General features: G+C 41.5%; 41 protein-coding genes, 2 pseudogenes and 1 riboswitch. Of the genes and pseudogenes, 10 read left to right on the top strand and 33 right to left on the bottom strand.

Going from position 1 to position 49,383, the window contains the following annotated elements; all coding sequences use genetic code 11:
• The 4 genes from NCCP2331_RS08590 to NCCP2331_RS08575 are packed head-to-tail and all read right to left on the bottom strand — an operon-like array spanning position 1 to position 3,872.
• Complete coding sequence (locus NCCP2331_RS08590; protein ID WP_285835516.1) at positions 1–981, bottom strand: ABC transporter ATP-binding protein; 981 nt, start codon at positions 979–981, stop codon at positions 1–3.
• Positions 959–1,987: an ABC transporter ATP-binding protein gene (locus tag NCCP2331_RS08585; RefSeq protein ID WP_251670030.1), complete on the bottom strand. Its 1,029-nt coding sequence runs from the start codon at positions 1,985–1,987 to the stop codon at positions 959–961. Before NCCP2331_RS08585 ends, NCCP2331_RS08590 begins: the two co-directional genes overlap by 23 nt.
• Positions 1,988–1,998: 11 nt before the next feature.
• Entirely contained in the window at positions 1,999–2,943 is a 945-nt protein-coding gene (locus NCCP2331_RS08580; RefSeq protein ID WP_251670016.1) for an ABC transporter permease, read from the bottom strand.
• Positions 2,940–3,872 carry an ABC transporter permease gene (locus tag NCCP2331_RS08575; protein ID WP_264879241.1) on the bottom strand — a complete coding sequence of 311 codons (933 nt, stop codon included), beginning with the start codon at positions 3,870–3,872 and terminating at the stop codon, positions 2,940–2,942. Before NCCP2331_RS08575 ends, NCCP2331_RS08580 begins: the two co-directional genes overlap by 4 nt.
• 237 nt (positions 3,873–4,109) lie before the next feature.
• Here NCCP2331_RS08575 and NCCP2331_RS08570 point away from each other — a divergent pair, with 237 nt between their 5' ends.
• Complete coding sequence (locus tag NCCP2331_RS08570; RefSeq protein ID WP_251670015.1) at positions 4,110–4,658, top strand: GbsR/MarR family transcriptional regulator; 549 nt, start codon at positions 4,110–4,112, stop codon at positions 4,656–4,658.
• 551 nt (positions 4,659–5,209) lie between these two features.
• Here NCCP2331_RS08570 and NCCP2331_RS08565 read toward each other — a convergent pair.
• Both NCCP2331_RS08565 and NCCP2331_RS08560 read right to left on the bottom strand, forming a co-directional pair.
• Positions 5,210–5,491 (bottom strand): hypothetical protein, encoded by a 282-nt coding sequence (locus NCCP2331_RS08565; RefSeq protein ID WP_251670013.1) that lies wholly within the window; start codon positions 5,489–5,491, stop codon positions 5,210–5,212.
• A 454-nt stretch (positions 5,492–5,945) separates the two neighbouring features.
• Positions 5,946–7,589 carry a catalase gene (locus NCCP2331_RS08560; RefSeq protein WP_251670026.1) on the bottom strand — a complete coding sequence of 548 codons (1,644 nt, stop codon included), beginning with the start codon at positions 7,587–7,589 and terminating at the stop codon, positions 5,946–5,948.
• Positions 7,590–7,914: 325 nt separating this feature from the next.
• Between NCCP2331_RS08560 and NCCP2331_RS08555 the strand changes: the two genes are divergently transcribed.
• Positions 7,915–8,688 carry an SDR family NAD(P)-dependent oxidoreductase gene (locus NCCP2331_RS08555; protein ID WP_251670010.1) on the top strand — a complete coding sequence of 258 codons (774 nt, stop codon included), beginning with the start codon at positions 7,915–7,917 and terminating at the stop codon, positions 8,686–8,688.
• 267 nt (positions 8,689–8,955) lie between these two features.
• Positions 8,956–9,807, top strand: coding sequence for a DegV family protein (locus NCCP2331_RS08550; protein WP_251670008.1), 852 nt, complete (start codon positions 8,956–8,958; stop codon positions 9,805–9,807).
• 56 nt (positions 9,808–9,863) lie between these two features.
• On the opposite strand, the gene NCCP2331_RS08545 is transcribed toward NCCP2331_RS08550, so the two are convergent.
• The 10 genes from NCCP2331_RS08545 to NCCP2331_RS08500 all read right to left on the bottom strand — a co-directional run bounded on the left by NCCP2331_RS08545 (position 9,864) and on the right by NCCP2331_RS08500 (position 19,152).
• Complete coding sequence (locus NCCP2331_RS08545) at positions 9,864–10,529, bottom strand: hypothetical protein (protein ID WP_251670007.1); 666 nt, start codon at positions 10,527–10,529, stop codon at positions 9,864–9,866.
• Positions 10,530–10,774: 245 nt separating this feature from the next.
• Complete coding sequence (locus tag NCCP2331_RS08540; protein WP_251670005.1) at positions 10,775–11,323, bottom strand: hypothetical protein; 549 nt, start codon at positions 11,321–11,323, stop codon at positions 10,775–10,777.
• A gap of 251 nt (positions 11,324–11,574) precedes the next feature.
• Complete coding sequence (locus NCCP2331_RS08535; RefSeq protein WP_251670003.1) at positions 11,575–11,811, bottom strand: DUF6429 family protein; 237 nt, start codon at positions 11,809–11,811, stop codon at positions 11,575–11,577.
• A gap of 190 nt (positions 11,812–12,001) precedes the next feature.
• Positions 12,002–13,957, bottom strand: a complete 1,956-nt coding sequence (gene ltaS, locus NCCP2331_RS08530; RefSeq protein WP_285835515.1) for a lipoteichoic acid synthase — start codon at positions 13,955–13,957, stop codon at positions 12,002–12,004.
• 259 nt (positions 13,958–14,216) lie between these two features.
• The gene (locus NCCP2331_RS08525) at positions 14,217–14,369 is read right to left on the bottom strand and encodes a hypothetical protein (RefSeq protein ID WP_194841060.1); all 153 of its coding nucleotides are present in this window, start codon (positions 14,367–14,369) and stop codon (positions 14,217–14,219) included.
• Between the two features lie 128 nt (positions 14,370–14,497).
• Positions 14,498–15,421 (bottom strand): S66 peptidase family protein, encoded by a 924-nt coding sequence (locus NCCP2331_RS08520; protein ID WP_251670001.1) that lies wholly within the window; start codon positions 15,419–15,421, stop codon positions 14,498–14,500.
• A gap of 522 nt (positions 15,422–15,943) precedes the next feature.
• Positions 15,944–17,173 (bottom strand): YHYH domain-containing protein, encoded by a 1,230-nt coding sequence (locus NCCP2331_RS08515; protein ID WP_251669999.1) that lies wholly within the window; start codon positions 17,171–17,173, stop codon positions 15,944–15,946.
• 693 nt (positions 17,174–17,866) lie between these two features.
• A complete protein-coding gene (locus NCCP2331_RS08510) occupies positions 17,867–18,175 on the bottom strand; it encodes a hypothetical protein (protein WP_194841059.1) in 309 nt (102 codons plus the stop codon).
• A gap of 89 nt (positions 18,176–18,264) precedes the next feature.
• On the bottom strand, positions 18,265–18,663 hold the full coding sequence (locus NCCP2331_RS08505) for a hypothetical protein (RefSeq protein WP_251669997.1): 399 nt from the start codon (positions 18,661–18,663) through the stop codon (positions 18,265–18,267).
• A gap of 54 nt (positions 18,664–18,717) precedes the next feature.
• A complete protein-coding gene (locus tag NCCP2331_RS08500) occupies positions 18,718–19,152 on the bottom strand; it encodes a hypothetical protein (RefSeq protein ID WP_251669995.1) in 435 nt (144 codons plus the stop codon).
• Between the two features lie 116 nt (positions 19,153–19,268).
• Positions 19,269–19,367: riboswitch (SAM riboswitch) on the bottom strand.
• Positions 19,368–19,671: 304 nt separating this feature from the next.
• Here NCCP2331_RS08500 and NCCP2331_RS08495 point away from each other — a divergent pair.
• Positions 19,672–21,405 (top strand): GIY-YIG nuclease family protein, encoded by a 1,734-nt coding sequence (locus NCCP2331_RS08495; RefSeq protein ID WP_251669993.1) that lies wholly within the window; start codon positions 19,672–19,674, stop codon positions 21,403–21,405.
• A 130-nt stretch (positions 21,406–21,535) separates the two neighbouring features.
• Complete coding sequence (locus NCCP2331_RS08490; protein WP_153721098.1) at positions 21,536–21,952, top strand: (deoxy)nucleoside triphosphate pyrophosphohydrolase; 417 nt, start codon at positions 21,536–21,538, stop codon at positions 21,950–21,952.
• A 5-nt stretch (positions 21,953–21,957) separates the two neighbouring features.
• On the opposite strand, the gene NCCP2331_RS08485 is transcribed toward NCCP2331_RS08490, so the two are convergent.
• The 5 genes and pseudogenes from NCCP2331_RS08485 to NCCP2331_RS08465 form a co-directional block, all read right to left on the bottom strand.
• Positions 21,958–24,768, bottom strand: a complete 2,811-nt coding sequence (locus NCCP2331_RS08485) for a DEAD/DEAH box helicase (protein WP_251669991.1) — start codon at positions 24,766–24,768, stop codon at positions 21,958–21,960.
• Between the two features lie 336 nt (positions 24,769–25,104).
• A complete protein-coding gene (locus NCCP2331_RS08480; RefSeq protein WP_251669989.1) occupies positions 25,105–26,283 on the bottom strand; it encodes an NAD(P)/FAD-dependent oxidoreductase in 1,179 nt (392 codons plus the stop codon).
• A 107-nt stretch (positions 26,284–26,390) separates the two neighbouring features.
• The gene (locus NCCP2331_RS08475; RefSeq protein WP_251669987.1) at positions 26,391–27,581 is read right to left on the bottom strand and encodes an NAD(P)/FAD-dependent oxidoreductase; all 1,191 of its coding nucleotides are present in this window, start codon (positions 27,579–27,581) and stop codon (positions 26,391–26,393) included.
• Positions 27,582–27,678: 97 nt separating this feature from the next.
• Positions 27,679–27,972: pseudogene (locus NCCP2331_RS08470) on the bottom strand ((2Fe-2S)-binding protein); the annotation flags it as partial.
• Entirely contained in the window at positions 27,972–28,238 is a 267-nt protein-coding gene (locus NCCP2331_RS08465) for a (2Fe-2S)-binding protein (protein WP_251669985.1), read from the bottom strand. The gene NCCP2331_RS08465 and the pseudogene NCCP2331_RS08470, both read right to left, overlap by 1 nt.
• An 818-nt stretch (positions 28,239–29,056) precedes the next feature.
• Between NCCP2331_RS08465 and NCCP2331_RS08460 the strand changes: the two genes are divergently transcribed.
• From NCCP2331_RS08460 to NCCP2331_RS08450, 3 genes are read left to right on the top strand one after another with little or no spacing between them, the layout of a single operon-like run.
• Entirely contained in the window at positions 29,057–30,193 is a 1,137-nt protein-coding gene (locus NCCP2331_RS08460) for a betaine/proline/choline family ABC transporter ATP-binding protein (RefSeq protein ID WP_251669983.1), read from the top strand.
• Positions 30,186–30,839: an ABC transporter permease gene (locus NCCP2331_RS08455; protein WP_153721090.1), complete on the top strand. Its 654-nt coding sequence runs from the start codon at positions 30,186–30,188 to the stop codon at positions 30,837–30,839. The genes NCCP2331_RS08460 and NCCP2331_RS08455 overlap by 8 nt, the downstream gene beginning before the upstream one ends.
• Positions 30,836–31,732 carry a glycine betaine ABC transporter substrate-binding protein gene (locus NCCP2331_RS08450; RefSeq protein ID WP_251669981.1) on the top strand — a complete coding sequence of 299 codons (897 nt, stop codon included), beginning with the start codon at positions 30,836–30,838 and terminating at the stop codon, positions 31,730–31,732. Before NCCP2331_RS08455 ends, NCCP2331_RS08450 begins: the two co-directional genes overlap by 4 nt.
• Before the next feature lie 177 nt (positions 31,733–31,909).
• Here the strand turns inward: NCCP2331_RS08450 and NCCP2331_RS08445 are convergent, their stop codons facing one another.
• The 6 genes and pseudogenes from NCCP2331_RS08445 to NCCP2331_RS08420 all read right to left on the bottom strand — a co-directional run bounded on the left by NCCP2331_RS08445 (position 31,910) and on the right by NCCP2331_RS08420 (position 39,409).
• Positions 31,910–34,015, bottom strand: a complete 2,106-nt coding sequence (locus tag NCCP2331_RS08445; RefSeq protein WP_251669979.1) for a transglycosylase domain-containing protein — start codon at positions 34,013–34,015, stop codon at positions 31,910–31,912.
• Positions 34,016–34,215: 200 nt separating this feature from the next.
• Positions 34,216–35,736, bottom strand: coding sequence for an S-layer homology domain-containing protein (locus tag NCCP2331_RS08440; RefSeq protein ID WP_251669976.1), 1,521 nt, complete (start codon positions 35,734–35,736; stop codon positions 34,216–34,218).
• Positions 35,737–35,900: 164 nt separating this feature from the next.
• Positions 35,901–36,014: pseudogene (locus tag NCCP2331_RS08435) on the bottom strand (universal stress protein); the annotation flags it as partial.
• Between the two features lie 123 nt (positions 36,015–36,137).
• Positions 36,138–36,692: a hypothetical protein gene (locus NCCP2331_RS08430; protein WP_251669974.1), complete on the bottom strand. Its 555-nt coding sequence runs from the start codon at positions 36,690–36,692 to the stop codon at positions 36,138–36,140.
• A 204-nt stretch (positions 36,693–36,896) separates the two neighbouring features.
• Positions 36,897–38,399, bottom strand: coding sequence for an S-layer homology domain-containing protein (locus NCCP2331_RS08425; protein WP_251669972.1), 1,503 nt, complete (start codon positions 38,397–38,399; stop codon positions 36,897–36,899).
• Positions 38,400–38,740: 341 nt separating this feature from the next.
• On the bottom strand, positions 38,741–39,409 hold the full coding sequence (locus tag NCCP2331_RS08420; RefSeq protein WP_251669969.1) for a TetR/AcrR family transcriptional regulator: 669 nt from the start codon (positions 39,407–39,409) through the stop codon (positions 38,741–38,743).
• An 87-nt stretch (positions 39,410–39,496) separates the two neighbouring features.
• Here NCCP2331_RS08420 and NCCP2331_RS08415 point away from each other — a divergent pair, with 87 nt between their 5' ends.
• Positions 39,497–40,423: an NADP-dependent oxidoreductase gene (locus NCCP2331_RS08415; protein WP_251669967.1), complete on the top strand. Its 927-nt coding sequence runs from the start codon at positions 39,497–39,499 to the stop codon at positions 40,421–40,423.
• 324 nt (positions 40,424–40,747) lie between these two features.
• Here NCCP2331_RS08415 and NCCP2331_RS08410 read toward each other — a convergent pair whose 3' ends face one another.
• On the bottom strand, positions 40,748–42,415 hold the full coding sequence (locus tag NCCP2331_RS08410; protein ID WP_251669965.1) for an S-layer homology domain-containing protein: 1,668 nt from the start codon (positions 42,413–42,415) through the stop codon (positions 40,748–40,750).
• A 272-nt stretch (positions 42,416–42,687) separates the two neighbouring features.
• Between NCCP2331_RS08410 and NCCP2331_RS08405 the strand changes: the two genes are divergently transcribed.
• Positions 42,688–43,488, top strand: a complete 801-nt coding sequence (locus tag NCCP2331_RS08405; RefSeq protein ID WP_251669964.1) for an arylamine N-acetyltransferase family protein — start codon at positions 42,688–42,690, stop codon at positions 43,486–43,488.
• Between the two features lie 90 nt (positions 43,489–43,578).
• On the opposite strand, the gene NCCP2331_RS08400 is transcribed toward NCCP2331_RS08405, so the two are convergent.
• The 5 genes from NCCP2331_RS08400 to ltrA all read right to left on the bottom strand — a co-directional run bounded on the left by NCCP2331_RS08400 (position 43,579) and on the right by ltrA (position 49,204).
• On the bottom strand, positions 43,579–44,259 hold the full coding sequence (locus tag NCCP2331_RS08400) for a nuclease-related domain-containing protein (protein WP_251669962.1): 681 nt from the start codon (positions 44,257–44,259) through the stop codon (positions 43,579–43,581).
• A 189-nt stretch (positions 44,260–44,448) separates the two neighbouring features.
• A complete protein-coding gene (locus NCCP2331_RS08395) occupies positions 44,449–44,844 on the bottom strand; it encodes a universal stress protein (protein WP_251669960.1) in 396 nt (131 codons plus the stop codon).
• 295 nt (positions 44,845–45,139) lie between these two features.
• Entirely contained in the window at positions 45,140–45,622 is a 483-nt protein-coding gene (locus NCCP2331_RS08390; RefSeq protein ID WP_251669958.1) for a DnaD domain protein, read from the bottom strand.
• A gap of 946 nt (positions 45,623–46,568) precedes the next feature.
• A complete protein-coding gene (locus NCCP2331_RS08385) occupies positions 46,569–47,597 on the bottom strand; it encodes an S-layer homology domain-containing protein (protein ID WP_251669957.1) in 1,029 nt (342 codons plus the stop codon).
• 278 nt (positions 47,598–47,875) lie between these two features.
• A complete protein-coding gene (gene ltrA / locus NCCP2331_RS08380) occupies positions 47,876–49,204 on the bottom strand; it encodes a group II intron reverse transcriptase/maturase (RefSeq protein WP_251669955.1) in 1,329 nt (442 codons plus the stop codon).
• Between the last annotated feature and the right edge of the window lie 179 nt (positions 49,205–49,383).

The raw sequence follows: 49,383 nt of genomic DNA, 5'->3' as shown, positions 1-49,383 counted from the left end.
TTATTTATTATATAAATGACATGCGACCCAATGATCTTTTTCCATTTCTTGCATTTCCGGAACTTGCGCTTTACAAATATCCATGGCGTGTGGGCATCTTGTTCTAAACCGGCAACCACTAGGCGGATGAAGCGGATTGGGTGGGTCTCCTTTCAACAAAATCCTTTCTTTACTTTCTTGGATTTTATTGGCACTTTTAATACTCGGGATGGCAGATATAAGAGCTTGCGTATAAGGATGAAGCGTGTTTTCAAACAAATCTTCACTTTTAGCAATTTCTATCATTTTCCCCAAATACATGACACCAACCCGGTCGCTAATGTATTTCACCATGCTTAAATCATGAGCAATGAATAAGTAAGTAAGCTCTTTTTCTATTCTCAAGTCTTCAAACAAGTTAATAACTTGTGCTTGAATTGAAACGTCTAATGCCGAAATCGGCTCATCAGCTACAATAAATTTAGGATCTACCGCTATTGCCCTTGCAATTCCAATTCGTTGACGCTGCCCGCCACTAAATTCACGTGGGTAACGCTTAATGAAATCAGGATTCAAGCCTACCTGCTGCATTAAAGCATAAACCAGTTCTTTTCTTTTCTTCCCTGAAGCTATCTTATGAGCATCAATTCCTTCAGCAATAATATCTAAAATACGCATACGCGGATTTAACGAAGTTTGTGGATCTTGGAAAATCATTTGAATTTCCTTATTCACTTCTTTCTTTTCATTACCTTGATAAGAATTGATCGCCTGCCCTTTGTAAATAACCTCGCCTTCAGTTGCGGGTAGAATTCCTGAAATCACTTTTCCCAAAGTAGATTTTCCACTGCCACTTTCACCCACTAATCCGAACGTTTCGCCTTCGAACACATGAAAACTGACATCATCCACCGCTTTAACACTTTCATTTTTATTCTGAGGAAAGTATTTCTTCAAATTTTTCACTTCTACTATTCTTTTATTTCCCGTCAGTTTCTTCACCTACTTTACTTGCTCTCAAATGGTTAACACCCGCTCGCTCGTCATGTAACCAACAACGAGAATAGTGATTGGATCTTACTTTAAACTCTGGCGGGATATGTTGTTCACATACTTCCATCGCATATTCACATCGGTCAACAAAAGGACATCCTTTAGGAGGAAAGAACAAATCAGGTGGTGATCCATCTATTGGAATAAGCCGTTCATTTTTATCCGTCGATATATCCGGCATAGATTTAATAAGCCCTTCCGTATATGGATGACTTGGATGTTTAAATATCTGATCGACCGGTGCTTTTTCAACCATCATCCCGGCATACATAACGATCACCTTCTCTGCTGTCTCAGCTACAACACCTAAATCATGCGTAATTAAAATAATCGACGTATCAAAATTAGCTTGCAAGTCTTTTAACAACTCTAATATTTGTGCTTGAATTGTTACATCCAAAGCAGTCGTCGGTTCATCAGCAATAACCAGTTCAGGATTACATGCTAAGGCAATTGCAATCATTACCCTTTGTCGCATTCCTCCGCTGAATTCATGGGGGTATTGCTCCGCACGCAATTCCGGATTAGGAATTCCGACTTTCTTTAAAATAGTAATCACTTGTTCTTTTCGCTTATTTTTAGGAAGGTTCGTATGTTCTTTAATACTTTCTTCAATTTGCTTTCCAATTTTCATAGTTGGATTTAAAGAAGTCATCGAATCTTGAAAGACCATACTCATTTTAGAACCTTTAACTTTCCTTAACTCTTTATCAGACATCTGTAGAAGATCTTCGCCATCAAATAAAACATTTCCATCTCTAATTTCAGCATTTGAAGCTGACATCAGCCCTGCGATCGTTTTCACAGTCACGCTTTTTCCGCTTCCACTTTCCCCTACAATCGCAACGATATCTCCGCGATCAACCTGAAAAGAAACATCTCTAACAGCTTTGACTTCACCGCCATGTGTTTTGAATACGACATTTAAATGGTTTACTTCCAGCAAGTTACCAATCACAATCCCTCCTACTCATTTATATTCGGATCAAGTGCATCTTGAACTCCATCTCCAAAAACATTAAAAGCAAACATTGTTATGGCAATCAGGAGACCCGGGAAAAACAATTGCCACCATTCTCCACTAAAAATCACATTCAGCGAATCATTCGCCATAGTTCCCCAACTTGCAAAAGGTGCTTGTACACCTAAGCCTATAAAACTGAGGAATGCTTCAGAAAAAATGGCTGTTGGAATGGTAAATGATAAATTTACAATAATTATATTTAACGTGTTTGGCCATAAGTGTTTCACTATAATCTTCCAATGAGGGGTTCCTAATTTCCGTGCCGCAAGTACATAGTCTTGTGTACTTAACTGTAAAACCTGTCCCCTAATGATTCTGGCCATTCCAACCCATCCAGTGGCAGCAAGCGCAATAATAATGGTAAATAGGCCTGGTTCCATCACAACGAGTAATAGAATCACAACTAATAAGTACGGAATCCCATAAAGTATCTCTATTAAACGCATTAAGAAACCGTCTATTCGATCGCCTATTTTCCCTCTTCCTGCCGCGTAGCCTGCGATTCCTCCAATAACGACACCAAAAACAATATCAATTAGCGTTGCAGCAAGTCCTACCGTAAGTGAAACTCTCGCTCCTAACCACGTTCTAACCCACATATCTCTGCCCAAGTCGTCTGTACCAAACCAATGTTCCGCAGACGGTGGTAAATTAGCATCTTCCAATACTTGCTCCGTATGACCATATGAAACCAAATGGGGACCGAAGATTGCTAAAAGAAAGATGAGTACTATAAATACAAAACCTATGACAGCCATTTTGTTTTTTAATACATTAATCACCGACTCTTTAAATACGCTAATGCTTGGACGCATGGAATCTTCAGCAAATTTGCCGTCTTTTTGTAACGGCTGAAATAAAGAATCATCAATTTCTTCTTTGCTCATTTTCCATCCCCCTCACTCGTTAGCTTGATTCTTGGATCAATTACTCGATAAGACAAATCAATGATAAATAAGATAAATACTAATACTGCACTAAAAAATACTGTCGTTCCCATAATAACTGGATAATCCCGATTAAAAACGCTTTCAACAAAATATCTTCCAATACCCGGAATGGCAAAAATTTGTTCTATAACAAACGTTCCCGTAATTAAAGAGGCAAATAACGGACCAATGAAGGATACGACCGGTAAAATTGCATTTCGGATACCGTGAGACCATAAAATTTTAAATGTAGGAAGACCTTTGGAATTTGCGGTCATTATGTAATCTTGATTGAGAACGTCTAACATACTTGATCTCATAAACCGTGCAATTATGGCTAATGGTGCGACCGCTAATGCAATTGATGGTAAAACAGAATGCATCCACGTTCCCCATCTGGCAACCGGAAACAAAGGTATATCTACAGCAAAATATTTGATTAAAAAGGGGGCTAAAATAAAATTAGGAATCGATATTCCGATAATCGCAATAATGGTTGCCAGGTAATCAATGAATCTTCTGTGATTCAAAGCTGAAACAGTCCCTAAAATGATTCCAAATATCGAAGCCACGACCATCGCCTGTAATCCAATGAATGCTGAAATTGGTGCTCCTTGTTTTATAATGTCATTCACTGTTCTTGTTTCTGAATTCAAAGACACTCCTAGATCTAACACCAACATATCTTTCATGTATAAAGCATACTGAATGGGTATCGGTTTATCTAAGTTATATTTTGCTCTGACGTTTTGCAAAACTTCTTCTGGTAACGCTCTGGAGTCAGATGCAAATGGATCACCCGGGATAAATTTCATAATGACAAATGTCAATGTCGCAATTGCCCATATCGTCAACAGCATAGTGATGACTCGCTTTGCTATATAAATATTCACCACTCCTTTATTCTTTTATCAAAGCTATGATTTTTCTAAATGAATAAAAAAATACAATAAAGCTATTATAATCATAAACTTCGTGCAATTTCAAGTTTATATTGTACACAAAGTTGTTTCTTTTCTAACTTTTTTATACTATAATAAAATGCAAGTAAACTATTAGACACATATACGCTAGATTTCAATCGACATTTTCCGAAAAATTACTATAAATGGAATGTGATACTTATGGATAAAAATGATAAAATTAATTTAATAAAAAACAGAATTATTGAGCAAGTAGCCGAAAATGTGAAATCATATGGTCATGCCGGAACAATCGGAAAAGTAATGGCGATTATTCATTATGAAGGAAAACCAATGAACCTTGATGAATTGTCCGAAAAAACGGGAATGAGCAAGACAAGAATGAGTCAAGTGTTACGACAAATGAGTGATTTAAATATTGCGGAGAAAATATTTGTTAAAGGTTCACGGAAAGACACTTATATAGTCGAGGAAGATTATTACCAAACTTTTATATCATTATTGTTAAATAATTGGTTCACTCTTGTCGAACGAAACGTGCATATTGAAAATCGGCTATTAAGGGATCTAGCCCAAATCCTTGATGATGAATCATCATCAGAGGATGAAAAACAAACTGCACAAAAGTTATATGATGATTCTAAGGAATCCTTACAATACTTTGACTGGATTCGTAGATTAGCATTACTGTTTGAATCAAAAGAGATATTTAAATACGTGCCGATAATAGAGGATGAAAATAAAGAGTAACCAGCTCGGAAAACGCCAACCGAAATTCATCTCCCGCTTACATTAGTTTACATTTTTCAGGCACCTTGAAAAGGGACTTCTTTAAGAGAAATGTTAAATCTCCCGGGCCTACACGGGGGGACATACGCATGTATTAAAGAGTAATTATGTATTGTCTATGGGCAACCTGACCGAAATTACACTTCACCTTTCCATTTGTTCAGTTTTTCCTTCCAGAACATATGACTTTTTGTAAAGCCTCAGGAAGATCACCTTCAAGTTTTTCCCCCTTACTGAATCCATTCTTCTATCGCATTCTTCAGTACCTTGAAAGTGCCTCATTAAATCAATGACCACTCCCTTATAATGTGAATCACTTCCCTGCCCTCACAGCAAAGAGTTCAGTCGTCACTTTTCCGGCGGCATTAGTGCTGTTGATAATGCCAATTCCTTTAGCAAGGTATAAGCGGAGACGTCCAGGTATTTCAGAATTACTATATTTTTGAAAGTAACGGCTTTTAACTTTACGGTCTTTGCCGTATTTTCAACGAGAACTTTATAGTCATCAAAGCTCAACTTTCTATGAAAGTTGAGCTTTGCTTTAGCGGATAGGCTGCACTTAAAAAACAAGATCTGTGTGACCGACACCTGCCGACAGTATTGTATAAATACGTAAATGTCTCTTCTTTCTGCATGTAAAAAGTTTCTTTTGCAGGTTCGGTGAATGAAGGTGAATACGGCAGGATTAAGCCGCGCTTGGAGACAGGCCCCCATTGACAGCCGCCGCTGTACTGGTAGGCGCGGCATAAGAAAAGCCGAGAAATAAGACGATCATTGCGAATAAGTTTTTTCATTGGAATCTCCCCTCCTTGATAGTTGTCTACTTTCGAGTTTATGAGACAAGTAAATGGCGTTAGAGCCAGAGGGAACACTTTGCGGAAAGTAAGCCCGTAATATAAAAAAGCGCACCTTTTCGACACGCAGCACAAATAGCCCGATTGCTTCACCTTTTGAAGCAACGGGCTATCTATTTCTACAATCCAACTGAATTTGCGAGGACCACGGCAGATAATCATCCATACGTGAAGGATCCTAACGTCATAATACAAAGATAGACACAATATCAAAAGATCAGGAAATATAGTTAATTCAAATTGTATAAAAACACAAAATGTCATACAGCTCAAGATTCTGAATAGCATCTAAATATGAGGTGACCTGATATCAGGATTCACTAATACTGATATCACCTAAAAAAACTCCTACATCCGGTGATCCGGTGAATGTAGGAGTTTCAATATTACAGCTTTAATAAGGATCTGCCTCATGTCCTTGATCGACTGCGTCTTCTGCAGCCTCTTTCGCCTTCAGCGTTCCTTGTCCAAATTTCGTCTTTCCTGACTCACGACCCGGAACAATCTTTTCTTTCTTCGTGTCAAACGATTCTTCCATTACTCTCTCAATACCTTCTTTGACAAGGCGGCCATAATCTTTATCAGCCTGAGTAAAATGTTCCACCATCTTTTCTTGAATAAGAGAGTCACATCCAGCTAAAGCTTCCGAAAGATTTTTGATCAGCTCTTCCCGTTCCCACTCCTCGAACTGTCTAAATGTTTCACCTGCTTGCCCATAATTATTAGGACGTTCGATCGGCGCACTCATGGCAGCCGCGTTAAATGTCGGGCGGTGTAATGGTCTGTTGTCAGCATGCGCTTCCTCGAGCCCGCCAAGTAAGGATGGCTCATAATTGATATGCGGATTTTCATCCGGATCATTCGGGCCTCGATAATCCATCTGCCCGCGCTGTTGGTTCGTATGGACCTCTGTATTAGGAGCGTTGACAGGTAATTGCAAGTAATTGGTGCCTACCCGGTGACGCTGCGTGTCAGAATAGGAGAATGTGCGGCCTTGCAGCATTTTATCATCCGAGAAGTCCATTCCGTCGACCAGCACCCCGGTTCCGAAAGCAGCCTGCTCAATATCCGTATGATAATCTTTCGGGTTCCGATCTAATACCATGCGCCCGACCGGTAACCAAGGAAACTGATCTTCCGGCCAAATCTTCGTATTATCGAGAGGATCAAAATCGAGTTCCGAATGATAATCGTCGTCCATAATCTGGACAAACAATTCCCATTCCGGATAGTCCCCCCGCTCGATCGCTTCATATAAATCTTGTGTAGCGTGTCCAACGTTCTTCGCTTGGATCGCGTCTGCTTCCTCTTGCAGCAGATTGCGAATACCTTGTTTAGGTTCCCAATGATATTTCACCAATACAGCTTCCCCTTTTTCATTCACCCACTTATACGTGTTTACGCCAGACCCTTGCATGTGGCGGTAAGTCGCCGGGATGCCCCAAGGTGAAAATAACAGGGTAATGGTGTGCATCGCTTCTGGCGAGCGTGAAACAAAATCGAACATCCGCTGTGGATTCGGTATATTCGATACAGGATCAGCTTTGAACGCATGGATCATATCGGGAAACTTCATCGCATCCCGGATAAAGAAAATTTTCAAGTTATTCCCGACTAAGTCCCAGTTCCCGTCTTCTGTGTACATTTTCACTGCAAATCCCCGTGGATCTCGTGCAGTTTCAGGAGAGTCTTTCGCTCCTGCTACAGTCGAAAATCTAACCAATAGCGGTGTTCTTTTCCCCTCGCCTGAAAACACTTTGGCCCGAGTATATTTTTCCACTGGTTCGTCCCCGGCCTTGCCATACGTTTCAAAGTACCCGAATGCACCGGCACCTCTCGCATGGACGACACGTTCAGGAATTTCTTCTCGGTCAAAATGGGAGATCTTCTCGATAAAATGATAATTCTCAAGTGTAGCGGGACCTCGGTCACCAATAGTACGGATATTCTGATTATCTCTCACAGGATGGCCTTGGCGCGTTGTTAGTGTTTTACGTTGCATCTCCTGCTGATCCTTATTCTTTCCATTAGTGTTCATATCCAACAGAACCCCTCCTTCATTAATTCAATATAAGATTTCGTATCCTTCTCGAAAAGAAAATATTCACATACTAAAAGCCTTCCCCAAAAATGCGGAAAGAAACCATTTTTATTAGGAGAAAGTCTATTTGATTCAGTTTTTATGCTATGTACTCATCCTGATCGGAAAGCTCACACTTACTTACAGCAGAGAAATAGTTAGCCATTAAACTAAATGTTTGATTTAACTAGTTTTGGGGCGTATATTGTCTTAATGAAGGAAGCTAATAATGTACATGATTTAGTAATAAAAACAAATAATACTTTATGAAGGAGTGTTTTTCATGACAGGAATGATGGAAGGAAAAGCAGGATTAGTCACAGCATCAGGCTCAGGAATCGGCAGAGCTGCTGCAATCGCATTGGCAAAAGCAGGCGCAAAAGTCATGGTGTCCGACGTCAGTGAAGAAGCCGGGCAGGAAACCGTACAAATGATCAAAGATAACGGCGGTGAAGCGGCCTTTTTAAAATGTGATGTCAGTGACGAAGAGCAGGTAATCGCACTCGTGAATAAAACAGTTGAAACATTTGGCAAGCTGGACTTTGCACACAATAATGCTGGCATTAACAAGGGTCTTGTACCGATCGGTGAAATGGAAACAAAAGATTGGGATATTACACTGCAAGTAAATCTGTACGGCACTTTTTACTGCATCAAGCATGAAATAAACGCCATGCTGAAATCTGGCGGTGGTGCAATTGTCAATACAGCGTCAGGCGCTGGTATTGAAGGTTCACCGAACATGGCTCCCTACACTGCATCTAAACATGCAATTGCCGGTTTAACCAAATCAGTTGCATTGGAATACGGACAAAAAGGCATTACTATTAATTCCATTGCACCTGGTGCCACTATAACACCAGCAATTGAGCATTGGTCTAAATCTAATACCGAACAATACGAGGGAGTTCTGAAATCACTTCCAGCCGGAAGAATGTCTACGGCAGAAGAACAAGCCAATGCTGTCGTATTCCTATGCTCAGACCTTGCAAAATCAATCAGCGGCGTCACACTTGCAGTAGATGGCGGTTATACAGCGGGTAAAATGCAGCAATAAAGGGTGCCTGTGCACAAAACAAACGTGAAAGTTCAACCATTCACGTTTGTTCGAACTTTCATGAATGTTTAAACAAACATGATTGTTTCGTACACAGGCACCAAAAAAGATTTGGATCAAGCATACCGCTTGATCCATTTTTTTTATGATCCCGCTATCCCCTTCAATCATTTCAAATCTTTCGACATATCCCCGCCACTTTTACTGTATAGTTAAAGTAAATTTACTAAGCTGGATTAATAGAATGAAAGTTGGGGGCGATATCCATTGGGAAGAATCATTTTATCGACTGAGAGCGGAGCCGATCTGCCGGAATCTTTGGCAATAAAATATAATATTCAAGTAATACCCATGCACGTCATCATGGAGGGCCAAGACTATTTAGACGGCCATCTGCCCGTACAAGAAATTTACGATTATTATGACCGTACGAAAAAGATCCCTTCCACGTCGGCGACGAATGTCCATGAATATCAGGAGTTTTTCAAGAAGATTAGAACGGAATATCCTGACAGCGTCATCATTCATGTCGGGTATACGTCTAAAGCATCTGTTTCCTTTCAAAATGCGTTGCTGGCGGCGGAAGATGAAGAAAATATATATTTACTTGATGCGTTAAATGTTACAGGCGGATTAGCTGCAGTGGTCATGTATGCGGCTGCTTTGCTGGAGAAAGAACCCGATATTGCTCCGGCTCATCTGCTGGAAAGAATTGAATCAAAAATCCCTAAAAGCAGACTGGCTTTTCTTCCCGGCAGCTTGGATTTTTTAAGAGCAGGCGGACGAGTCAGCAATATGGCCTATCTTGGAGGGGCTTTGCTGAAAATAAAACCATGTATTGAATTAGTTGAAGGTAAGCTGGTTTCCACTAAAAAATATCATGGTAAAATGAGCAAAGTTGCTGAAAAGTTACTGCTCGATTATTTGCAGCAGTACGATATCGACCGCCAGCAAATTTACTTTATCTACTCCATCGGACTCAGCGAAACGGTCAAACAACGAATCAATGAAGTGGCATATGAAATGGGATTCGAACAGAGTATGTGGATTGAAGCGGGTGCTATGATTTCTACACATTCCGGGCCCGGAGGATTTGGGATAGCGGGAATAGAAATGTAACGTCAAAAAGGTACCTGTTTTGCACAGGTACCTTTACATATGGCTCAGCTCACAAATCACCGATTCAGTATGCTGTGCACAAAGCTCCAGGATTCAGCATCAGTCAGCTCATCCATTGACACTTCAAGATCTCCGCCTAAAAAGACTGTCTCCTCCTGAATCGCGACGACCATCGCCTGAATGACTGGTTCACTATAGTTACATTGATACACATCGCCTATTTTAGGTGTATACGATCCAGGCATACTGATTTCCGGCTTTTCCTCTTCCTGTTCCGTTAAATAATTTGCATCGGGATATTCCCTATCAATAATAGTCGCGCCTTCCTCTAGCCCCGGTATCATAACCCAATACTCGTTATGTTTTATTCCGTTTGATTTATTGCTGATGACACCATTCGCTTCAATAGAAGACACCATTTCTATCGCATGAAGATGGTGATGATCCAAGGAATCCGGCTGGGGATTGATGATTAAAATGTAATCGCCAACTTTGGCCTTCACGTCTTTGTGCAATGTGTAGCGTTTATGGTTCACCATAAAACTGTCCATATGCTTTGGTTTATACAAAGTAATTTCTTTAGCCGTTGCGAGCTGCTGTTCAAAATCTTCAAGCCGAATCAAGTGAATGGACTGCTTAAAAAAAGCTTTCACCGAATAAACTTGATGCAGCTTATGGTTATAATAAACGAATTGGCCTTTTCTGACGTGTATTAGATTCAATGTAAGTCCCACCTTGTAAATTTTTGATTAGTAATCATACTTTTTCAGCTGCTGTTTTCACGCTCTAACTTACGAAATTTACTGCATGCAGCAAGTTCCATAAAATTATATGTAGTCTGTGCTTCTTTCCAGAAATTCATTCAGATGAGTGAATGTCCAGATGCTAGTTCTCTTACACTATAGAAAATCCCGTCAGTTCTAAAATGACGGGATTTTCAATAAGGATTCACAGCTATGATGGAAAATTATTTCCCTGCTTTAACAGCTGCAAGTTCAGTCGTCACTTTTCCGGCCGCATCCGTGATTTTAATCATGCCGATTCCTTTAACGAGATACACCCGGGAACCGTCCGGATATTTCAGAATGACTGTATTTTTAAAAGTACCGGCTTTTACTTTTACAGTCTTTGCCGTATTTTCAATGAGAACTTTATAGTCATCAAAGTGATCACTTTGCATGAAAGTGGATCCTTGCTTTAGCGGGTAAGGCGTACTTACAAATACAAAATCCGAATAACCTAAACTGGCCGACAGTCCGAAATTGTCTTCAATATATACTAAATTGGCCAAATCGGGATAGTGCTGACTCTTTTTATTGTGTAAATACGTAAATGTCCCTTCCTTCTTCACATGGAATGTTTCCTTTGCAGGAGCGGTGAATGAAGGTGAATAGGTCAGGATTAACCCATCGTCTGGAGACAGTCCGCTGTTCACTGCCGCGGAAACCGTACCAGCGGGCGCAGTATAGGAAAAGCCGAGAATTAAGATCATAATTGCGAATAAAGTTTTTTTCATTGGAATCACCCTTTTCTTGTTGGTTGTCTACTTGGAAGTTTATGAGACAGGCACTGCTGTTAGAACTGGCCGAGGAACAAACGTATTTATACATAAGCTAATAATTGCTTGTAATTTAAAGATACCCGCTACATCTTTCTATTAAACTGCCATTATAAAAAAAATAAAGCAGCCCGGAATCATTCATCGGACTGCTTCTGTTTAATTATGGTGGCTGTTCTCAAAAAGGAACCATTTATCTGTGACATCTTTCATCTGTCTACTTGATACTTTTTCCGCAAATACTCTGCTTTTTCAATGCCTGCCTTTGTCAGATAAACTGATTTAGAATGATTGCTTCCCCTAATCAGATCATCCGCCTGCAAATCATCCAAGGAACTGAACGGATAACCTTTCCAACTTCTTTTTATTCCATCAGGCAGCTCATCCTCTTCCCATGATGTCAAATATAGCAATAGTAAAACCAATTCATCAACTTGCTTATACATCCTATCCGCCCTCTCTTTATAATGCTTTTATCGACGGCTATACCTGCGTATCGATCTTACGCTAATTATTTCTGGTTTGTTTGTGAACGTGATACCTTACCCTGCTGAATTAACAAAACAAAAGGTACAGAACAAGGTCTCACCCTAGTTCCATACCTCTTAGTGTATGATGCAATAAAACTTTTTTCAATCATTCTTCAGACTCAACAGCCGCATCTTTCCCATAATTGTACTGAGCAGGATCAACCGGAGTAAATCCTTTAGGCGTATAGAATCTCAATAAATCACCATTCACCACTTTATCAGATAGCCCCAATTTATAATCCACTTCTTTTTTGACAGCTTTAGCAGACTCCACTTGATCGTCATCCAACAGTAGTCCTGTTTTACTGTCATAAAATTTGTCATTGATTGAATAAATCGTCGGGCTGACAAATCCGCCATTTCTAAACGGCACTACTTCATTATGTTCGTCGGAAATTAAATCGGAACCAAATTGAACATAGTTTTTCGTATCAATTCCCAATAGATGCAATAACGTCGGCAGAAGGTCTGTCTGTCCGCCATACGTATGGTCAATTCCACCCTGCATTCCAGGTACATGTATGAACAACGGGACGCGTTGTAAATCAGCACTTTCAACTGGGGTAATGTCTTTCCCCATAATTTGTCCCATCGCTTTTTTATGATTATCTGAAATACCATAATGATCGCCATAGAGAACAATCATCGAATGATCATATAAACCCAGCTCTTTTAATTGATCGAAGACTTCTTTGATGGCTTCGTCAGTATAACGCGCGGTTTGGAAATAATCATCAACGCTGACATCTCCCGTATTGGCTTTATCGATGGTAACTAAGTCCTGATCCATTTTATAGGGATAATGATTTCCTACCGTAATAAACTTCGTATAAAAAGGCTCCGGCAGCGAACGCAAGTAATCCTCCGATTGCTCATAGAAAGGTTTATCCAGCAAACCATATTCAGCCATATCTTTTGCAGAACTAGTATCGTAATAACTGGCATCAAAAAAGTGATCGAAGCCAAATGATTTATACATGGCATTCCGGTTCCAAAAACTTCCGTTATTGCCGTGGAATACAGCCGATGTGTACCCAAAATCCTTTAGAATAGCAGGAGCCGACTGATACGTATTTTGTGCCTTCGTAATGAAAGCAGACCCTTGAGGCAGCCCGAATAACGAGTTTTCCAGCATAAATTCCGCATCAGAAGTTTTCCCCTGGCCTGTTTGATGGAAGAAGTTATCGAAATACATGGTATTCTGATCTTTTGTCAAGGAATTTAAAAATGGCGTCACTTCTTCGCCGTTTAATTTGTAGTCAATCAGAAAGTTCTGGAACGATTCCAAATGTAAGTAGATGACGTTCATTCCCTTTGCTGCACCAAAATATTTTTCATTCGGTTCAGCGTAGTTGGCATGCGTATAGTTGATCACTTCTGTACTATCACTGCTGTCCGCCAAAGCCCGCTGTGATGAGGCAGCCATCGTTTCTACAGAGTCATAAATCGAATAGTTATACATTCCTAAATACTTCACAATATAGTTTCTGTCAAAACCCCGTGTTAATAACTGTGGGCGGCTCATTTCCGCCAGTCCCAAGTTTATGATGGAAACGACTAATGCAACAGCAACAATGGCTATTGCTCTTTTATGTCCAAAACGATTGGTTTCTTTATGAATTTTTTTTGAGAACCTCAGATAGAACATCACAAATACATCCACAAAAAACAGAACATCATAAGGCTCCAATAAAGTCGCAATACTTCCGCCTAAATCCCCGAAGTTCTGTGTCTGGAAAAGTGTAGGCAATGTAATGAAATCAGTAAAGAACCGGTAATACACTACATTCGCATATAAAAGAACAGACATCAGCAGATAGACGACAACGAGAGCTGTATATTTTTTCTTTCCTCTAAATAAAAATGAAATTCCCAAGAACAGCAATGCAGAACCAAGTGGATTTAATAGTAAAAGGAAGTGCTGGAAAGGTCCTTCCACACCCAGTTCAAACTGAGACAGTTGTGTGATATATGTTTTCATCCATAACATTAGAACAGCTGCTGCATAGATCCCTAAAAAGTTGTTGACAAAATCATCTTTTTTATTTCTGAGATATATCATTCTGCACCAACCTTTTATTTATTTTGTAGACAGTAAATTCAAAAAACATTACTTTACTATATCTTTACACTCTAGCTTTTGTAGATTACTCCCATTTTACATTTTCGTCAAGTAATTAAGACCTACTGTGAACTCATAAAAAAACGTCAAATCCTTGAGGTATCAAGGATCTAACGTCTTCTAAAGACATTACTTTTCTATTAAATGGAAACTAAGGGAGCCGTATCACGCCAAAAGACGTCGCTGCCTCAGAGTCATCTTATTTTTCCTCTGCTTGTTTTTGCTTTTTCTTCAAATATTCCGCTCGTATTTTTTCCAGATGCTGCTTTTTATCAAATTGGGCAGGCTTATTTTTTTCGTGATACTTTGCCACAGACGCCTGACCTTTGCTGTCTAATTGATATTTACCCATTTCATTCACCTACTATTCTTGTCGTCTTTGAAGACAATCTATTCATCAAATACCTGATCTTACGGAAGCAGAGATTCTACATTTATTAGTATACCCCCAAACCGTGCATATATCAGTAAATTTTTCGACTATACTTTTACCACCGGCTCCATCACTGTTAACTTTCGATTCACCGTATCCATATTCACGCTGGCTCCAATAGGTATCGCGGCTTTATAGTAGTCATGCGCAGTGGCCAGGTTGGTCAATAAAGGTTTTCCCAGCGGAACTAGAAATTCATTGATCAAATCCACATAGCTTTTTCCGTAGGCCGTTTCACAGTTCGTACATTGTCCCATAATGATTCCTGCACAATCTTCAAATTTCCCTGCCATCGCCAAGTGGGTTAAATATCGATACACTGTATTGACCGGTTCATGTGTTTCTTCCAAAAGAAGAATTCTGCCTTCCGTATTGATTTCATAGGATGTGCCTAAGGTGCCCACGAATGACGTGAGATTTCCACCTACAACCGGCCCTGTGACATTTCCGGGAACCGCCCCGATAAGCGGCACTTCAGGCGGGTTGATAATTTGCCACGGCGCAGTGACTGACGATGTCGCAGCAAAGAATTGATTGAAATTATATGCAGGAGTTCTCGAATTAAAGTCCAGCAATAACAAACTTTGAAAACTGATGAGGTCCGCATATTCAAACAGCACATTTAATAAAATTGTAATGTCACTGTAACCCGAAACAATTTTAGGATTTTGTTTAATGACGGTAAAATCTAGGAATGGTAAAATACTTGCCACCCCGACTCCGCCCCGCGCAGGTAAAATCAACTTCACTTCCGGATTTGTAAACATCTTCATTAAATCCGAAGCTCTTTGCCGTGGAGTTGCCGCAAGAAAGCCATTCGCAGAATACACATGTTCCCCCACGACCACTTTATATCCCATACTTTGCAGCATCCGGATCCCTTCCGTAATGCGATTAGCCGCCAACGGACTGCCTAGTGTTACAATCCCTATCGTGTCGCCCCTTTGCAGTTGCTGCGGTTTTACAGCCATGAACCTGATAGCCCCTCTCCTTGTGTAAGTGGCACAAACATATTCTTATTTATCAGCATATGTTTGGGTATCCCTTTTGGAGACTGACTGACGCACAAGTTACCAGGTTTGCAAACATATTTAGAAGGATGCTATTTGCGATTCTAATATGAAGTTTGCGCAGATCATTGACCTCGGCAATATGCTGAAGATGATGAAAAAGTTGAACTGACCCGTCTATCAACTGATAGATAAAAATCACTAGACAGAAGAAAGACACCTTTTCTCCGCTAAGATAGCAGGAGTGAGGTGTCTTGCTTACACGTTTTCTACATCCAAACAATTTAAGGAATAACGTAAAAGAGTGCCAGGTTGTCTGTCTTTTATCTAACTAATTCCTGGCACTCTAATATTTTCTTCTTCAACCTAGCATTCTTGTCAATCGTAATATCCCCTGAACGCTTAACTGCCATACTTATGATGATTGTTCGACTTAAGTGTTTAGATTACTGCCTTAACCAAAGCAGCATACTGAAAATCAAGTTAACCCTTTTTCACTCTTCGCTGTCGTAGGAAAAAACCTCCTGCAGCTAATCCTCCTACTGGTAAGGCAACACCTGCGACAGTTTTTATTTTCTGCTGCTTCTCCTGATTCTTCAATTCCTGTCCCTCATAAAATAGTGAATCATATAATGCGACAGCTTCCTCATTAACTGTAAATTCATCCGGAATCATATATGTTGAATTTTCGTAGCCATGATCAAAGGCTGTATCTTTAATTTCACTAGCAACTAGATTGGAGTCAAAACCTTCCTTATGCCATTCCCTAAGTTGGTCATTGTCGTTTTTATACGATTCCTGATATTTCAGCTGAATGAAAGCAAGATTGTACCCCTCCAACATGACTTCTTCTTTTCTTTTTGATTTCCCCTCTTCGTACCCTTTTTTATACGAGTCAGTAAATCTACTATCGATAGAATTAATAGACAGTGAATTTAGGGCATAGCCGTCCTTGATACCTAATTTCCCATGTTTTAGGTTTTCTTCTGCTATCCGCTTGTCATAAGCTGTCTTATAATGTTTCTCGAAATTCTTTCTGACTGCTTCTTCTTTTGTAAATTCAGACGGAATGTCTAAATCCGCAAGAGAATATCCTAATTTAAAGCCGGCTTGCTCAGAGTGAAGTAGAATTTTTTCCTGTTTATATGATTTATCAAAAGCTATCTTATAGGCAGAATTCCAGTCGGCAGACTTGGCTGTATTATTGGAAACTTCTTGATTCTCTCCTTTGAGAAACGCGTTTTTTCCGTCGATTAGACCGCTGCTTGTTCCAGCTTCAGAATCCTCTTGTTTAATTTTTTCTATCCCTTCTTTATAGCTCGCTTCATAGCCTGCTGCATATCCCTTTTTATATCCTTCATTCCCTGTATCTGTTGCGGAATTTTTAGTATTCCTACTATAACCGTCATCATAACCCCGTGCCTTACCTTTTGATTTCCCTTCATCGACATCCGCTTGTGTATAGGTTGGTTTAGGTTTAGGTTGAGGTTGAGAGGTGTTTACATTTCTTGTGGTTTTATTTGCTGAATTGGTACTGGATCCTCCACCATTATGGTAATGATATTCACCTGTCTTCAATCCCCACTTTGCACAGTTTGTTCTGCACGTATGCCCCCCGTTGCTGTCCGTTCTACCTGGATGAGCTGAAGTTTTCTCAGTGAAAATAAGCGAGGAAATCAAAATAATACTTAATGTAATTACTAATTTTTTCATAACTTTACTCCTTAATAAAATATATTAATAATGAAATACTTCGAATACTTTTAACACCAACAGTAAAAATATCTATAAATAAATTATTTTTCTGTTTAATAGTCATGTTATTCAATTCGCATACTATTTAACTAACAACTAAAACTCAGCAAGATTACGAAAAATAATCACTCTATATTTACTAAATAATCAAATTTTCAACTCCATTTCAAAATATAATCATAGTACCGTCATTATACCAATATATTCTATTTTTATATACCTAAATACACAAATAAACCTTTTATATTTAAAATTCTTATTGTAAAAGTCAAATATTTCTCACTTGGCCTAGGAAGAGATTAGTAAAGGACTTAATAATTAGATCAACATTGGACGCAAAGTAAATAATGCTATCAGATACCGATAATTGATTTGCAATACTACATCCAACAGAGAGCTGCTATTTAGCCAAAATTTTACCCAATAAAAAAACTCCCCAACCTTTGGAGAGTCATGTCATTATAAATAGTAAGAGAACAGTAATTGTCCGTAGATTTAAAGTCGCCTACCATAAATTGTTAACGCGTACGTACCGACATTTTAACGACTACTTAAGAATTGATTACACTAAAAGAATAATTTAATCATTATTGCGCTCTTTAACATGAAAACACCTGCAATACAGATAATATAAAAGCCGGCACTCAATCCTTACAAAAAACCATCTTCAGGTTCGCCCACTTCAAACCCTACTGCTTTTGTAGCTTCCAATTTGAATTTCTCCATCCAATCACTCCACTCGTCATCGCCCATCCGCGCATAAAATGATAATCCGCTCGGTTCCACAGAAGCCCATATAAATATATTGTCCTCTTCTCGCCCGAACCAATAGGGAATTCCATCTTTAAAACCTAGCCAGCCGGGCATGCTTTTGTATACACCAGTCACATTACCCCACAATTCCTCAGGCAATGAGTACCAAATATTTAAATTGCAATTTTGCGGCTGCACTTCACTCATCTATTTTCCTCCCTCTTTATTAAAACCATGATTTAACGGATCTAATCATTCTTCATACACTTTTGTCCATCAGTATTTCTGACGAGCTGCTAATAGTATTCAGATCGCAGCCAAAAGGTTGCCTGCTCCTCGTGTATCGTGCAGGAAAACCATTCAACATTGTTTTTGAAGAAAATCAGGTCCTCAGGCAGTTGCGGAGCTACCCAGTCATAGAGTGAATTCGCCGACTTGATCAGAAGTTTCAATGTATCCGGAGTTGACTCGATTACATATACCGTGGCTGCCGGACCTTTCGTGATGGTCTGTGCAAACGTCTTTGTTTTATAACTGCTCTTTATGTATGGTGCAAAATAATCGAGAAGCGACCAGTCGTATGTCAGCTCATTTCGGGTAATGAAATAAAATTCATCTGAATGCACGCAAAGTACCTTCATCAAATTTTCATATACCACGCCGGTCGGATTCCCGTCAATTTCCCAGTAATCCATACTGCACTCTCCTTTATTATAGAATAAGCACTCATTCAGGCAGTATCTTAATTTTCAGTCCAAATACATTTCCAATTCAACTTGTACTACAGGCGAAGTAAACCCTTCCGGCACTAAGTCTGCCTCTTCCGTAAAACTGATGTCAACACCCGCAAGCTTGTAGGACGGCATTGTTTCAATCTGCTCCGGCCCATCAATGATCCTGCCCGCAAAATGATAAAAGACTATATAATGATGCGTACCGTCTCCGCTCCTGCCAAACGCTGAAACTTCCCCTTCTTTGTGCGGATCAATTCCGAGAAAACGAAAGAAATCGCGGATTTCTGCAGGGAATTGCTCACATGCCTGAACATAATGCAGACAATCTTCACAGCTGCAGTCCTGTGTAAGAAGAGGGTGGCCTGCATAGAATTCCCTAGTTCGTTCTCTATCCGTTTCTATAGTCCAAGCACCGAATTCCAATCGTTTCATGTAATCGCCCTGTTTCATAACATCCCTCCCGGTCATTTCGTCGCTGTCAGCATCTCAATATATCACGTAAACATGTCCGCGATGTTATGTGAGTTACTGCCCTCTCCATCATCTGGTTCTGCATGCATAATTTCTTCTCATCGTTCAGGTACACCTGTTGAATGTGGTACCTTATCTATCCGGCAGGTGCTGAGACTTCATCGGGCCACCCCCTCTGTCTCTCTCAATAAGAAAAGAACGTCTGCTCAATTGCGAATAAATATAAGGCAAGATAGTTTTCATGTCAACCAACGGGATTATCTGTTTTAGCCTTACTGATCTAACCCAAAGTAATGCAAATGTCCTTTAAAAAGTGATCACTACTAAATGAATCTATCAATTATTCAGCTAATAATAACAAAAATACAAAATAATCGACATGATTTGTCATTTTATTATCAGGAATTAGTTTTAGTAACAATTAAGGGGCAAAAAATACTATAATAGAATTAGTTAAATTGGTTACATATACTCACATTAATGAAAGGAGTTTTAATATTGTCCAAAAATAAAATGAAACAACCGCCTCTAGAACTAACTGCAAAAAAGAACAAGGAAGAATATAATCAGTTATCTTGGTTCATGAAAACTTGGAGTTGGCTCTTGATTTTATTCTCGCTTCTAGCCTTTTTCATTCCTCATGCAATCCTTTTAACAGGTCCAATAATCGGCTGGAAATTGCGAAAGGCCATTAAGCAGAATAACAAGCTCTTTATCAAGTATGAGGAAATCGCCAAAATAGTTGACGATAGAATTCTCAAGCTTGACGCCTTAGATGCTGACATAGAGATTACCGAACAAAAAATTACAAGTCATAAAGAAGAATTAGCTGCTATTCAGGAAGATATTATTAATAACAAAGAGATATTCGGAAAACTAAAGACAGAATTCAAAAATGATGTCCGAGAAGAAATGAAAGAACAGATTAGCGAGGCAACAAACGAAGCAGCGAAAATAAGAGAAACTGCTACCAACGATGCTGCGAATGTCCTGATAGATGTTCAAAAGTACATTGAAGAACGAGATCAACTGCTAATCGACAATGAAAAAGCAGAAAAGCAGTTAAAAACTAATACGAATAAAATTCTAAAAGCTAAAGCTGAAATATTAGGAATCAAAACACTTACTGAAAATTTTCCTAATGCCTTAAATTACTCTAAGTTAGAAAAAGAAGTACGGAATGTTAGTCAATTTTTCGATGAGGAGAGCATGCTTCGAAACCTTATTGAACTCGATTGTCATTACAAAAACTCTAAAGAGTTACGTAAAGAAATGAATAGGAATAAGCGTGAGTTGAAAAAGGTTTTAGATACATATGTGGATCGCTACACTACGAAAGCGAATAAAACTATATATCAACTAATGGTTATTGGTTTGCAAGCAGAACTACAGAACATCTTATATACTCTTACGTATTCGAAACTTGAAGAGGCTCAAGAAAATGTGCGTGATCTAGTTAGGAGATATCTGGCAATTTGTGCGGATGGAAATAATTCCATTCTCCCCACAATTACTCGTTTCTTATCGGAAATCGAGCCTATATTCTTAGAGGCCATTGAAATCGAACATCATTACTATGCCAAACGTGAGCTTGAAAAAGAAGAGCAGCAAGCAATACGAGAACAGATGAGACAAGATGCTGCAGAGAAGAAGGCTTTGAAAGAACAGCAGAAGAAGCTTGAACAAGAAGAAGAAAAATTCATGGTAGAAATGCAACGAAACATGGAGCTTCTTTTATCCGAAACAGATACAGACAAGATATCCGTATTGGAAGCGCGAGTTCGTGAATTGGAAGAGCAGCAGAATGAGCTTGAATTGAAGAAAGAGGAAATCACCCGACTTGCGAACGGTAAAGCAGGTTATGTCTATGTTATTTCCAATCTTGGCTCCTTCGGTGATCAAATGTTTAAAGTTGGGATGACAAGACGACTAAATCCTCAAGAACGAGTAGATGAACTAGGAAGCGCTTCTGTCCCATTCAAATTTGATGTCCATGCTATGGTGTTCAGTAACGATGCAGTAGGACTGGAAAATCAGCTGCATCAAACACTTCATCAGCAGAGGGTTAATAAAGTAAACTTGCGCAAAGAGTTCTTCAACACTACGATTGAAAAATTACAAGAAATTGTAGAAGAGATTGATCCAACAGTTGAATTCAAGACGACATTACTTGCCCAAGAATATTTTAAAAGTAAAGAATTGAAAGAAGAAAAGTTGTCGAATGTCGGATAATCAAAAAACATGTGTATTCGTTACGAAGGATGGACTTCAGAAAAAATATTTTGCACCACATATTCTTCTCGCGTAAACGAACTCTACAGTATGGTATCATTATCTTAAAAGTAATTTTCAGGAGGCCTGTATGAAAAAAGTAATTAAAGTGGTCGCTGCCATCATTGAAAACGACGAGAAGGAAATCCTCTGTGCGCTGCGTTCACCCGCCATGTCGATCCCGAATCGCTGGGAATTTCCGGGTGGTAAAGTGGAAAAGGATGAAGATCTCTATACTGCTTTGAAGAGAGAAATTACCGAGGAAATGAATTGTACGATTGAAATCACAGAGGGTATCTTCAACGACAATACACATGAATACGATACATTCATGATTAATTTGATCTCCATCAAATGCCGTATTGCCGAAGGAACGCCAACAGTCAGTGAACATTCAAAAGTAATCTGGCTGAAGCGCGAGAATTTGGAATCGCTCCAATGGGCCCCTGCCGATATCCCTGCGGTTCAGCAGCTGATCGAAGAAAAAGGTGTAGTCTTCTCACATTGAGAAAACTACACCTTTTTTGTAAATTCCGTATAAAGATTCGCCGGCAATTTATTCTGCAATTTCAATTGAACAGTAATCGGTTTCTCTCCCGAAGCCTCGATAGTATCTCCCTTGCCGATATAAATAAAAGGCTCATTCTTGCCATCAATTTGCCGATACTTCCTCACAAACAAATGCAAATGAATGCCGTTTCGCTGGTTGAAAATGATATTCTGTCCTCTTTCTGAATGCTGGGAGGTACTATTTGGCGTCTGCCACTGGAAATACTGCTCATCCATGAACTTATCATGATAATTGATACTTTCTTTAATATCTTCTTCTTTATGAAGATCGATAAACAAGAAATAATCATTTCCACTCGCAAGCAGCCCTGAGCCCCTGAACGAGCTGTGAATTTTTCGGTAGTTCGACATAAGAGCGGCATCGATCATTTGGTATTGTTCGTACAGTTTAAAATGTGGCACACCGTAATTTGTCGTACCGAATTCCTTCTCATAGCGATGAATTCCATAATGGATTACATCCTCAATGAACCTCCGAAACTCCCTTTTCATCAATATCTGATTATAAAGTGGAGATTTCATCAGCCTTTCACCCTGCTGGAAAACAAGCTTCGGCTTCTTTAACTGCACACTGTCATAATAATCCTGGTCCAGCGTTTCAAACGCATGCCGTACGCTATCCTCATCGACATCTTCAACCAGCTTGAGAATTTGCTGCTTGGCCATATCTAAATCGATCTCTTCATAATCCAATAAGTAGCGCAAGATCACGAATTCATACACTCTTTTTAACGGCAGCTTGCTCGACAGCTCTTTTAGAATCCCTTCAAATGCTTCATCAAATAAAAGACTCTTTAGCCCTTCGTTCTTTTCCACTTTCGCCACAAACTGCAAATACGTTTTTTCTTTCCAAATAAATTTGACCGGATCGGGCGCGCCATCAAATTTTAAGTAATCCATTAAATAAAGCGGCGTTCGCCCTTGGTTTAGTTTTTTAAATTCGTGATATTCCTCTTTTAGGTACTTCTGCGAGTTGAAATTTTCTTGATCAATCTGAGACAATATGCGATCTCTTGAAATTCTGTCCATTTGAATATGTGTGCAGCCTGGAATATTGGCAAAGTTGGTGGCAATGGCGACTTTCAGACTTTCCTTATCGTAATAGCGGCTACCATTCAAGGCCATCGCAATCAGAAACGTCTTATTATGATTGCCAATGAAATCAAGAACTGTGAGAAACGTCTTCCCTTCATGCTTCCGCAACCCCCTTCCCAATTGCTGAATAAATACAATCGGGGAATTGGTTGGCCGCAGCATCAATACCAAGTTGACAGAAGGAATATCCACACCTTCATTGAAAATATCAACTGTGAAAATAAACTCTAATTCGTCTTGATCGTCTTCCAGTCTCATCATAAAGTGTTCACGCCGCTCAGGAGAGTGGTCTCCGTAAAGGAATACACTTGGAAAACCTCTCTTATTAAACTCATCGGCCATATAGCGGGCATGCTCAATACTGACACAAAATCCAAGACCTTTTCGTTTCCCTCCATCATGCCCATAAAAAAGGAACTTCTCTACAATAAAATCAACGCGTTCATTCACCTTCAGCTTTTTCGTCACTTCTTGAATGTCGTCGATATCGATAGCGCTCAAATCGATACTCTCAATATCCGTGATGCCGAAATAGTGAAAAGGAATAACCAATTCGTCCTCCAGCGCTTCATGAAGACGGACTTCGAGGGCGACATTATTATCGAATAATTCAAAAATGCTATTGCCATCCGTCCGCTCTGGCGTTGCAGTCATACCAAGAGTGAATGCGGGCGTGAAATATTCAAGAACGTCCTGGTAGGTTGGACTTGTTGCATGATGGGCCTCATCAATGATCAGATAGTCGAATTCGTCTTGATCAAACTCATGAAAACACTTGGAGATCGTTTGAATTGTAGCAAAAACATAGTCAACATCTTTTTGCTTATGATTCCCTGTCAGCAAACCAAACCTTAGATTCTCATTCGGTAGCAGCAGTTCGAATGTCTCCTTCGCTTTACGCAAAATATCCTCCCGATGCACAATAAACAGCAGTTTCTTTGGCTTTAATTTTTTCACATCGAACGCCGACATATACGTTTTACCCGTTCCGGTCGCTGCAATGACGAGTGCCTTCTTCTCTCCTAAGCTTCGAAGTCGCTTCAGATTCTCCGTCGCTCTTTTTTGCATTTGATTCTGTATAATATATTGACCATTTTCATAAATTTTCATTCGGGATACATTAGTTCCCTTGAAATTCCCCAAAAACTCTTCATATCTAGCGATAAAGTCTTCATCAGCAATCACGCTCAAATCCCAAAGGCGATTGAACTCACTTAGAACATCCTGAATGAACTGGCCTTCTTCTTTGGCGATGATTTCTACATTCCATTCAATATTGCTTTTAAGAGCACTTTGCGTAATATTCGATGACCCGATAATCACCTTATACCAATCTTTATATTCGAAAATATACGCTTTCGTATGAAAACCGACTTCACGGTCCGTTACAAATACTTTTAAATCAACATTCGGAAATTGTCGAAGCTTGTCCAGCGCCTTCGCTTCGGTAAAATTCAAATAAGTCGATGTAATGATCTTTCCGGCGGCTCCTCGTCTCTCCGCTTCCTTGATAGGATCCAACAATAGCTGGAGTCCACTAAAATTTATAAACGCCACACTAAAATAAAATCGCTCACAATCTTCAAGTGAAGAAACTAGTTCATTCAATAAATTCTCGATTCCCGAATTGACAATCAGGCGTTTCTCCATAGCTTCCATTCTACTACCTCAGTCCGCTTATTTTTTCAGTTAAGTGGATCTTACTATACTCTTTCAGAATAGTAAACAGATGGTAGAATTGACTGTAGTCGCGGTGCAATTCAACGTATTAATCTTTAACGCTCTTCAGCTCATTAAGTAATGGTTTATCCAAATTGAGCAGCCGATCCTGTTCATTACGAGCAGACGGGGGTGTTCATTCTTCCTAAATATCCGCTTCTAACGCCTCTCCAGGCAAGCAAACAGAATATACTTTTTGTATGCTATTAGTGAAAGGTACCAGGTCCTAGTTGTATGTGGACCTGATACCCGCCTTGTGATCATTCCATCGTTATATTATGAAACAGGCACTTTAGTAAAACGATCAAATCGCAATGGATCTGTTGGAACAATCGTATCAGATACACCGCGAATTAACTCTTCAATTAACTTCCCGGTAACTGCCGCTAAACTTATTCCATCGCCCTCATGCCCAGCTGCTATGAAAAATCCAGGTATGCTGTCAACTTCTGATACGATTGGCAGATGGTCAGCCGTCCATGGCCTGAAGCCCGTATACGTACGGATCATCGTAAAATCATTCATTTTCGGATAAAAACGCATGGCTCTTTTTGCCATGGTTTGAACCACATTGATATCAATTTTTCCGTTATACCCAACAAATTCACGGCTGCTGCCCAGCAAGAAATTCTGGCTTTCCGTTGGTTCAAGTACCAGCGCTACACCATGCTTCTCTGTTACTGGATCTACAATCCGGTCACGTCCGAATTTATTCATTAAATAACCAAATTCCATGACATTCCGCATCATGACCGGCTTTTGTCTGGCCCCAACGATAATATGACCTTTTCTTGGTATGATTGGGATATCAAGATCAAGCATGTTACCGATAAATGGTGCCCATACGCCCGCAGCATTGACGACTTTTTTCGCCGTAAATTGGCCATTTGTCGTTTCAATTGTAAAATCATCTTTTTTTGTAATCGAAGTAACTTCTGACTGTGTATACACTTTAAGTCCATATTGCTTCGCCTTATCAATGAGCGAATAACAAAATAGATAAGGGTTTATGAGCGAGTCTGTTCTGCACTCTAATCCTCCGGGAATATCATCCGCGAAATAAGGAGACTCCGCTCGGAGATCTGCCCGGTCCAGCAATTTGAAATCCAAACCGGCGGCATTTTGTATGTCTACCCAATTTTTTGCTGCTTCCAGTTCTGTATCATTCTCGCAAACAAGCAGGCTGCCGAGTGCACGATATTCAAATCCTAATTCTAGCTTGTCACTCAAGCCTACCGTGAGTTCCTGACTTTTCAAAGACATCAGACTATCAAATCCTGGGTCCTTATCCACGATTGTCACGTTGCCATCACAGCGGGATGATGTGCCGCTCGCAATATCATCTTTTTCAATTAGCACACAATCGATGCCTGATTTTGCAACATAATAAGCAATGGCACAACCGACAATCCCTCCGCCAATAATGACGACTTCCGTATGATTTTTATTTGTCATTCTAAGATCCTCCTTTGACATGCAAGGTTATTTATATCTCTTGGGTAAAATTTTCATGAATTATCTATTATACAAACAGTATTGAAAAGAGATCTTACGCAGAAAGTTTATTGGGCTTTTTCATACGTTTGAAATGATCTATGGATTCTCTCCCGGCCTTCCACAATATCAGGATGGAATTGAATGGATGCTGAATCACGTGTAGATTTTACATCTTTCATTGCTTGCTGTATTTTATCGTTATTCTTCGCAATAGAGTACCCCGCAAGCGTTCCTTGTGCGCGGGCGACTTTTGCACTTTCGATGCCTGTAATGTTTCCAGCAACGTATAATCCATTCAGAGGTGTTTCCATTTGTTCATTATGAATCGGAATATGGCCACCCAATTCTTCGACGTACTGGAATGGACAACCGATAACAGAAGCAAGTTCTGCAAGTGGGTAAAGCCCTCCTGCTATACAAACGAAATCGACGTCAATTATTTTTTCGCTGCCTGCAATTATTTCTCCGTCAGAAGTAATATCGCACATTGTCACAGATTCCACTTTTTCTGTACCATTTATTTGAACGATGGCTTTACGAATATGGATGGGCATGCCCCACATTTTCACGCCGCTCTTAGGATAGAAATTGACAGCGATATTACGCACCCAGGCAGATTTCGCAAACTTACTTCCAAAACGAAGGAAAGCAGAAGGCGCCAAATGTGCAATGCGTACCAATCCATCCATGACATGTCTAGGGTTGGCATGATTTTTCGTGACTGGATTGGAAATCGGCAAAGCCATACTATGCAGTTCAATGCCAGCAATTTGAAGTTCACGAGCGATTGCCGCAGACAAGACGTTGACGCCAACGACTACCCCTTTATTCCCAACACGAACGCGGTGTACATTTGTCATGACTTGTGCTGCACCAATCGACATCACACCGGGAAGTGTCCAGCCTGGGATGGGGACAGCTGTTTCTGCTGCGCCTGTCGCAATGAGTAAATTCGTCGTATCAAGAACGCCTATATTTGTATGTATCATATAGCCGTGTTCCGTTTTTTCGATATGGTGGGCAGAAACGCCACATGTAATTTCTGTGTGTAGTTTTTCTGCTTGATCCAATAACATTTGTGTTTCTTTAATTCCATTCCACCATTCGCCATTTGGTTCTTGGTGAAGCTGTCCTAGTAATCTACCGCCTGGCTTCGGAAATTCATCGATGACCAGGACCTGTAAATCTGATTCGCGGCATGCAATGGCGGCTGATAAACCAGCGGGGCCCGCACCAATTATGACGACATCATACATGTGGAACACCAACCTTTTTGCCTTTGTTCTTTTGTTCAAATTCCGCATATGTACGCGGCCATTCCTCTGGCGCAGATTCAAATGGAGCGGCTTGCAGTTTTCCGCTTTCAACTGTCATATTTTCTTCGACTGATGTCATGCATGCCCGAACACCTTGTGCTTGATTGACCGTTACTCGACATTCAAAGCAATGGCCAATATTACAGTAAATAGCCCGTGGTGCCCCAGTTTCTTCATGAACGCGCAGTTGTCTGATACCATTTGCAAGAAGTGCCGATGCAATGGTATCCCCTTCAAAACCTTGATATGAAACACCATCAAAAGTAAAAGTAACTGTTTTTTGGTTTTCTAATTTCCCAAGAACAGGATGATCTAGTATACGGTTCGTCATCATCTCATTTCACCTCCTAAAATAGCTAGTGATACAGGTCTGACGGGTGGCTGGACTTTCATAGGAATGTCATGCCCTGCTTTCTCTCCTGTAACCGCTTCCAATACAGCGTCAACTGCTGGCCTGCACGTACGCCCGCCACAGTACCCCATACCAGCCCTTGTTCGTAACTTCACTTCACGGGCCGAGCAGTTATACGTAATTGCCGTATTTTGAATGTCCTGTAAAGAAACTTCTTCACATCGGCAGATAATTGTTTGATCCATAGTCGGATTTCCTCCTTTATCCCTCTAATAATAGGTGCCCCCTGCTCCTTGATAGGAGTCATACAACCTGTCGATTAATAACTACTGACTGCATCTCCGACAAATTGCTCTTTCGTTGATTCCAAGATAATCATATGCTTCTGTAAGATTACGCCTAGTAATAATTGCATTGTCTTACCCACATCATACCAACATTGTTAGCAAGCTACAATTTAAATTTCGATAGTTCAAAATAAAATAAGGGAACCTGCACAAGGGTTTCTTCTCATACAAGAGCCCTTACTTATATCATACTTATAATCTCATAGTCGAGACGATGAGAATCCAGCAGCGTATAGACGAGAATTTATTAAATATATTCAAAATATGACTTGAAATTACTTTAGACTCCACAAAAAAAGAACAAATTCTTTCGTGAATGATACACGAAGGATTCGTTCTTTTTAGTTATCTTTTTGATATTATACTCCTTTTCGTTAATTTCGAATCGTTTACGAATCTCATGGATATCTAGTACCTTATTTCTTTATATCATTGCTATTTTTGTCTTACTTTTCAATGTTTAACTAAACGGTATCAAGACCGCATACTACTCTAAATCAACTCATCATTTCTTCCGGTTTGATTGAGGACCGGTACCATGTCTAAACCAATAAAATGAAAATATAATAAATTTTCTTGAATATACATTATTAATATGTTAAATTTAGTATTCTGACGTTTTCTTAATTTATCAAACTATGACGTCTGTTTTCTAATGCGAATTTTAAAATCATCTAAAAATATGCCGTACGTTTAAATACATGCAGGAGGTACTTATGCTAAAATTTGAAAATGTTACAAAAGTGTACGATGGTGGATTTCAAGCTGTGAAATCTGTCAACTTCGAGATTGCAGAAGGTGAATTACTTGTTCTTATAGGACCTAGTGGTTCAGGTAAGTCTACTACCATGAAAATGATTAACCGAATTATCCCGCACACAAGTGGAAAAATTTCTATCAAAGGCAAAGATATCAAATCTTACAACGCCGCTGATCTCCGCAGAAATATCGGTTATGTCATTCAACAAATCGGTCTTTTCCCTCATTATACAATCGAAAAAAACATTTCTATTGTACCTCAACTGAAAAATTGGGATAAAAAAGAAATCAAAACACGTGTACTGGAACTACTTGAATTAGTCGGACTCGATCCAGAAATATATGCTGCACGTTATCCGAAAGAATTATCAGGTGGACAACAACAACGTGTCGGAATTGCGAGAGCGCTTGCAGCGAATCCAGATGTGATTTTAATGGATGAACCATTCAGTGCGCTTGACCCCCTTACACGTGAGCAGCTGCAAGAAGAATTACTTAAGCTGCATAAACAGTTAAAGAAGACCATTGTCTTTGTTACACACGACATGGACGAAGCGTTAAAGATGGGAGATCGGATTGCCATTATGAAAGACGGCAATTTACTTCAGTTGGATACTCCAGAAAAACTACTGCATGAACCCGCTCACGGCTTTGTAGAAGAATTTATGGGTAAGCATCGAATTATTCAAAACCCTGAACTAATGCCCGTTACGGAAATACTGGCAGAGAAGATTGTCACTACCCATTCTAATACTTCGCCAGAACGAGCCATTTCGCTTATACGTCAACGAAAAATAACAGATCTTCTCGTCGTAGATGATCAAAGAAAGCTTCTCGGCATTGTTTCTGCTTACGATTTAATTAAAAAATTAGACGAGCTCAAAACAATTGATGAAGTCACGAAACCGGCAGTACCGTATTTACTTGATACGTCAACAGCGAAAGATGCCATTATCATGATGGACACATCACCGTTCGGCATGATCCCGATTGTCAATGAACATCATATACTCGTAGGACTCGTCAACCGCGGCTCCTTACTCTCTGCAATGTCCAGTCAATGGACAGATAAGGGGGCTGAGCTAGATGAATAATTTAAATATATGGCAACAGCTTGTAGAACAAACAAAACTGCGATGGCCAGAAGTACTCGAAGCGACATCCGTCCATATTCAACTCGTATTCTTCTCGATGATCCTCGCAGTACTCATCGCCGTAACGCTCGGAATTCTCATTACACGCGTTCCTAAACTGAAAACCGGGGTCCTTGGTGCCGCAGGTATTATGCAGACCATCCCTAGTTTAGCTGTACTCGGTTTTATGATCCCCATCTTCGGGATCGGTGTAAAAACAGCCATTGCTGCCTTATTCCTTTATTCTCTGCTGCCCATTATGCGAAATACGTACACGGGGATTAAGGATGTCGATCCGGCCACAATCGAGGCTGCGAGAGGTATGGGTATGACAAGCATGCAAATTTTGTTTAAAGTAGAATTGCCTCTTGCAATCCCTATTATTATGGCGGGAATTCGAACTGCTGCGGTAATTAACGTCGGTAACGCGACACTGGCGGCATTCATCGGAGCAGGCGGACTCGGTGATTTCATTTTCCTCGGGATTACACGCGGGATAGACGGATTGATCTTACTTGGGGCCATTCCAGCGGCGATCCTTGCAATTGCTCTGGAAACATTCTTTAGCGCCGTTGAACGCTGGACGACGCCGGAAGGATTGAAATGAAATTGAAAAACAAACTTAGATTATTATTTGTCACGACCTTACTTGCCGGCATGCTTTCAGGCTGTATATTCAATGAAAAAGATTCACTTAGACTCGGTTCCCGTAATAATACGGAAAGCATTATTTTGTCTCATGTCATGGGACAATTAATCGAGGACCGGTTAGGAATAGATATTATTTATAAAGAAAACCTGGGCGGCTCGTCTGTCGTCTGGAACGCCATGACAAATGACCATATCGATGTCATCCCTGACTATACAGGAACTATTGTGGTCACCTATTATCAGGAAGAACCCGGCACGGCCGAAGAAACATTGGCTGCGACCAAACAACTTGTCGCCGGTGACCATATCACAGCGCTCGGTACGTTCGGCTTCAATAATACGTATACACTGGCTCTTGACGAGGCGAAGGCGGAAGAGCTGGGCCTGGTGACATTCAGTGATTTCGCTGCAGTCTCCAAGGATTTTACCCTGGGCGCCGTATTCGAATTTATTGACCGGCCGGATGGACTGCCCGGTTTTGAAAAGGAATATGACATTGAATTTAATGACGTCAAAGGAATGGATCATGGCATGATGTACCGTGCGATCGGGGCAAATGAAGTAAATGTCATTAACTCTTACACGACAGACGGGCAGCTCGCGATTGCGAACCTGCGCGTGCTCGAAGATGATAAATCGTACTTCCCTCCTTATCACGCACTTCCGCTGGTCCGGGATGAAACCCTGAAGGAATATCCGGAACTTGAAGAAATACTCGGTCTTCTTGAAGGTAAAATTGATGAAGAAACTATGCAAGTCATGAACGGAAAAGTCGACAATGACGGCATTATGGTCGAAATCGTTGCGAAGGAATTCCTGGTGGACAGCGGGTTAATTGAAGAAAAGTGAATGGAAACAGCGCAGCCTCTTGTGTAGACGAGGGTGCGCTGTTTTTTTCGTATCAGGTCTTTTAAACGTGCCTGTGTAAGAAACAAACATGAAAGTTCACTTATTCATGTTTGTTTTAATAATCATGAAAGTTTAAACAAACACAATAGTTTCTTGCACAGGCACCTATTAGTTTTTCTAGTTCCCTATATATTCTTTCCATTTCTGTTTCCAGTTTTCTATTTCATGCTTGATCTCTTTCTTGAACTTTTCTTTCTTTTCTCTTTTTTTCTTTTGTTTCTCTTCTTTTTTCTCTTGTTTACTCTTCTCTTTTTCTTTTATACGTTCCTTTTCACTCAACTTTTTCTTCTGTTTCTTAAGTGCTTCTATATCTTTCCCGATTAATGGCAAATCAAATTTCTTTGTGGGCAGCTCACTCATAGTTCTTGAAAGGACTTGCGCGAAAATGGGGGGCGCCGTGAAACTGCTGGTAGAAGTTAAATAATGTTCCGAATCTGTTTGATCATACCCCAGCCACACTGCACCTGCGATGTCCGGAGTATAGCCGACGAACCAATGATCTTTAGAGCCATCCACACCTGAAAACGGCAGTTGAGTGGTGCCTGTTTTTCCCGCCACTTCCATACCTGAAATTTGAGCTTTCGCAGCCGTACCTTCTTCTACAGCACCTTGCAGCATATAGGTCATTTGCTGAGCAACTTCCGCATCTGTTACCTCCACGGACTGTTCCCGCCACTTCCCAATGACTTTTCCTTCTGAATTTTTTATTGCTGCAATCGCATGTGCATCTACCATCACGCCGTTATTCGCAAACGCAGAAAAAGCTTGAGCCATTCGCAAAGGGGAAGTACCTTTGTCCATTCCTCCCAAGGCCAGACCAAGCGCATGATCGTTTTTTTCCAATGGAATGCCGAACCTTTCCACGGCGCGCACCCCATTTTTTATTCCGATCTGATCTAAAAGCCAGACGGGAGGGATGTTATACGAGTGCGCAAGTGCATCGTACATGGTCACTTGCCCTCTATTTTTCTGATCGAAATTTTTCGGAGAATAGCCGTCAATGTTTATTGGTTCATCTAGAAGCAAATCCGACATGCGATAACCTTTCTCGAGCGCCGGGGTGTAAACGGCCAACGGCTTCAATGCCGAACCCGGCTGCCGGATGAGTTTTGTCGCATTATTAAAGCGGCCATGCGTATATTCTCCTCTGCCCCCAACCAATGCCGAAATCCCGCCTGTCTTAGGATTCAGGAAAACAGAAGCACTTTGAATGAGTTGATCGGGCGTACTTTTAGGAAAATAACGATCATCCTTATACACTGCTTCCAAAGCATCTTGGATGACAGGATTTATTTCTGTATAAATATGTAATCCGCCAGACAGCACTTCATTTTTTGTAAGATGGTACGTATTGACCGCCTCGTCAATTACACGGTCAATATAATAAGGATATTTCCCTTTATACTTCGGTACCGTCGAATCAGCAAGCACGATTTTTTGTCCGACCGCATCATCGTACTCTTCGCGAGTAATATACTGTTCACGCAACATCAATGATAAAACAAGATTACGCCGATTCAATGACTTCTCCATGTTTTTTGTAGGGGATAAATGCGTAGGTGCTTTAATGACGCCCGCTAATGTCGCAGATTCACTTAACGTCAACTTGTTGATGTCCTTGCCAAAATAATTCTGCGCTGCACGTTGAACACCCCACGACCCGTCACCGAAATAAATCTGATTGAGGTAGCGTTCCATAATCTCATCTTTCGAATACGTCCGCTCAATCTTCTTTGCCAGGATCAATTCTTTGAACTTGCGGGAGTACGTACGGTCTTCCGTTAAAAATACATTTTTCGCAAGCTGCTGCGTAATCGTACTGCCCCCTGCGACAATTTTCCCCTTGAACGCATTTTGAATCAGAGCGCGTCCCATCCTCAAATAATTCACGCCGTGATGTTTGTAAAAGCGTTGGTCTTCTACGGAGACAACTGCATCAATCAACGTTTGAGGAATCTGGTCGATCGACACACCTTCAATATTCGAATTTGAAATCTTACTGATGATTTCTCCGTCCGGGGCGTAAATAAATGTCGAGCGCGGCGCGGGTTCTTCGAGTTTGCTTACGTCGCTGAATGTTATGAAGATATTTAGTATGAGCAGTCCGCAAAGAACCGCCAGCAGTAGACCGATGAATATAAAACGGGTCATCTTTTTCATCAGGCTGCTTTTCTGTTTTGGAGATTTTTTATGTTGTTGTTCTTTATATTCGGATCTTTTCATATAGAGTTCACCTGCTTTTTTGCTGCGGAGTTTTTGGATGAGTATAGCACAGTATTGACGATGGGGGTGTTTGAAGGTTGCGTGGTTCATATTTGTGCAAAAAAACAATAAAGGTACCTGTGCGCGAAACTTTCATGATTGTTTACACATTCACGTTTGTTTCTTGCACAAGCACCTTTACTTTGGACCGATTGCGCCCGTTACATATCGGGGTTTATGTCGAAAATAGAGCGTACAGAGACATTCACTATGCCATACATTTCTTTTACATGGATCGTTCTCCCTCTATCTATGCCTGACACCGCGTCACCCGGCTGGCCAAGCATCCAGTAGACGCCATTTTCAAATTCCATATCAATTGTGCCTGCGTTTTTCGCTGTAATATGGAATATGCCCGTACCCGGCTCCCGCTCTACCGTTGCGATCGAATCAGCGTTTTCAGTGAGTATCGTATGTTTACCAATATTATTCGCAGCTTTTTTGTCATAAGTATAATATCCCTCGTACGACGCCGCTACATCATACGTAAGCGAAGGCTGTTCTTGCAACACCTCCGTGTCATAATAAAATGAACCATCTTTCGGTATCTTTGCCTCGATTGCGAACCGCACATCTTTTCCATTCGCAAAACGCACAGTCGCAATGTAGTCACCAGGTTTGTCGATCACAATATACTTTCGGGTAGGATATTGGTACGTCCCGAATGTAGCATCCTCGGACACCACTGCACCGTCCACTGTAGAAATGTGGACATGCGTAATCTTTTCCGCTGTAGCCATGTCGAAAATCGCTGCAGTCGGCAAATAATCCTCTGTTTCCTCAAGCGTCAGCCGCAATTCTCCATTCACTTTTTTCACTTGTACGTAATACTTTTTAATTTTTTGCTGCGAGCCATTCCATCCGTGTAAAGCGAGAGTACCCTTTCCTTCTTTCAGTGGAATTAATTGAACCCGCCCGTCTGTTGATGGGTCTTTTCCATACGTGTAGATTGCTTGAAACAACTCATTTTTATTAGTAAGATCCTGATAGATTCCACCCGATTCCGAATGAACACTTATCCTATCGAATCCTAGTTCATCCGCCCGCACCGTCACCATCGCCGGCTTCGATTTCTCGGTTTTCGTCAATAATACAGCTGCTTGGCTGCGCGTGATCTGCGCATTGATGCTGAATCTGTCAGGAGACGTACCTGAAGTAATTCCGAGACGGTACAGAATGAGAACGTTTGTACCATGCGATTGATATTCCACGACATCCTTGAACGGGTTTTTCGTCTCGTAGAAATTATAGCGCGGCAAATCGAATGCTTTTACGATGATCGAAGCAAACTGCCCCCGTTTCACCGGATCATTCGGACCGTAACGGCCGTCTTGATAGCCACCGATCACATTCGCTTCAGCCAGCGCCGCAATCGCCGGGTAATGCCCATTTTTCATTGAGACATCTGTAAACCCGGGATTTTTGACGTTCGTCGTATCCAATTTCAGCATCTTCGCAATAATGGAAGCGGCCTGCCCTCTCGTAATCGGATTCCCCGGCTTGAACGTACCATCCGGATAACCGCCAATAATATCGCGTGCCGCCAAGTCGTTCACCGCTTTCGCGTATGGCTGCTTCGGCGAAACATCCTTGAACGGCTGACTGCTTGCCGCCCCCGCCGATAAAGGCAGACCACAAGCCAACACAACAGCACTCAGCAGCGTCATCATCATCTTTTTCATTTCATATCTTCCTTTCCTGTCTATATAACATCGTACAGACGCAGAAATACGGAAAAAGTTTCAAAGATTTTATTGTAGTTTTAGTAAAGGAAACTCGCGCATAAAACTTCATTTTGATTATACGAGTGGACAAAAAAATCCCCCGCTGCATGCGGAGGACTCGCCTATTTAATAACCGTCACCGGACATTTTGCTTCCTTGATCACTTTATGGCTGACGCTTCCGAGCATCTCCACTGCCCGCAGCGCATTTCGTGATCCTCCTATCATTCTTTCTATTCGTTTGGATAGAAAGGTGGAAGTTTGCAATGGTACGGTATTTAGAACGATTTAAGTACTGTCTGAATTCATCTAGTTAATCAGGCTTCGCATTCCTCTAAATGAAAATCACACAATTCTATATTAGTTCAATGAAAGACCGGGATCAGGTGCAACAAATCTCCTCACTAACCAAGCGACGACTATACTAAATACGAAATGAGCGGCTGTCCAATAAAACCAGGCCATGCCATCATCTGCAGCAGGCGGCTTTTCTGTTAATAATGTTAAAAAGAACAACACGCCGCTCCCTACAGTATAAACAAAAATATACGGCCACCCAGAAGACTGCAAACCAATAAAAGATAATATGTAATAAAGCCCGACAACACTGGCAATGCAAAAGATAAAGTGAAAGAAAATACCAAACCAGGCACTTTCACTGAAGACATGTATCAAAGGAAAATAATCCACATTATACAGCAAGACGTATGCTTCATTTCCCGTTAACAAATAGACAACATGCAGCAGGACCGCTAAAATAATGCCGCTTATTATTCCGATCCCAAGTAACCTCGCGAATTTATTCATCGTATACATCTCCTTAATGTGTGGACAGATTTGCATTTCTTTTTTCATCACATAAGAAAATCCAGTCGCAGAATTTTGCAGTCCGATGGCAGACAGCTCAGTACTCATCCTTTTCCCTTTCCCGTCTGCCTATCAAACCTTTGCCGGTGCCCCAAAAAAGTACCAGGTTAGCACACAACTCAGAAACAGTTCAGAGTTGTTTCTGATTTACGGCGAGATCTGACCGGCTAATAAAATATTGTCCACATAGAAGTTCAAAAAACGGGTATCTAAAAGAGGAATGCACACAGCATTCCTCTTTCCTTCTCTCTATTACGCATCAAACTCATATATTTGCGAAGCAGAAACATTGATCAAGCCTTTCAGCTTCCGAACTGTTATTTCCATGCCGGTGATCATGCCCGATACCCCATCCCCCGTTTCGCCACGAAAGTAGACAGGATTTTCAAATTTCACTTCGAATGAACCGGGTTTTTTCGCCGTGATTTGAAAGACATTCGTTCTGGGATTTCTTTTAATATCCGCAATGTCTTCTGCATTTTTCGTAATGACCGTATGCTTTCCGATATTCCGAGCCATCGTCTTATCATAATACCCATTTTTTTCAAACAGCTCTTCAACGTCGAATGTATAAGACGGCCGCTCTCTCAGCACATCCATGTCATAATGAAAGTAAGCATGCTCCGGCTCTTTCGCACGAATGGCATAGCGGACTTCTTCACCACCCGCCAACCGGGCAACGGCAAGATAGCTGCCCGGTTGGCGAACCATTATACAAGTCTTTTGATCCTCTTTGCATTTGTGGAGAGCTGCATCATCATCCAACAAAGAACCGTCTGCTGAATAAAGGCTGACTTTCTTGATTTTCTCAGCTTTGGACGATTCCAGCGGCGCCTCTGTCGGCAAGTAATCATCGGTTTGCTCAATCGACAGTTTCAGCCCGTCATCTGTTTTTTTGACATGCACGTAATACTTCCGATAAACATCCTCATCCTCATCCACCGGCGAATCTCCATTATATCCGCTGACATTCAGTGTCGCAGTTCCTTCTTTCAATGCAATAAGCTGCAGTCTGCCCGGTCCATACGCTGTGTCGCGAGCGACAATCGACTCATACACATCCTGATCCTCTTTCCAGATCTCTCCGTACAAGCCGTCCATCCCAAGCTCTTCCGCTGTGAATGAAGCCATCGCAGGTTTTTTCTCCTCTGCCGCCTTCATCATTTTCGCGGCCTGCCCTCTCGTCACAGGCTCATTCACACCAAAACGGGCCGGTGCAATGCCGCCCGCAATTCCATAGCGGTGCAATATCAGAATGCTGGCACTGTGCGATTGATTGCCCGCGATATCATTAAAAGGATTTTTCATTCCGTAGAAATCATAGCGCGGCAAATCGAATGCCTTCACCAGAATGGAAGCGAGCTGTCCCCGTTTCAGCGGATCATTCGGCCCGAACCGGCCGCCTCCATAGCCGCCCATGACATTTGCCTGCGCCAGTGCGGCAATTGCTTGGTAAGAACCGTTTGTTTCCGCAACATCCTTGAAATGTGGATCTTTCACGTTCGTTGTATCCATCCCTGTCAGTTTCACAATCATGGCAGCAGTTTGTCCGCGCGTCACCGGATTGCCGGGCTTGAATGTTCCATCTGGATAACCGCCGATGATATGCCGTTCCGACAGTTCATTTACCGCCTGGGCAAAATGCTTGCCCGCCGGTACATCAGAAAATACTTGCTCCCCGGCAGCACAGCCGGCAACCGGCAAACTGCATGCCAGCAACAATGCGCCAAACACAGTGATCATTTTCTTCTTCAAATTTTCCAGCCTCCCGTTCATTGCTCTGTATGCAAAATTCATCAGTACAGACGGAGAAATGTGGGAAAAGTTTCAAATTTATTAGATAAAGTTACCAGGTACTCACGCGACTCTAATTTCATTCAGAATTGTTTCTTCCCATACAAATTCCAGCTTCATCATTGCCCATCGAACTTTCAAAGTTCAGTCTGTTGAAAAGAGGTCGTCTGCTTGTCTTCAGCAGGAAAATAATAGTTTGCCGTTGACGTTGCTATCTGTCTGAAAGGTGCATGCGGAGTGCGCCGGTGCCTGATTCAATTTGGTGCCTGCACGGTCCATGACCTGGACTTTTCTTATTTCAGTCAATTACGAAACAGCGGTTCCAAGTACATCCCGAAGATATTTTCACAGATTTTCTCAATCGTATATCTCCTGTCGTCACGGAGAAACTGATACAGATTAGGAGCAAAGGCTGCTATGATCAGATCCGCCGTGCAGACCGGGTCCGCAGTGAGACGGCCGGCGGGAAGCTCCTCGAGCAGTCTGCGGAACATTGCATGCCTCGACTTATAGATTGGTGAATGATAGGTGATCGTTCTGTCCTCTTCGCAGTTATGCGAACTAATGGCACTAAGCAATTGACACTGTTCATCGACAAACTCGAGACACCCTGCAAGAGTCCGCTTCATCCTGACTTCCAGCGGCTGATTTCTGTTAGCCAGCAAATAGTCCTCCATCTCCCTGCTGTTTTTTTCAAACATATCCAGCAGAAGGGCCAGGCATAACTCCCCTTTATGCGCATATCTGCGGTAAAGGGTTCCCTGCCCGATTCCGGCCGCCTTTGCAATCTGATGCATACTTTTTCCATAAAAACCCTGTTCATGAATCAATTTCCGGGCTTCCTCCAGTATGATCCGGTTATTTTCCATGGCATCTCTGCGCATATTCCGTACATTTTTCTCCTGCAACGTTTTCCCCAGCCTTTCCGTTTCATTGACAAACGGACAACTGTCCAGTAATCTGCATAACATGGTATTGTATCTTTGATCTGCTCATCCGGTCAAGGTAGAACGGCAATTCGCCGGCATCGAATTCTAATTGGATCAGGAGGAAGATGAATGAACAGTATGAAGGCGATTGCAAAGAAAAGCGGAAGGATCGATGACTTCGCTCTAATGGAAGTGCCCGTTCCCCGACTCGGTGAAAATGAACTGCTCGTGCGCGTAAAAGCAATCGGCGTTGGAATACATGACGGGTATTTCCTGCCGGAGCATATCCGGTACCCCTATCCGATCGGCATTGAAGCAGCAGGCATTATTGAACAGACCGGCAAGAGTGTCACTCGTTTCCGTGTAGGTGAGCGCATCGCGTTTGTCAGTTCCATGCAGCCAAAAGGCGGCACCTGGGCAGAGTTCGCGGCAGTGACGGACGATTCGCTCATTCTTCCGATACCTGAAAATATGACATTCGAACAGGCGGCGGCAGTTCCTGTGGCAGGCAACACCGCCCTGAAAGCACTGCATGCCCTTGACTTGCAGCAGAATGAAACACTTTTCATCGCCGGAGCCTCAGGTGCAATCGGCACATTCGCCATTCAGCTGGCTAAGGCTAAGGGCTGTATCGTGGCAGGTTCCGCTTCCGCACATAATCATGAGTACATGCAGTCCCTCGGCGCACTGAAAACCGTTGATTACCATGACGCGGATTGGATACAGCAGATCAGGGAATGGATCCCGGGCGGAGCAGACGCGGCAATGGCCATCCAGCCGGGAACAGGAATCGAAAGCATGAAAATACTCAAAGATGGCGGCAGAGTAGTAGCCGTATCAGGGGACCGGCTGCCTGACGACCGTGCTGTGTCCATTCGAAATCTGGCTTATCACGTCGATGTCACCAACGAGCTGCTTGAAATGATGCACGGTATTTCAGAAGGAAGATTCCAGCTTTTCATTGAGCAGACGTATCCGTTTTCTGAAGCTCTTTCGGCGCTGCAAAAAACGACGACACGGCGGGCAAGAGGAAAACTGGTCATCACGGGACCTTGATCATGACATGCTTGCAGGACGAAAAAAACAGCTGCATTTTACGCTGTCAAAGCACGGCTGGAACAATGAGCCGCTGATGCACAGGCAGATGAAATCATGCTGTTGAATAAATTCACGGATTACGGCGCCCGGATGAAATTCTATCAACTGGTTGCAGATGCATTCGGACTCACTTGAATAAAAAAACGACAGGCGGCTCCCGTTCGGGAATTACCTGTCGTTTTATTCAGTGTGGCGTGCCAGGTCCCTAGACAATTCTGGATTGTTCAGGAGTTGTATGAGTAGCTGGTGCCTTTGTTCCGGTTCCGAGCAGACTGAAAGTATTTATTCTGTTCCCCACTCCACACGGAAACGTTTTACAGCTTCTGCTCCGGAAACTGTTTTAAGAAAATATTCTTCCGCACGTATCGTACGGGCCTTAATAAAGTCATCCATACACACATCCGCACAGTTACCGTAATCATCGTCCGTCATCCTGCGTAATGTTAGATAGTCCTCAGCCACCCGTGAGAAATCGCCTTTCAGCCAGCGGTTCAGCATCTCACCAACGACCGAATCTTCTTTGGTAAACCATTTTAAGTAGAGGATGTTCTGCTTCGCCATTTCGTTGTATTTACCGAGCTGTCTGTCATAAAATTCGATTTCACGCTTATTACCGTACGGTCCGTCTTTGATGGGATCGGTGATCAGATAATCGGCTGGATAGTGCGTCACTTTCTGCGCCATCATGGTGAGCATTACGCTGGCAATTCTGTAATCCGAATCCTTCAATTCCTCGGGCAGATAAGTCGTCAGCTGCCCCGGCAACGGCTTTTCCGGGTTTACCGGGTCGAGCGGGCCAGCAACCGCTCCTATTTCTACCGAAGAAGTACCATATAAAAAGCTGTCCTCCATTTCAAAAGCTGTCACTTTGTACCGCACTTCTTCTCCGTTCTCAAAGCGGACCGTCGCGATATAATCACCCGGCTTTTCGATCAGAATATACGTAAAATTGTATTCGGTTTTTTCAATCTTTACATTGTCAGAGATCTTCTCTTCGTCCGTCTTGGCCAGAGCTATATTTTGTACTTTTTTATATTTCGTATTGAGCGATGTCAGTGTCGGCAGTGATTCATCGGTCTTTTCTAACGTCAAACGCAGTTCACTGCCCTCTTTTTTCACATGAACATAATATTTTTGAGACTTCCACTCATTCTCTGCTTTTATTCCTCCAATAACCATTCCACCTTTTCCTTCTTTGATCGGAAAAAGTTGAATCTGATCTTGCTTGCCGTTTTTTTTCCCTTTAACTTTTACTGCCCGGAATACACCTGGGTTCACTTGATCAGTGACAAACGATTTAATTGTATCCCATCCTAAATCGCCTGCTTCCACTGTCACGGTATTCTTCATCATTACCTGCTCCGTCGCCGCAAGCATTTGTGCGGCCTGTCCTCTCGTAATCGATACGTTTGGACTGAATGTTGTAGGAGAGGTACCCGAAGTAATGCCGAGCTTGTAAATAACAAGTACGTCATTCGTAATACCGATTTCACCTTTGAACGGGTTTTTCACATTCACATCACGAGGCAAATCAAATGCTTTCACGAGAATGGCAGCCATATTTTTGCGCTTAATCGGCTCATTCGGTTTGAAGCTGCCGTCCGGATAACCACTGATTATCCCCTCTTCCACCATCTTCCCAATCGCCTTATAAAAACCGTGGGATGTCGGTACGTCCTTGAATTTCTGTCCTTTTACAGTCGACGTATCCAGACCTCTCATCTTCGCAATAATCGCCGCAGCCTGTCCCCGTGTAATCGAATTACCCGGCTTGAACGTACCATCCGGATAACCTCCTATAATGTTACGCGCAGCCAGCTCATTCACCGCCTCCGCAAAATGCTTCGACGGAGGCACATCCGAAAACACTTGCTTGCCGGCCGCAGCCCCTGACAACGGTAAACTGCACGCCAGTAAGAATGCACCCACTACAGCAAATAACTTCTTCATTTCTTTCATCCTTTTTACACAACCTGATTATTAAGCAGCGCATAGACGGGAAAAAGCTGAAAAAGTTTCAAAATATAAAGCGGTGCCTGTGTGAAAAACAATCATGAAAGTTCACCTATTCATGATTGTTGAAACTTTCGTGAATGTTTAAAAAAACACGATTGTTTCGCGCACAGGCACCTACAATTTGTACCCGGCGTTAACCGCCTCGAACTTTCCAGTCATATTTGCTATGATAAGAGTATAGAAAACAATGGAGGGTTGGATAGGAAATGCCAAAACGAATCGCAGACCAATTGACTCTCAACGGCTCTGTGCTGGAGCAGATCAGCCAAATCCAGAAATATTTCGCACGGCAGTTCGAATTTGAAAACTTGGACGTCCTGCTTGGAAATGAAGAACCGATTACCAGGCAATACTTGTTGGACAAAATCATTGATCAGGGACGCGGCGGGCTTTGTTACGAGCTGAACGGCCTGCTCTATATCGTCCTCCAGGACCTCGGCATACCAGTGCATCTCGCCGCGGCCACTGTCTGGGCACCGCCGCCGAAGAACTGCTACGTTCTAGACCGCACCCACGTCGTGAATATGCTTCGTCATGAAGATACATGGTATATAATCGACAGTGGTTTCGGCAGCAACCTCGTCATGCAGCCCGTTGCACTGGACGGTGATCCCGCCGTTTCCCCGGCCGGCACATTCAGGCTGCGCTCAGAAACAACCGAAAAAGGCACGATGGTATTCGAACGTTTAACAGACGGCGGCTGGGAGCGGTGCTACGGTCTCTATCCGGACACCATCAGCTGGGAACACTTAGACCAGGTAAAACAGCAGATCCATCACAGTCCCGAGTCTTCATTCAACAAAGCCCTGCTCATCGCCAAAGCAACAAGCGACGGCACGTACTCCATCAATGAAAAACGGTTTAACCGCAAGCGCAACGGCCACGAGGAAACTATTCCTTTTAAAGACCACGAAGAACTGCTCGAACAAGTCAGGCTGCATGCGGCTCCGGCGGTTTATGAAGCGGCTAAGAGGTATAGTAAACAGCGAAAACCCTTTTACGAGTGAGTGAAAGGGTTTTTGAAATTGAATACGGTCCAGAATATGGTCCACACGCAATTCTAGTTGAATTCGGAATTATTTCTACTTGTGTGGGCTTTATGTACGTGCTACCTGTTGCTTCTTGCGCACTTGCTGCAGATGTGTTTTTCGTATCGCTTTCTTATCCTTTTTAGGCATCTGATCCAGCTGGTCCAGACTGCGGATGATGTTGTTCATCTGTCTGTCGGTTAGCCTCAGCTTGTTGTCCTGTCTGATCGTTTTTACAAGCTTGCGGTAATGAATGACTTGCGCTGATTGAAATGGTTCTTTGAATTTAAATTCAACTTCATCCGAGAAGGCTATAATAGAATATACGGGCAAAGAAGGCATATTGAGATAACTTTTGAGCGCTTCGATATGGCCATAGTTCTGCCGGATCGGATTGTAAAACTTTTGTTTGTTTTTGTAGATTGTCTGTGTCCAGTATTTCTGCAGCTCGCTGCCGAAGATCCAGCCGCTATAGTTCTTGGTTTCGATGACATGCACGCCATATTTGGAGATGACGATGTGATCTATCTGTGTCAGTCCGTTTTGCGTGTCTTCAACATACAGGTCGTGATAGCTGCGGTATTCATCTCCGAGCTTATTTAGCCTGCGCTGTACGATACGTTCGCCTGCAGCACCGCGTATCCTCGGCAGTTGAATCTTGACGATCGTGCTGAGAATCATCATAAAGGCGAGGAACCAGATGGCTTTGTTGAATAAGATGGCGCGCAAGGTATCGAAGAAGAGTTCCATTTATTCCATCTCCTTTTCAAAATAATGTTATTAATTCATTACTTTAAGCATATATCCTTTCACTCTTAAAGTCACTGAATACAAAGATTATTATGCCGAATAAAAGTTTGGAGATTTTACATTTCTTGCTCATCATGTGACAGCTGCTGTATAAATGAAAAAATCCCCCGCTGTATGCGGAGGACTTGCTCATTTAATAACCGTCACCGGACATTTTGCTTCCTTGATCACTTTATGGCTGACGCTTCCGAGCATCATTTCCTGCACGGCATTCAATCCCCGGCTTCCAATCACCAAGTGATCCAGCGGTGTTGCATCCGCGTACTGCACAATTTTCTGCGCCGGATCTCCTTCAAAAATGAAAAGTTCTGTGTTGGCTTGTGCCTGCTCCATCGCCGGCTGGGTCACGCGCTGTCTGATCGTTGCCGTATCTTCCTTGCTCATGCGCTCATCATTCGCTGTGTTAAAATCCACTACATAGATTATTTTCAGTTCGGCTTCCGTATACAGCCCCGCCGTCTTTACTGCATACTCCACGGCCCGCAGCGCATTTTGTGATCCGTCGATCGCTACACCAATCTTCATTTGTCTTCCTCCCTCATATAGCTCTTTCTATTAGTATGGACAGAAATGAATTGATTTGCAACGACGCGGTATTATCACTCTCTAAAACAATTTGACTGCCGTCTGTTCATATTCTCTAGTTTGCAGGGTCAAAAAAGAACAGATTGAAATTTTTAAGAGCCGTGGTCTGGTTGTGAAGGATGAGAAATTTGCCAAGGTAATATCAAGTCAAATTCATACAGGTACCCGGTCCCTATACAATTCTGAATTGTTCCTGAGTTGTGGGAGGCCTGGTACCTCAACTTCAGAAAGCCTTCTACTTAGTCGTAAACATTTCTCTTACAAATTTCCCTAGTTGCTCATCAGACATACTTGCATCGCGGACGGCTATCTCAATAGCTATCTGCCTGGCCTCGATCACTTTAGTGTTACCAGCTTCTTTTTTGGATTGCTGTCCATCTCTTTTCCACTCTTCATATTTCCTATGTTCATTACGCGAAACTTCCAACGCCTCCCTTGCAGTTGTTACTTTTTTATGCATCCAATGTGAGGCAATTCTTTCTATGTAGTTCGTCGTAAATTTACCTTCATTTCGAAGGAACACATACTGGAATAGTACATTGACAACACCTGTTGACATGCCGTGTTTGTTCACTAATCGTTCAGCAAGCTGTACATCTACAGCGAATGGCTTTTTGCCGCCAGACATGTCACGCAACATGTCTTCAGTTGTGGTGTTTTCAAGATAGTTAAGTAGTTCTTCCATGCGAGAGTCTTTATCCTTATCGTCATTGTCCATTTCATTGTCTCCTATCTTAGAAATATTGTACTGTTAGGTTTACTAATATCCCCTTTGCATCATTTACTTCTAAACAAATGGATAAATTGTTTTAATTCCCTTCTAAGTTCATCAATAACCTCTTAATTTTTTGTCTCTCTTCCCTTATGTTAAACAACATTCTTACAAAAACCTACTTTTCTAGTTCTCTTTATATTCCTTCCATTTCTTTTTCAAGTTGAATCGTTCGGTATGACATAGTATTTTCATCCGCAGCTCTATATAGTATTCCCAGCAATTAAAACGAACGTTTTACATTTCGCCTCAATAATCGTTCGCTTTCAATGTTTTTTACAAGGAAAAAGAATTTCTAGGATGGTAAAATCAGCATGAGGATGGCGAAAGTAAAACAGTTCATGGGCTTTTGTACAGATATTTCCCGATTTCCCGCTGCCCATATAAAAACTTCGCCAATTCACTAAAATCAGTGGCAGGTATCAGGTCCTGAAACAATTAAGTCCGTCCGTGTTCTTACATTTGTTGCTGTCTTTTTATCCGCATAGATTTTGTACAGCTCATAGTCTTTTTGCTTGCAAGAATCCCCATAGACTTCTTTTTTAAATTAATAGAAGATTCTCGTTTCACCTTTTTTTGTACTCACCCTCGTATATAACGCTGTTTTCATTTTTTTATATCCCCCTTTTGAATTTAATAAGCGTTCCATCTTTTCTATAAATTCTATCATAATACAGCAAGGATAATTATTGATACAAGCCAGCCGCCTATAATAGATAATGTGAGTAGTTATTTTTCACATTTTACTGCATCCTCTCTTATTGTGTATGTGTCTCTCCTTTTGCTCCATAATAAAAAGTCACACCGTTTAGATGTGACTTAGTCAGTTAAAACATCTGAATTGTTTAAATATAGGTTTGTTTTATTAGTTCTAGGCTTATATTTGACTTTATCAATTGGCATAATAAGTTATACGCAACTGAGAAGAACCGTCATTTTCAGCAATTAATAAAACTTTATAACTTCCTGTGTTCCATAAAGCAGTCGCTTTTGAATAACCGTTTGAACTGTAACTCCATTCTTTCCCTAAACTTTTCCTTAAAGACAATAACGTAGAATAATGGAGTTGTTCAAGATCCTTCCAACTTGCATATTCTTTTTGATAACCAAAAAAGTCAAAACCAATTAAATTTAACTTTCCATTTGCAAAATAGTAGGTGATCTTAGGGTTACCTCCAGCATTAGTCACTTGAAGTTTATAGACTAATGCAGCAGTATCTGGCCCTACCACTTTATCCATTAACTTAGCGGTTTCAGCTGCTTGAACTTGTTGAATAGTCATTCCAAAATATACATCTCTTACAACATAATCATGTTGTTGCGGTCTAAAAGACGGTTCCATTGCTCTTGCTATAAAAGCAGCGATATGGGAACGTGTCAATGTTTGATTAGGCTTGAAAGTGCCATCAGGATATCCGGAAGTTATGTTTGCAGCTACTAGTTTACGAACTGCATTATAAGAAGTAGATCCTTTAGGTACGTCTTTAAAATTAATATTGGCTTCCTGAGTTAATTTAAAGCCATTTGCAATGAATGCAGCCATATGACCTCTAGTTACATACTGGGTTGGCTTAAAGGTTCCATCCGGATAACCATTAAGTATTCCGGCTTTCACAGCTGAATTAATATAACCAGATGAGAAACGACTTGCTGGGACATCCTTAAACTTTGTTTTAGTTTTAGTGCCATCCAATCCTATCGCTTTTGCCACCATGACAGCTACTTCTTCACGTGTTACTTTATCATTAGGGCCAAAACGCCCATCTGGTGCAACTACTCCTTGATGTACCAAATACATTATTGCAGAGTAATTCGGGTGATTCTCTGGAACGTCATTGAATGCAGGAGCAGCTGCTTCTACCTTTCCTACAGTTACAAAAATCAGAATTAAAGCCAAAAATAAAGGAAATATTTTCTTCAAATTTAAGCACCTCTTCCTAATATTATTTATGGTTACTATATCATATAGAAAGAGTAAATGTTGGAATATTTAACAACTATAAATCTAGCTTGTCTTTTAACTTTATCTTGTGTACAGACCAGGTCTGTATCTATTTTAATTAGTGACAGGTACCCTCTGAATTGTTCCTGAGTTGTGTGAGGTCGAGTAGGTTGGGTCCTCTCTTTTCAGATTGGACTCCGCCCCCTCACAGAACCGTGCGTGCGCTATTTACGCACACGGCTCTTCCTTGTCATCATTTACAGAATATAGCTAAGTTCTTCCCGCAGGTCATAAATACTCACTTTTACCTTCGGTACAGGAAGTGGGTATTTCCTTAAAAACAAGTCGAACTTCACGAAGTTGAATGATTTCCTTTGACTTCTTCTATTCATCCATTTAAAGAATAGCGACCTAACCTTATTTGTAAAACTGCTAACATACGGTGTGTTGTCGGTTATGCAATAATAATTGTAATAACCCTTCAGCGACCGTTGGAGTCGCTCCATAACCACATGGATGTTTGTCGTCCTGTTGGCTTTTAGCCACTCCTTGCAGTCTTTCAATTTGGCTCGCACTTTCTTAGCGCTAGTTTTCCTCTTTACCCGAAAGCGTCCATCCTGACTCTTGCTACAGAAATGGGTGAATCCCAGAAAATCAAATGTATCCGGTTTGCCGTTCCCCAGTCGTTTGCAGTTACGTTCTGCAAACCTACCGAAGGGTAGGATTTTAGACTTATCTTCTGCAATTTCAAGGTTGAATTTCTTCAAACGCTCAATAAGTGCAAGATAGAAATTATTCGCCTCGGTTTCACTTTGGAAACAACACACGAAATCATCTGCGTATCGTACCATGTAGGCTTGTCCTTTACAGGTTTTGCGAACGAACTTCTCAAACCAGAGATCAAGCACATAATGGAGGTAGATGTTCGCCAAAATTGGAGAAATGATTCCTCCTTGAGGAGTCCCGGCATCCGTATTAAAGTATTTTCCCTCTTCCATATAGCCGCTTTTTAGGAATCTAGCCACAATTCGGAGAAAAGCTGGATCAACAATTCGATGTTGGAGAAACTTCATCATCCATTCGTGATTTACGTTATCGAAGAATCCTTTAATGTCCACATCAACAATGTAATTTATATACCGTTTTTCCATGTTTACATTTAGTATCTTAAGCGCATCATGACAATTTCTATTTGGTCTAAATCCAAAGGAGCAATCAAGAAAGACAGGTTCATAGATGGCATTTAGAATCTTCGCCATCCCCCTTTGAACAATCTTGTCTTCATGTTCAGGAATCCCTAACGGTCTTTTCTTGTCCGTACCCACCTTTGCGATATAGGTTCTTCTGACTGGAACAGGCTTGTAAGCATTCCTTTTCATCCGCTTTACCAAATCCACAATATTCTCTTCTAGATTTTCAGCGTATTCTTCTTTGGTAACCCCTTGGGTTCCAGTCGCTTTTCCAGAAGGAAGTTCATGATGACATCGCATAAGACTTTCCTCATTAATCAGATGAGCAATTGACGTGAATTTCATTTCTGGGTTCTTCTTTGCCAATTCTGCTATCCTTATCAGTTTCGTTTCCATTTGATAACCTACCTCTGCGTGTAGTAAATGTGTCCCTTCAAAGGGCGATAACTAGGTAGTTGCCTTTCCTCCATTGGAATTACCCAACTTCATTGGTACTACGCAACCTTCCGACTTCCTGTGCGGCATTTGGCTTTCTCGCTTATTATCGCTTGGTTCGCCATACTCTCCAATTGGAA

It is taken from the genome of Sporosarcina sp. NCCP-2331, from assembly GCF_023707945.1.
GTDB classification, from domain to species: Bacteria; Bacillota; Bacilli; order Bacillales_A; family Planococcaceae; genus Sporosarcina; species Sporosarcina cascadiensis.
The sequence above is the reverse complement of the archived record's forward strand: the minus strand, read 5'-3'. Positions and strand labels throughout refer to the sequence as shown.

Coding starts and splice junctions, on each gene's coding strand:
- NCCP2331_RS08580 (WP_251670016.1), bottom strand. CDS start 2,943: ATGAGCAAAGAAGAAATTGATGATTCTTTATTTCAGCCGTTACAAAAA.
- NCCP2331_RS08570 (WP_251670015.1), top strand. CDS start 4,110: ATGGATAAAAATGATAAAATTAATTTAATAAAAAACAGAATTATTGAG.
- NCCP2331_RS08565 (WP_251670013.1), bottom strand. CDS start 5,491: ATGAAAAAACTTATTCGCAATGATCGTCTTATTTCTCGGCTTTTCTTA.
- NCCP2331_RS08560 (WP_251670026.1), bottom strand. CDS start 7,589: ATGAACACTAATGGAAAGAATAAGGATCAGCAGGAGATGCAACGTAAA.
- NCCP2331_RS08555 (WP_251670010.1), top strand. CDS start 7,915: ATGACAGGAATGATGGAAGGAAAAGCAGGATTAGTCACAGCATCAGGC.
- NCCP2331_RS08540 (WP_251670005.1), bottom strand. CDS start 11,323: ATGAAAAAAACTTTATTCGCAATTATGATCTTAATTCTCGGCTTTTCC.
- NCCP2331_RS08535 (WP_251670003.1), bottom strand. CDS start 11,811: ATGTATAAGCAAGTTGATGAATTGGTTTTACTATTGCTATATTTGACA.
- ltaS (WP_285835515.1), bottom strand. CDS start 13,957: ATGATATATCTCAGAAATAAAAAAGATGATTTTGTCAACAACTTTTTA.
- NCCP2331_RS08525 (WP_194841060.1), bottom strand. CDS start 14,369: ATGGGTAAATATCAATTAGACAGCAAAGGTCAGGCGTCTGTGGCAAAG.
- NCCP2331_RS08520 (WP_251670001.1), bottom strand. CDS start 15,421: ATGGCTGTAAAACCGCAGCAACTGCAAAGGGGCGACACGATAGGGATT.
- NCCP2331_RS08515 (WP_251669999.1), bottom strand. CDS start 17,173: ATGAAAAAATTAGTAATTACATTAAGTATTATTTTGATTTCCTCGCTT.
- NCCP2331_RS08510 (WP_194841059.1), bottom strand. CDS start 18,175: ATGAGTGAAGTGCAGCCGCAAAATTGCAATTTAAATATTTGGTACTCA.
- NCCP2331_RS08505 (WP_251669997.1), bottom strand. CDS start 18,663: ATGGATTACTGGGAAATTGACGGGAATCCGACCGGCGTGGTATATGAA.
- NCCP2331_RS08500 (WP_251669995.1), bottom strand. CDS start 19,152: ATGAAACAGGGCGATTACATGAAACGATTGGAATTCGGTGCTTGGACT.
- NCCP2331_RS08490 (WP_153721098.1), top strand. CDS start 21,536: ATGAAAAAAGTAATTAAAGTGGTCGCTGCCATCATTGAAAACGACGAG.
- NCCP2331_RS08485 (WP_251669991.1), bottom strand. CDS start 24,768: ATGGAAGCTATGGAGAAACGCCTGATTGTCAATTCGGGAATCGAGAAT.
- NCCP2331_RS08480 (WP_251669989.1), bottom strand. CDS start 26,283: ATGACAAATAAAAATCATACGGAAGTCGTCATTATTGGCGGAGGGATT.
- NCCP2331_RS08475 (WP_251669987.1), bottom strand. CDS start 27,581: ATGTATGATGTCGTCATAATTGGTGCGGGCCCCGCTGGTTTATCAGCC.
- NCCP2331_RS08465 (WP_251669985.1), bottom strand. CDS start 28,238: ATGGATCAAACAATTATCTGCCGATGTGAAGAAGTTTCTTTACAGGAC.
- NCCP2331_RS08460 (WP_251669983.1), top strand. CDS start 29,057: ATGCTAAAATTTGAAAATGTTACAAAAGTGTACGATGGTGGATTTCAA.
- NCCP2331_RS08455 (WP_153721090.1), top strand. CDS start 30,186: ATGAATAATTTAAATATATGGCAACAGCTTGTAGAACAAACAAAACTG.
- NCCP2331_RS08450 (WP_251669981.1), top strand. CDS start 30,836: ATGAAATTGAAAAACAAACTTAGATTATTATTTGTCACGACCTTACTT.
- NCCP2331_RS08445 (WP_251669979.1), bottom strand. CDS start 34,015: ATGAAAAGATCCGAATATAAAGAACAACAACATAAAAAATCTCCAAAA.
- NCCP2331_RS08440 (WP_251669976.1), bottom strand. CDS start 35,736: ATGAAAAAGATGATGATGACGCTGCTGAGTGCTGTTGTGTTGGCTTGT.
- NCCP2331_RS08430 (WP_251669974.1), bottom strand. CDS start 36,692: ATGAGTACTGAGCTGTCTGCCATCGGACTGCAAAATTCTGCGACTGGA.
- NCCP2331_RS08420 (WP_251669969.1), bottom strand. CDS start 39,409: ATGTTATGCAGATTACTGGACAGTTGTCCGTTTGTCAATGAAACGGAA.
- NCCP2331_RS08415 (WP_251669967.1), top strand. CDS start 39,497: ATGAACAGTATGAAGGCGATTGCAAAGAAAAGCGGAAGGATCGATGAC.
- NCCP2331_RS08410 (WP_251669965.1), bottom strand. CDS start 42,415: ATGAAGAAGTTATTTGCTGTAGTGGGTGCATTCTTACTGGCGTGCAGT.
- NCCP2331_RS08405 (WP_251669964.1), top strand. CDS start 42,688: ATGCCAAAACGAATCGCAGACCAATTGACTCTCAACGGCTCTGTGCTG.
- NCCP2331_RS08400 (WP_251669962.1), bottom strand. CDS start 44,259: ATGGAACTCTTCTTCGATACCTTGCGCGCCATCTTATTCAACAAAGCC.
- NCCP2331_RS08395 (WP_251669960.1), bottom strand. CDS start 44,844: ATGAAGATTGGTGTAGCGATCGACGGATCACAAAATGCGCTGCGGGCC.
- NCCP2331_RS08390 (WP_251669958.1), bottom strand. CDS start 45,622: ATGGACAATGACGATAAGGATAAAGACTCTCGCATGGAAGAACTACTT.
- ltrA (WP_251669955.1), bottom strand. CDS start 49,204: ATGGAAACGAAACTGATAAGGATAGCAGAATTGGCAAAGAAGAACCCA.